Raw genomic sequence first — 57,671 nt, forward strand, 5'->3', positions numbered from 1 at the left:
TTAAAATTGTATCGGCAGTTCTCGGAGATAATTCGCCTAACAGAAAACAACCGTCAAGTAAAGTTTCTAAGTGGTTTATAATTCTTTTTACATGACTTAAAAGACTGCTTTGCTCGCTTACCGGAATTAATTCTTTTAAAGTGTCAAGGTGTTTTTTCTCTATTTCGGCAACAATTTCCCTGAAACTTTCGTCATTAGAGGCTGCTTTTGCCGCTGCAGACTGCAATAAATCGGTTACTTTGCTTAAGGCAGAAACTACTACAACCAGTTGGTTCTGTTGCGATTTTTGTTTAACAATTTCTAGAACGAGCTTTATATTTTGAGCATTGGCAACTGAAGTTCCTCCAAATTTTAATACTTTCATTTTTGATATTTTTTCTAAGGTGCCTTGGTTCTGAGTAACAAAGGTTCAAAGATTATTAACTGTGAACTGAACTGAAAACTGCGGCTTTTTTATTTCTTTTTCTTTTTATGCAAATATTTTTATGTATCCAATGCCTTTCTTCTTTTTAGAAAAAAGTATAGATAACCAGGATTATATGTAAAAATGTATACCCCTAAGGGGTAGTAGTTGTTGTAGTAGAAATAAAGGTAACAGCGATTGCAACTCCTGTTTGAGTTGTCATTGCAGATTGATATGTAGTGCTGTTACTTTTCATTTTGATTTTTCAAAAGTACAGCTTTTTAGAAAAGGTAAAAACTTAAAAAGTCTTTTTGCGAATATTTTAATAATTCAAATCTCATCAATTCAATATTGAGCATTTGGTAAAATTAGATATGTTAAGTTATCGTTTTAATAGATTTTGAACAGCCTTTAATACATGTTTCTGCACTTTTAAACTTAATTTTGGTGCTCAAATCAGCTTCAAAAGCAATAATTTAGATTTAGAAATAAATAAAACTATATATTATTCACAATTGAATTTTTAATTATTGTGATAAATTGTTGCTTTTTAATGTTGATTTGTTGAATTTTGGCGTTTTAAATTTAAAATCATCATGAGAGAGATTCATTATATAAGTACCGAAACTATAACTTTAGAGACGTTGCACGAAATTTTGAGTTATAACAAAACACTCGAACTATCTGAAGAAGCAAAGGTAAATGTTCAGAAATGCCGTGATTATCTCGATAAAAAAATGGCTTCACATTCTGAACCAATTTATGGCATTAATACTGGTTTTGGATCACTTTACAGTGTAAAAATCTCGAATGAAAACTTATCCAAACTTCAGGAAAATTTAGTCAAATCGCACGCTTGTGGAACAGGAGATGAAGTTCCGTCAGAAATTGTAAAGATGATGCTTTTGCTTAAAATCCAGTCTTTAAGTTACGGACATTCCGGAATTCAGCTCAAAACGCTGGAACGTTTGGTGGATTTTTATAATCATGATATTTTACCTGTTATTTATACGCAGGGATCACTTGGAGCTTCGGGAGATTTAGCCCCTTTGGCCCATATGTCACTACCGCTTATTGGTGAAGGTGAAGTGTTGTTTGAAGGTAAAAAGACAACTTCAAAAGAGGTTTTAAAACATTTTAATTGGGAACCAATCGTTCTAATGTCTAAGGAAGGTCTGGCATTATTGAACGGAACACAATTTATGAGTGCTTACGGAGCCCATATTTTAATAAAAGCATATAAATATTCGTATTTAGCAGATTTAATCGGAACAATTTCTTTGGAAGGATTTGATGGAAGAATCGAGCCGTTTAACGAATTGATACATTATATACGTCCGCACAAAGGACAAATTGTTACTGCGCAAAGGATAAACGAGTTTTTAGACGGAAGTGAGATAATTGTTCAGGAAAAGAAACATGTCCAGGATCCTTATTCTTTCCGCTGCATGCCACAGGTTCATGGCGCTTCTAAGGATGCTATTGATTATGTTCGGAAAGTATTCAAAACAGAAATCAATTCTGTTACCGATAATCCGAATATTTTTATAGAAGCCGATCAGATTATTTCGGGAGGAAATTTCCACGGACAGCCATTGGCTTTAGCTTTAGACTTTATGGCAATTGCTTTGGCAGAATTAGGAAGTATTTCAGAGAGACGGACTTATCAGTTAATTTCAGGATTGCGTAATCTTCCCGCTTTTTTGGTAGATAATCCGGGACTGAATTCAGGATTTATGATTCCGCAATACACTGCTGCCAGTATTGCAAGTCAGAACAAACAATTAGCAACTCCTTCCAGCATTGATAGTATTGTGTCGAGCAACGGGCAGGAAGATCATGTGAGCATGGGCGCAAACGGAGCTACAAAAGCTTTAAAAGTAATGGAAAATCTGGAGCGTATACTGGCGATAGAATTATTGAACGCTTCTCAGGCAATTGCGTACAGGGCGCCTTTAAAATCGAGTGATTTTATAGAGATGTTTTTAGCCAGTTACAGACAGGAAGTACCATTGATTAAGGAAGATAGGATCTTACATTATGATATTGAAAAGACGGTTTCGTTTCTGTCTAGTTTTCAAATAGAAAACGATTTGTTAACAATGGCTTAACATTGCTGAATATTATTGAAGTAATTTTGCACTATCAAAAATAAACAAATGTCAATAAACAGTATTTTCCAATTTTTAGTGCCGAAGGACAAAAAATTCTTTCCACTTTTTGAAGAAGCTTCAAGCAATTTAATTGAATTAGCTTCTAACTTACACGAAGCTGTAAATTTACCATTAAAAGAAAGAGAAGTCCTTTTTCAGAAAATTGACGAATTAGAACAAAAAGGAGAAGACATTACCCGCCAGACTAATTTAGAGTTGAGCAGAAATTTTATTACTCCATTTGATAGAGAAGATATTCATACATTGATTACTTCAATTGACAACGTTGCCGATTATCTACATGGTGCAGCAAGTCGTATGAGATTGTATCAGGTTGACAAGATTACAAAATCTATCCGAAAAATGACAGAAATCAACCTTGAGGCTTGTCAGAACATTGATAGTGCTGTAAAAGAGTTAAGCAACCTGAAAAACATGAATGTTATTAAAGATGCTTGTGCCAGAATTAATAAATTGGAAAACAAATCTGATAACGTTTACAACAAAGCCGTTTTCGAAATCTTTGAAAACGAAACCGACGCTAAAAACATTATTAAGTATAAAGAAGTATTGTCTGTTCTGGAATCTGCTACAGACAAATGTAAGAGTGTGGCTAATATCTTAGAATCTATTTCTGTAAAACACTCTTAATTAATTTATTTCATTCTGAAGTTATAATTTATGACTATACTTATAATTATTATAGTATTAGCTTTAATTTTTGATTACATCAATGGTTTTCATGATGCAGCAAATGCTATCGCTACAGTTGTCGCTACAAAAGTTTTAACGCCATTTCAGGCCGTTTTATGGGCTGCGTTTTTTAACTTTTTGGCCTATTGGGTTTTCGGTTTTGGTGTTGCAGATACTGTAGCTAAAACTGCAGACACAATGCAAATAGACCTTGTTGTAATTTTAGCCGGGGTTATTGCCGCAATTTGCTGGAATCTTTTAACATGGTGGCTTGGAATCCCTTCCAGTTCTTCTCATACCTTAATTGGTGGTTTTGCGGGTGCGGCAATTGCGCACGCTATAGCAGTTCACGGATTTTCTGGATATGTTGGGACAGACGGAACAACACATTACTGGTATGATATAGTAAGCTGGTACAAAGCCGGCAAAGACGGAGGAATGCCTTCCGGAGTTCTTATTATTATCGCATTTATTGTGTTAGCACCGTTATTAGGAGCTTTGGCATCGTATTTAATTTCGATCTGGCTTTTAAATGCTTCACGTAAAAATATCGGTCCAAAAATATTTACCGTGCTTTTAATGATCGCAACTATTTGGTTTGTGTATACCCAAATGATTCCTTATGAAGAAATTATAAAAGACGGACATAAACCTCGTTTTGCCTCTTCAGAATTTTGGAGCGTTGCCTTAGAACCACATAATATTAAATGGCTTTTGGTTGCCTTTATTGTATTGACAGTAAGTGCATTCTGCTTAATATTTAGCAGTTTGAACATCCATCAGGCAGATGGTGCTTTAAAGAAAATGCAATTGCTTTCTTCAGCAGCTTTTAGTTTAGGTCATGGAGGAAACGATTCTCAAAAAGTAATGGGAATTATTGCTGCAGCAGTTGTGGTATACATTAATACAAATCCGGGAGTACATATGGCTTCCTGGTTAGACGTAGCCCTGCCATCTGAAGATGGCGCTTTTAAAATGCCAACCTGGATTCCGTTAGCGTGTTATTCTGCAATTGCAGCAGGAACATTAAGCGGTGGATGGAAAATTGTAAAAACAATGGGTTCTAAAATTACAAAAGTAAGTTCGTTTGAAGGGGTAGCAGCAGAAACTGCAGGAGCTTTGACACTTTACTTTACCGAACACTTAAAAATACCGGTAAGTACAACGCATACTATTACAGGTTCTATCATCGGGGTTGGATTAACAAAACGTGTATCTGCTGTAAGATGGGGAGTAACAGTAAGCTTAATCTGGGCCTGGATATTAACCATTCCTATTTCAGCTTTATTAGCTGGATTGGTTTACTTTATCCTGAGTGTTTTTATTTAAATAAATTTATATTTATAATATATAAAAAGCCGTTTTCAATTTGAAAACGGCTTTTTTTTGTTTTAAGGTAAACATTGTTATGAAATGTCGTAAAATATTAGTTTAAAAACTTTTGCAAGTAATTAATTAAATTTTACAGGTGGATTTTTGTAAAATTATTTAATAATAAAAAGTATTATAATTTAATTGAATAGGAAATTTATGAATGTGGCTTGGTGGAAAATGTAGTTTTGTTTTATGATAGATTGATAATTGGGAATATTGAAAAGACAAGGTAGATTTTATTATTGATGTAAAATTTGTTCAAAAAATGAATTTTTCCCAAGATTAGATTCTTCTATTAGTTTTACTATGATAACAGATAACGCTGATCCATAAATAAAAATCGATTTTCAGAATGTAGTGGTAGCCTAAAAGGCTGAAAAATATACCGAAAATCAATTTAAGCAAATTGGATTTAAAAGTGAAAAAACTCAATTAACATCTTTAGAAGCTGCGATTTCACCTGCAAAAAAAGCACTTGGGATTGGTATTTTTGCAGGATTATTAACTAGTTATGTTTATAGTTTGCAAAGGGATGATATGCAGCAAAGAAGAGTTAAAGGCTACGTGCTTTTATTTCGAAAATTAGCTGAGCCAATAGGTTACTTGCCTTTTCTAATCGTGACAATCGTATTGGTTTTTGTTTGTTTGTTCTTTGTTCTCAAAAGAATGTTAAATCCTCCTTTTAAAATTAGTGTGGTAAAAATGTAGAGTATAATTCTATGTTTCTTGATAAAATTGATAAAGAACAGCTTTGGTTGTTCTTTTTGTGTTTCTAATAAAAAGTTTTACTTATGAAAAAAAAATGGTTTTTATATTTTTTCCTCGCATTCGTAGCTACGAATTATGCGCAAAGTAATAATTCACAAGAAAAATTTATTAGGGTGGTTAAAAATAAACAGTATGGTCTGTTTAACACACAAGGAAAGGAAATTTTACCACTAATGTATGATGATATTTTTACTGGTAACAAAAATGGTAATGAAATTAGGTTGAGATTAGATAGGGAAGAATTCATATTGAATAACAATACTCACAAGATTCAAAAAAATCAAATTACAACAATGCCATATGAGCAGGTAAGTAAATTTAGTGAAGACTTAGCTGTAATAAAAATAAATGATAAATATGGTTATGTAGATAGATTAGGTAATGTAGTAATAGAAGCTATATACACAATAGCTAATAGTTTTTCAGAAGGACTGGCAATGGTTGCATTGGATAATAGAAAGTATGGATTTATTGATAAGACAGGTAAAATTGTTATTCCCCTTGAATACGATAATAATTATGGATTTTTAAATCAATTTACACTTCAAAGTAAAAACAATAAGTTAGGACTTATGAATGCTCCTGGCAAAGAAATTACGGAATTTAAATATAATAATATCTCAACTTCATCAAATGGAATTTTGACTGTTAAAATAGGAGAAAAATTTGGATTAATTGACAAAACGGGTCAGGAGATTACTCCGGTTAAATATGATGATATTAGATTTTTCGTTGATAGCTTAGCGGTAGTAAGAGAAGGTGATAAATTTAGTTTAATTAATAAAGGTGGTCGCGAGATTACGCCAGTTAAATATGATTACATTAAATTCGGCAGGGATAGTTTAGGAGTTGTAAAAAAAGGTATCAAATACGGTTATATTAACCAAGCTGGTCAATTGGTTATTCCTTTAAAATATGATTATGCAAATGATTTTTCTGACGGAATCGCAAAAGTAGGGTCAGGGGAGAAATTTGGACTTATTGACGAAACTGGGAAAGAAATAATTAATATAAAGTATAATGAAATTAATTCATTTGAGTGGGATTTGTTACCAGTTAAGTTAAATGACAAATGGGGTATTATTAATAAAAAAGAACAAGAAATTACAGATTTTAAATTTGACAAAATTATTACCTCTTCCAGTCCGTTTTTTATTGTTGGAATAAAAGATTATAACAAAATCGGGAAATCACAATTTTTGTGGGGTATTATTAATAAAGATGGAAAAGAGATTACAGCTACCCGCTATTTGGGTGTAGGAGAGTTAAGAGATGATATGATAAGAGTTGAATATGGGAAAGGGGGTTTTGAAGCTCATATTGATATTGATATCGTATCTATCGTGCAAATACCTGGTAGATGGGGCTTCATCAATGCAGAAGGCAACGAAGTCATAAAACCCCTGTATAACAATGCTAAAGATTTTTCTGAGGGACTTGCTGCTGTGCAGATTATAAAAAATAATAGAATACGGTGGGGCTTTATCGATAAAAAAAACGAAGTAATAATTCCCTTGATTTATGATCGGGTTCAAAACTTTAGAAACGGATTTTCAATGGTTGAATTGAATGGAAAATGGGGGCTTATTAATCAAAACGGAAAAATAATTATTCCGATTGAATATGATGAGATAGATGATTTTGAATTCAGGCCACCTTATCATGATGATTTTGAAATGGATATGCGTACAGATTGGTATGATTGCCAGGAAGATTAAGAAAATAAAAATGACCAGGTGTTTCTAATATAATTCTTTTTCGGGAGTTGTGAATTTGGATTATAATATTGCAATCAGCTTAATTAAATTTTAGACTAAAAAAAATTAAAAAGACATTTATGAAAAAAACTATTTTAGTAATTGTTCTGCTCATTATTTTTATAACAATTAGCAGTTTTAATAAAAACAAAATTGAAAATAAAAATAATTTAGTTTTAAAAAATGATACTATTTATAAGTATGGTTTTATAGATACAAACGGAAATCAAATTACATCCTTAAAATATGATCATGCATGTGCCTTTCCTGATGGTATAGCTAAAGTATGCGAAAATGGCAAATGGGGACTCGTTAATAATCAAGGACGAGAGATCACACTTTTAAAATATGATACTATATATGACTTCATCGATGGAGTTTCAAGAATTAAGCTCAATAATAAATATGGCTTAATTGATAAAGCAGGAAAAGAAATCACTACAATTAAATATGATAATATTGGTCGCTTTGATCATGAAGTTGCTTGTGTAAAAGTTGACGGAAAATGGGGAATTATCAACAAAAAAGGCATCGAAATTACTGGATTACGATATGATTTTATTCAGGATACCACTACGTCTGTTGTTTTATGTTTATATGGAAAAGATAAAATTACATTAACAGATAGAAATTGGAAACCTATTGAATCAAATCCGTTAGGATATTTCAGTGATAGTAAACCTTATTTTAATGGGTCAGGAATTGCCAAAGTTTACTTAGACGGAAAATGGGGATTTATAGATAAAAATGGCAAAGAAATATCTAAGATAAAATACGATTATGTCTTCTTCTTTAGTGAAGGAATGGCAAGGGTTCTGTTAAATGGAAAATGGGGTTTTATTGATGAAACCGGCACAGAGGTTATTCCTTTAATTTATGATTTTAAAGATGAATTTTTTGAATCAAGATCAAGATTCGTTTGTGGAAGCAGTTTTGATGATCGTAAAAATGTTAAGCCTGTTTATGTAGATAGAAGTGGGGAACCAATAGAGTATTATAATTCTGAATTTCTTAACGAACAGCATACCTATTTTAATAACGGCCTGGTGCGTATATATACAAGCAATATATACCCAAACAATATACAAAAAACAGAAAAATCGGAATATTTGTTTTTAACTAAAAAAGGGGATGTAGTTGAAACTACAAAATATGATTCTTTAGCTGTTTTATATTACAATTCTGGACGAACTAAAAAGAGATTCTATTTTGATGATCTGAGAATTGTAGAAAACAGTAAAAATAGAAAATATGGATTTGCAGACACACTTGGTAATATAACCATCCCTACACGATATGATCTTGTTAATAATTTTGAAGATGGAATAGCTGAAGTGGGTTTAAATAGCCAGTATGGTCTAATTAATAAAAAAGGACAAGAAATAACACCGCTTAAGTATAGTACTATCTGGGAATTTAATGATGGAATAGCAATAGTCAATATAGAAAAAGGTTATAATAGAAGGTGGGGAATTATCAATAAAAAAGGAAAAGAATTAACGCCAATAAAGTATGATTTTATAGAAGATTTTAATGAAGGATTGGCAATGGTTCGATTGAATAGTAAAATTGGTTATATAAATAGGAATGGTAAAGAAAAAATACTTCTAAAATATAGTAATGGTGCCTCTTTTAGCGAAGGAATTGCAGAAGTAGCTTATGGCAGAACAGTGGGCTTTATAAATAAAAGAGGTAAAGAACTAACTCCATTTAAATATGATGAAACACAATCTTTTAAAAACGGTTTTGCCAGAGTTAGCGTTAATAAAAAATGGAGTTATATAAATACAATGGGAAAAGAAATTACAGCTTTCAAGTATGATGGAGTGGAAAATTTTATAGCAGGTCTTGCAGTTGTGAAAATTTTGTCAAAGAAAAAAAAGCTGAATTGAAGAAATTCAGCTTTTTTATTTTTTAATAAACCATTATATCTGAGTATACAAAATTCTATACCTGTGACAAAAAAATTCTGATGATTGTAATCTGGTTATAATAATTAAGTGGGAAAATGATCTTTACCTGCGAAATATAGTATTGAAATTTGGAGTTGGCGTAAAATATGAATTCTATAATTAAATTAAAGTATAAGCAGCTTATTCTAATGAGATAAGCAGTATCTATAATGGCAATGAGAAATAATCTGAAACTGATGAAGATTCTTATGAGTATGCTGCTTTTTGTAATTGGTATTAAAATGTCTTAAAGTGACAATTAACAAACTTCTACGGGTTATCGGATTTGTTTAATTATAAGAATTTTGCATCATTGTAATATGATTACTGAGATTATTATAACAATAATATTGTTATAGTAATGGAGATAATCTGTACAATTGATAAAAGATTTAAATGGTTAAAAAAGAATGATATGAAAAGAACTATAATCGCTCTGTGTTTTCTAAGCCTGTTTGTCAGCGTAAATGCACAGCAAAAGAAAAAAGCAACCAAACCTTCTGCTGCTAAAGCCAACACCGAAAGAACAACTGCCGTAAAGGGAATTAATGAACAAAACTATGGTGTTGTAATTGAGTATACAAATAACATTGTTAGTTGTCTTAATAAACAGCAAAAAGAAATTGCAGACCGTCAGGAATATTACACTACATGGTACAATTATTTTGTAAAAAATCAAAGCGGATCTAAGAATAAAGTTATCTATAGTATTTATATTTCTTATGACCTTACGAAAAATAATGCCCGCTGTATAAAAGGAAATGCTCCTGACATTATGGAAGCAGGAGATATCGTTTTTTATGATGAAAATTATAAAACGCTTGCCGAAACATTTCAAAAAATAGCATTGATATGGAATGATATGGGATCTTTTAGTAAACCCAATATTCCTACACTGGAAATTGGTAAAAAGTACTGTCTGGAACTGGAATCCTTATTTGATACATACAATAAGACCCGTGAAAAACTAAGTGCACGTAACAAACAATTACAGAAACAGCTTTTCCCTTATTCTGTGGCAAAATCTCCTTATAAAGTTGCTTACACTTATCTTTACAACGATATGGATGCTATAAAGGAGTTTATAAGTTTATGTTCTGCTTCTGATAATTTGAACAGCACAGCAATAAAAAATTCTTTGGCAGAATTAGAAGGTCCCATTACGGAACATTTATTATATGCAAATGATAATCAGACTCCTTCTAATTATAGAGAGTTTTATGAAATGGCTAGTAAGTATGTAGTGGCAAGCAGCAAAGCTAAAGTGAATGGAAAAGGACTGCAGGCAAAAGATATAGAACAGCTGTGGAGCAATTATAATACCTATTTAATACCAATCTACAATGGTTCTATGAATTAATCTGATTGAAAGATCTTATGTTGGTAAAAATAAAAAAAGCTGAATTGAATAAATTCAGTTTTTTTTATTTTTTAATAAACCAGGATATCTGAGTATACAAAATTCTATACCTGTGACAAAAATTTCTGATGATTGTAATTTGATTGTAATCTGCTTTAATAATTAAGTGGAAAGTGAAATCATTCCTATGAATTAGAATCAGATTGGTAATTTCTGAATTAGAGATAAATAATAAATTGAAAAAAATGAAAAAGACAGCATACACTTTATTGGCAATTATAATTATAAGCGGTTTTGTATATATAGGATTATATATTAAAATAGATACAGCACAATTTGAGAAGGAGTGGGAGTATTCCATCATTATCGACGAAAGTCATGAGAGTCAAACCAATGAAGAAAAAGACATTTTAAAATATGGATTAATTGATAAAAAAGGTAAAGAAGTACTTTTACCAATATATGATGGAGTAGTAGTACATTCAGATTTAATAGTGATAAAATTAAATGGAAAATATGGTTTTTTAGACAAGCTGGGTAAAAAAGTTATAGATTTAAAATATGATGAAGTTGTCGATTATCAGAATTTTTTCAAAGTACGGATTGGTAAAAAATGGGGGGCTCTCAATATTAAAGGACTTGAAATAATTCCTTTGAAATATGATGATGTTGACTACAATTTTAAGTTTTCAATGGTAAAGCTTAATAATAAATGGGGTGTTATCAATCAATTTGGTAAAGTAATAATAGCGTTTAAATATGATGAAATTTATATGTATAATAAAAATTTTTTTATTGTTTATCTTGATGATAAATATGGTTTTATAAATAAGAAAGGTGTTGTTTTAAAGCCTCTAAATTATGAAAGGCTTCTACTTTCATATGAAGATTCATTTAAGGAAGGGTCTGGTATATGGGCTGTCGTAGTAATGTTAAACGGAGAAAAATTTTTAATAGATAACAATTGTAAAGAAATTAAATTGTTAAAGCCGTATGATAAAATTCATACGTTTGTGGATGGAATAGCATTTGTAGTTTATGAAGGTAAATGCGGTTATATAAATAAAAAAGGAAAAGAAGTGATTCCTTTAAATTATGATTATGAAGAGGGGGTTCGGTATGATCCACAGTTCTTTAGTGAAGGATTGGCAGCAGTTTGTAAAAATAAAAAGTGGGGGTTTATTAACGCTAGCGGAAAAATAATTATCCCACTTAAATATGATTATGTTCATCATTTCTCTGAAGGTCTTGCAGGTGTTGTTATAGATGACAAATGGGGATATATAGATAAAACCGGTAAAGAGGTAATTCCACTTCATTATGATTTTGTAGGACATTTTAATGAAGGAATTGGTTGTGTCCAAATTGATAATGAAATTGGTTTTATAAATAAAAAAGGAAAGGCAATAACACCGATAAAATATGATAACACTTTTGGATGGGCATCCGATTGTTTTTTGGATTTTGCATATGGTGTGGCAAGAGTAGAATTAAATGGAAAGTGGGGGTGTATAGATAGAAAAGGAAAAGTTATAATTCCTTTAAAATATGATGTGCTTGATAGATTTTATGATGGTGAAGCACATTTTAAACTGGAAAACAAGTGGGGCTACATAGATAAAACTGGAAAAGTAACCTGTCAAAACAAATATGATGAAGTTTTTTATATTTATAATAGTTTTTATATCACAACAACAAAGACTAATAAGTATGGATTTCCGTTTTATGTCCCTTATAAGGTTGAGGGAATTCCAGCTTTAGTTGATAATGTTAATTTTTAAATGCTTAATCTAAAACTTCTGAAGATTCTTATGAGTATGTTTTCTTTTGTAATGTGTTTGTTTTAAGTTTTTATGATCTTCAGAAATAATGCTGATTGTGCCATCAATTTCCAGCATTGCCAGTTTTACGTTTTTAAAAAATTCAATTCCGTGTTCGCGCATCGCTTCTTTTAGTTCTTCATCAGAAATATCAAGACGGCTCAATGTTTTAAAATCCAGTTTTCCGTCGTGTATTAAGATTTGAGGCTTGTCTAATAATAACTCTCCAATAACTTGGTATTTGCGAATCAGCTTTTTAATAATGAAATTGATTACAAATAGTACTAAAGCTGCAATTAATCCTCCAATTAGACTCGTATCAGGACCAACCATTGCATTCTGAACCGAATTACTGATTAATAAAATCAGGATAATATCGGCGGTATTTAATTGAGAAAGCTCTTTTTTGCCGAAAATCCTCAATGCAATCGTCATGAAAAAATAAACTGCTGCACTTCGTAAAATAATATCCAGGTAAGGAAATAACATCTTTTTTTTATTAAAGTTAAATAAAAAAGCTTTGTCAAAGTTTTAAAACTTTGACAAAGCTGCTAAAATACTTTTCAACTATTAAGTTTAGATGAACTTATTATATGAGCTTAAAATTCTTTTCAATCGCTCTGATCATTTCGCCGGCAATATCTTTATTAGTTGCACCTTCAATTCCCTCAAGTCCAGGGGAAGAGTTTACTTCAAGTAATAATGGCCCTTTAGAGGAACGAATAATATCTACACCTGCCACTTTCAGATCCATAGCTTTTGCAGCCTTAATAGCGATCTTTTTCTCTTCTGCCGTTACTTTAATAACAGAAGCTGTTCCGCCAAGGTGAATATTAGCCCTAAATTCGCCCGGCATCGCCTCACGCTGGATTGCAGCCACAACTTTTCCGTCAATTACAAAACAGCGAATGTCTTTTCCATTTGCTTCTTTGATGAATTCCTGTACAAGAATGTTGGCGTTTAAGCTTTTAAATGCATTGATTACACTTTCTGCTGCCTTTTTAGTTTCTGCTAAAACGACTCCTTTTCCTTGTGTTCCTTCCAATAATTTTACAATTAGGGGAGAACCACCTACCATTTTAATTAAATTATCCGTATCAAGCGGAGAATTAGCAAATCCAGTGGTCGGGATATCAATACCGCTATTCAATAATAATTGTAATGAATATAGCTTATCACGCGATTGTGTGATGGCTGTAGCCGAATTTAAGACAAAAACCTTCAACGCTTCAAACTGACGTGTAAGCGCACAACCATAAAAAGTAATGCTGGGTCTGATTCTTGGAATAATGGCATCAAACTGATTTAAGATTTTTCCGCCTCTGTAATGAATCTCCGGAGTCTTGGCATCCAGTTTCATATAACATTCCTTTATGTTCAGGAAATGCATTTCATGACCCCGCATTTCACCCGCTTCCATGATTCTTTTATTGCTGTATAACTCCGGATTGCTGGCTAAAAGGCCAATTCGTAAACCAGAGCTTGCTTTTTCAGAGTTTTGGTAAAGTTCTTTTAAAGATTCTGTTGTTGGCTGTCCTAAAAGATATTTTTCTTCCGGATCAACCAAAACACGGCCGCTCATTGCCTCACGTCCTAAAAGCATTCTGAAACCCATTGAGTCACGATTGGTCAGTGTCATTTCTATCGGCCATTTTACATCGCCGATTTTCAGGCTTGTCTGGATAACGTAACGGTGTTCTCTAAAACCACTCGAACTTTTTACAATTCTTTTGTCAACAAGCGGTGCTTCACAATGAATTATCGTTTTAATATTATTCTGAATTGGGTTGATATCAAATTTTACCCAATTGGCATCATTTTTAATAAAAGGAGCGATGTTTATGGCGTGCATTGCCGATGTTTTGGCGCCTGAGTCTACGCGAGCCTTAATTGTCGGAATTCCTAATTCGGGAAATGAGCACCATTCTTCGCTGCCTAAAATGACCTTGTTCTGAAGCATACTTTGTTTGTTATTATATAATTTATATTCAAAAATAGCTATTTGCTTTTACTAAAGATAGTAAATTATGCAAAAAAAATACCCGTTATGTTATGAAAACGTAACGGGTAAATTATTTTTGTTATAAATGTAAACTAATTTATTGATTAGTCGGCTCTTCGGCTTTATGTATTTCTACCGAAAGTTCTTGTGAATCGTCTTTCAGATCCATCATGATTTGGTCACCAGAATGGATTTTAGAAGTAATGATTTCTTCTGCCAGTAAATCTTCAACATATTTCTGGATCGCTCTTTTTAATGGTCGCGCACCAAACTGTTTGTCAAAACCTTTGTCTGCGATAAATGCTTTTGCTTTGTCAGTCAGACTTAATTTATATCCTAATTCCGCAATACGGGAATATAATTTTTTTAATTCGATTTCGATAATTAGATCAATATCAGATTTTTCTAAACTGTTGAATACAATTACGTCATCAATTCTGTTTAAGAATTCAGGAGCAAAAGTTTTCTTTAAAGCATTTTCGATAATGCTTTTTGAGTTTTCGTCACTTTGAGCCACTCTCGCAGCAGTTCCGAATCCAACACCTTGTCCAAAATCCTTTAATTGACGTGCACCAACATTCGATGTCATTATGATAATCGTGTTTTTAAAATCAATTTTACGCCCTAAACTGTCCGTTAAATATCCGTCATCCAGAACCTGAAGCATCATATTAAACACATCAGGATGCGCTTTTTCGATTTCATCTAAAAGAACAACACAATATGGTTTTCTGCGAACTTTTTCGGTCAATTGACCTCCTTCTTCATAACCAACATATCCCGGAGGTGCTCCAACTAAACGTGAAATCGCAAATTTCTCCATGTATTCACTCATATCAATACGAACCAAAGCATCTTCAGAATCAAATAATTCTTTTGCTAATACTTTTGCCAACTGAGTTTTACCAACTCCAGTCTGACCTAAGAATATAAAGGAACCAATTGGTTTATTCGGATCTTTAAGTCCTGCTCTGTTACGTTGAATAGAACGTGCAATCTTAAGAACCGCCTCGTTTTGACCAATTACTTTGTTCTGAATTAATTCAGGTAACTGAGCCAGTTTATTACTTTCTGTTTGCGCGATTCTGTTAACCGGAATTCCGGTCATCATAGAAACAACATCAGCTACATTATCTTCTGTAACTTCAATTCTGTTGTTTTTAGAATCTTCTTCCCATTGTTCCTGTGCAATTGCAAGATCTTTTTCAATGCGTTTTTCATCATCACGAAGTTTGGCTGCTTCTTCATATTTTTGTTTTTTAACAACCATATTTTTGTTTTCACGCACTTCTTCTAACTGACGTTCTAAATCCAAAATTTGTTTCGGAACATCAATATTGGTAATGTGTACACGAGATCCTGCTTCGTCCATGGCATCGATAGCTTTGTCCGGTAAAAAACGCTCAGACATGTATCTGTTTGTCAATTTTACACAAGCTTCAATAGCTTCAGGAGTGTAGGTTACATTGTGGTGATCTTCGTATTTGTCTTTTACGTTGTTTAAAATTGCAATTGTTTCTTCAACAGAAGTTGGTTCTACAATCACCTTTTGAAAACGTCTTTCTAAGGCACCATCTTTTTCGATATATTGTCTGTACTCATCAAGAGTTGTAGCACCAATACATTGGATTTCGCCTCTCGCCAAAGCAGGTTTGAACATATTTGAAGCATCAAGCGAACCTGTTGCTCCACCGGCTCCCACAATTGTATGAATTTCATCAATAAAAAGAATTATATCGTCATTCTTTTCCAGTTCATTCATTACTGCTTTCATTCTTTCTTCAAATTGTCCGCGGTATTTTGTTCCTGCAACTAAACTGGCAAGATCAAGAGTAACAACCCGTTTATTGAAAAGAATACGCGATACTTTCTTCTGGATAATGCGAAGAGCAAGTCCTTCTGCAATAGCAGATTTACCAACTCCCGGTTCTCCAATAAGAAGCGGATTGTTCTTTTTTCTTCGGCTTAGAATTTGTGAAACACGCTCAATTTCTTTTTCGCGTCCCACAACCGGATCTAGTTTTCCTTCCTCCGCCATTTCTGTTAAATCTCTCCCAAAATTATCTAACACCGGAGTTTTAGATTTTTTGTTTGACTTATTGGCGGGATTATTAAAACTACTCTCTTTTAGACTGTCATCTTGTCCTGAATCATCATTGTATGATTCGTTTCTTGGCAAGTTTTCTAAGAATTCTTCTTCGTTTGGAGTCATATTTAAATACTGTTCTTTAGCTACGTCATAATCTATCTTTAGTTTATTCAGTAACTTGGTTGTTGGATCGTTTTCGTTTCGCAAAATACATAGAAGTAAGTGCGCGGTGCTAATTGATGAGCTTTGAAATACTTTAGCTTCAAGAAAAGTGGTCTTCAGGGCTCTTTCGGCCTGTCGGGTAAGATGAAGATTCTTCTTCTCGGCATTTACTTCAATACCCAGATTGGCAGGGCTAAGTACTTCTACTTTTCTGCGTAAATGGTCTAAATCGACTGCAAGGTTATTAAGTATATGAATAGCTTTTCCGTTACCATCTCTTAAAATGCCCAGCATTAGATGTTCAGTACCAATAAAGTCGTGGCCTAAACGTAAGGCTTCCTCTTTACTGTATGTAATAACATCTTTTACTCTTGGTGAAAAATTATCATCCATAATATATAATTGGTATTGTAAATTTAATGAATTACAGTTTGAAAAACAAAAACCGTACCCTTCACGAACTCCTGTCAGCTAATAGACAAAAAAAAAGACAATAAAAGAGTTAAAAAACGCTTAATTTATTAACTAAAACCGGAAATAAAGTTGTTAATAAATCATTGAAATAAGTGTAAGGAAATAGCTGAAAAAATTTCAAAAAAACGTATCTTGGCACGCTTTGAAACTAATATAATTATTTAATATAACAACTTATGTCTGAAGGAGAAAAGTTAATTCCTATTAACATAGAGGATGAAATGAAGTCAGCTTATATCGATTATTCGATGTCAGTAATTGTATCGAGAGCACTTCCTGATGTTAGAGATGGCTTGAAACCAGTGCATCGAAGAGTTCTTTATGGAATGTATGATTTAGGAGTAACATCAAGATCTGCCCACAAAAAGTCTGCTAGAATTGTAGGGGAGGTTCTGGGTAAGTACCACCCGCATGGAGATACTTCTGTTTATGACGCCATGGTGCGTATGGCGCAGGAATGGAGTATGCGTTATTTATTAGTTGATGGTCAGGGTAACTTTGGTTCTGTCGATGGTGATAGTCCGGCAGCGATGCGTTATACTGAGGCAAGAATGCGTAAGATATCGGAAGATATTATGGCAGATATCGAAAAAGAAACAGTTGATTTTCAGTTGAACTTTGACGATACATTATACGAACCAAAAGTAATGCCGACAAGGGTTCCTACTTTATTAGTAAACGGAGCTACAGGTATTGCAGTTGGTATGGCGACCAATATGCCGCCGCACAATTTAACTGAGGTTATCAATGGTACTTTAGCTTACCTTGATAATAACGATATTGAAGTGGATGAATTAATGACGCATATTAAAGCTCCCGATTTTCCAACGGGTGGTGTAATATATGGTTATGAAGGCGTTCGCGAAGCTTTTAAAACCGGTAGAGGACGTATTGTAATGCGTGCCAAAGTTGGTTTTGAAGAAGTAGACGGAAGAGAATGCATTATTGTGACTGAAATTCCGTACCAGGTTAACAAAGCCGAGATGATTAAGCGTACAGCCGATTTGGTTAACGAGAAAAAAATCGAAGGTATAGCCAATATTCGTGACGAGTCGGATAGAACAGGTATGCGTATTGTTTACATCTTAAAACGTGACGCTACACCAAACGTAGTTTTAAATACCTTATATAAATATACTCAATTACAATCTTCTTTTAGTGTAAACAATATTGCACTGGTAAAAGGCCGTCCGCAAATGTTGAATCTGAAAGATATGATTCACTATTTTATCGAGCACCGTCATGAAGTTGTAGTTCGCAGAACGCAGTTTGAATTGCGCAAAGCAGAAGAAAGAGCTCATATCTTAGAAGGTTTAATTATTGCTTCTGATAATATTGACGAAGTTATTGCGTTAATTAGAGGATCTAAAAACACAGATGAAGCAAGAGAAAAATTAATTGAAAGATTTAAATTATCTGATATTCAGGCTCGTGCAATTGTTGAGATGCGTTTGCGTCAATTAACAGGTCTGGAGCAGGATAAGTTAAGAGCTGAGTTTGAGGAATTAATGAAGTTAATTGAGCATTTGAAAGCTTTATTGGCAGACGTTAATTTAAGGACAGATTTAATTAAAGAAGAACTTATTGAGATTCGCGATAAGTATGGTGATGCAAGACGTTCTCAGATTGAATATTCTGGTGGAGATGTTAGTATTGAAGATTTAATTGCAGATGAAAATGTGGTAATTACCATTTCTCACGCCGGTTACATCAAACGTACAAACCTGACAGAATACAAAACTCAAAACAGAGGAGGAGTTGGACAAAAAAGTGCGGGAACAAGAGATCAGGATTTCTTAGAACACATGTTCGTTGCGACCAACCACCAATATATGATGTTTTTCACTCAAAAAGGAAAATGTTTCTGGATGCGAGTTTACGAAATTCCGGAAGGAAGTAAAACAGCAAAAGGAAGAGCCATTCAGAACCTGGTAAATATCGAAAGCGATGATAAAGTAAAAGCTTTCATCTGTACTCAGGATTTAAAAGACAAAGATTATATCAATACACATAATCTTGTAATGGTAACAAAACAAGGTCAGGTGAAGAAAACTTCTTTAGAGAAATATTCTAAACCTCGAGTTAATGGTGTTGCTGCTATTACAATTAAAGAAGGTGATGAGTTAATAGGAGCGCAATTAACAAACGGAGAAAGTCAAATTATTCTGGCTGTTAAATCTGGTAAATTAGTTCGTTTTGAGGAAACTAAAACCCGTCCGATGGGAAGAACAGCTTCCGGAGTTCGCGGAATTACCTTAAAAGATGAGACTGATGAAGTAATCGGAATGGTTACTGTAGATAAAAATGACATAACAGAATCACAAATTCTTGTTGTAACTGAAAATGGTTACGGAAAACGTACTAAATTAGTAGATGAAGACGGAGAAGATGTCTACAGAATTACCAACCGTGGAGGAAAAGGTGTTAAGACCCTTAATATTACGGAGAAAACAGGTAAACTGATCTCTATTAATGCCGTTACAGATGCAGATGATTTAATGATTATTAATAAATCAGGACTGACAATCAGAATGGCAATTGAAGATTTACGTGTCATGGGACGTGCTACTCAGGGTGTGAGACTGATTAACCTTAAAGGAAAAGATTCTATCGCTGCTGTTACAAAAGTAATGAAAGACGATGTAGAAGAAGTTATTGTAGATGAAGACGGTAATGTAATCGAGTCTGCAATAGAAAGAGTAAAACCGGATCTGGAAGTTCTTGAAGATGACGGAACGGCAGAAGAAGAGGATGATTCTGAGGATGATACAGTAGAAGACGATGACGCTGATGAAGCAGACGAAGAAGAGTCTGAGGAATAAAATAATTAAGAAAATTAAATACAAACAAATATCACTATGAAAAGTAAATATGTAATACTAGCGTCAGCATTACTGATCTCTGTAGCTACGTTTGCTCAAAAAGATCAAATTAAAAGCGCTGAAAAGGCATTAAAAAGCGGTGATGCTCAGGGAGCTGTTACAATACTAAAAGATGCTGAAAATTTAGTTGCTAATGCTAAAGATACTGAACAAGCTCAATTTTATTTCGTTCAGGGAAATGCATACCTTGACCTTGCTAAGAAAAAAGTAGAAGAAAGTAAAAACTTGTCTTTGGCGGCAGGTAGTTATAAAAAATTAATTGAGGTTGAAAAAACTTCAGGAAAGCAAAAATATTCTACAGAAGCAGCTGCATCAATTGCCAGTATTAAAGGCTTATTGATTAATTCTGCAATTGCCGATACACAATCGAGCAAGAATGCAGAAGGGGCAAAGAAATTATATGATGCCTATTCTTTAGACACAAAAGATACAATCAACTTGTATTATGCTGCTTCAACCGCTGTAAATGCGCAGGATTTTGATCTTGCTTTGCCAATGTATGAGGAGTTGAAAAAACTTAATTACTCTGGAAAAGGAACAATGTACACAGCTCTTAACAAAGCATCTGGAAACGAAGATAATTTTGCAAATGCAAAAGAAAGAGACTTAGCTGTAAAATTAGGTACTCACGAAAAACCTAAAACAGAAGCTATTCCTTCTAAAAGAGGCGAAATTTATAAAAACTTAGCTTTAATCCTTGTACAGAAAGGACGTACAGAGGATGCTAAAAAAGCAATCTCTGATGCAAGAAAAGCAAACCCTGAAGATACTTCGTTAATTCTTACTGAAGCTAACTTGTATCTTGAAAGTAAAGATTTCGAGATGTACAAAAAATTAGTTGGAGAAGCTTTAGAAAAAGATCCAAACAATGCGGATTTAGTATTTAATCTTGGTGTAATTAGCGCAGGAGCAAAAAATAACGCTGATGCCGAGAAATATTATTTAAAAGCAATTGAAATTAATCCTAATTATACAAATGCTTACTTAAACCTTGCGGCTTTAAAATTAGAGGCAGAAAAACCAATCATTGATGAGATGAACAAACTGGGTACTTCTGCAAAAGACATGAAACGTTACGATGTTTTAAAAGCACAAAGAGAAAGCGTTTTTAAAGGAGTAATTCCTTATCTTAAAAAAGCAAATGAATTAGATCCTAAAAATGAAGATGTTTCTAAAACCTTAATCGGAGTATACAGTGCTCTGGAAATGACTGCAGAAGCAAAAGCATTGAAAGCTAAGATGTAATTAATCATTTATAAAGCATAAAAAAACCAAGGTTTTGCGCCTTGGTTTTTTTTATGCTTAAGATTTTTCATAAACCTTTTGTTTTCCATAATAAAGTATTTCTTTTTTGAATTACTTAACTTAAAAAAAAGAGTAAAACTTTTATTCTACAAGACTTGCCGACAAAGTAATTGTAGTATTTAATAATTTTGAAATTGGACAGATTTCTTTGGCTTTGGCAGCTGTTGCAGCAAACTCTTCTGCAGAAATAGAAGGTACTTTTCCTTTTAAATCCAGGTGAATTAGAGTGATTGTACCATCTTCAAAAGTTACAGTGGCTTCAGTAGTTAAATCATCTGCAGTAAATCCTGCTTCGTTAAGCAAAAAGCTTAATTGCATGGTAAAACAGCCCGAATGCGCTGCAGCAACTAATTCTTCAGGATTTGTTCCAACACCATCTGCAAATCTTGTTTTAAAAGACAGTTGCGCATTATCTAAAGTGGTACTTTGCGTACTAATAGTTCCGGTTCCTTCCATACCGGTACCTTTCCAGTTGGCATGTGCTTTTCTTGTAAATTTCATTTCTTTGTGGTATTAAATTAATTAAAGAGTTTTATTTATTTGGTTATCAATAGATACTTTCTATCAAATATAACTAATATTTTACAATTTGTTTTTATCGATTTGTTAAGTCAGGCTTAAATATAAAAGGTGCGATAAAATTAATTATCGCACCTTTTAATTTTTATAACTAAAGATCTGTTTATTCCTGACCTAGATTTCTTAATTGTTTCAGCTTATCTTTCCATACCTGAAGACTTTCTTTGTGAATTGCAATATTTTTTCGCACTTCAAGTACAATTGAATTTTCTTTTTTCGCATTCTTTGTATTAGTAAAAAACTGAATGTTATTTTCTAACTGGAAAATTTCATTTTGAACTTCTTCAATTTTACGCATCAGGAAAATCTTTTCGTTGTCTAATTTACGCGTATCATTGCTGTCTGACAAAGAATCAATTCTATTGGAAAAACGCATCATTTCAGTTTCTTTTTTACTCAAACTTAGTTTTTCAAAAAGAGCATCTAATATTTTATTGAATTTTCCTTCTATATGTCTTCTCGAGAAAGGAACTTTTCCAAAACCTTTCCAGGTTTCTATGTGTGCTTTTATAGCGTCCAGATCAGTTTTGTGATCTCCGGTCAGCTCAAAAGCTCTTAAAGTTTCCAGATACGCTTTTTTATTGTCAAATGCTGCTACTTCTTCACCGTTTTCTTCTGATTTGTGTTCTTTTAATTTATCAAAATAATGGTTGCACGCATCTTTAAAATCTTTCCAGATCTTGTCTGAATATTTTTTAGGAACATGGCCAATTTGTTTCCATTCTTCCTGAATTTGTTTCATTACAGGAGTCGTAGCTGTAAAATCTGTACTTTCCTGCAATTCTTTTGCCTTGGCAACAAGAGCCAGTTTTTTGTTGAGATTGTCATTTTGGTCTTTTTTAATGTCTTTATAAAATGAATTTTTAAAAGCATTAAAATTTCTAACTGCCGTTTTAAAAGCTGCCCATGTTTCTTCGTTTACTTCTGAAGGAACTTTTCCCGCTGCAAAAAAAGCATTTCTTAAATCTTCTACTTTCTGGATCTGAATCAACCACTGTGAATGTGAATTTACCTTTTCAGTCCCTAAAATTTCGATTTTAGCAATAATCTCTTTTTTAGCTTTAAGATTTATGTGCTCGTTTGCTCTTTGGTTTTCAAACAAAACTTCTCTCTTATCATGAATTTTTTTAGTCAGTTCACTAAACTGATTCCATATTGCATCACGATGTTCTTTAGAAACAGGGCCAATATCTTCTTTCCAGATCCTGTGTAAATCCTGCAATTCGCGGAAAGCTTTATTCACATCTGCATCGTTTGCCAATTCCTCAACACGCGTAATTATTTTTTGCTTTAATTCTAAATTGTGTTTAAAATCTAAATCTCTTGCCTCACGGTCTAAGTGCAGATAATCATAGAAGTTCTCAACGTGAAAATGGTAGTTATTCCAGACGTGATTGTATTTGTCTTTTGGAATTGCTCCGGCATTTTTCCATCTTTCTCTTAACTCATTAAAATGTTTAAGAGTATCTTTTATGTTTTCCTGAGGATTGATAAGATTTTTCAGTTCTTCAACAATTGCCAGACGATTTTCTAAATTGGTCTGCAGATTAGTCTGCAAATGTTTAAAATGAACATTTTTTTTATCTCTGAAGACATTGTAATATTCGTCAAATTTTGATTTTAAAGGCAGGTGATATTCAAATTCCTCATTTGGATCAGGATTTGATGCAATAAACTCTTCCTTTTTTTCTTCAATTAGATGGTGATATTGTAATAAGAAAGCCTTTTTGATTTCCTCAATATGATCTTTAACAGACATAACTTTATCTGTTTGAACCAGTTTCTTAAGCTCATCAACAAGAGCTTCGAGAGAAAATGTGTTGTAATCCTGCATCGGAATGTCATGACGGTCTTTTAAAGTTTCATCTTCACTTTCCGCAGCATTCGAATTCGTTATAACGTCTAATGCTTCCTGATTTTCATTATCCTGTTCCTTTACAGCAATACTATCAGTTTCTGAAGCAGAAGTCTGCACAGTATTTTCAGAATCTGAAACTTCTGTTGCATCGTTAGCTACAGAATCATTAATTTCGATTTCTGATTTTCCATCTGCTTCATGCAGGTTATCATTCTTTTCTTCTAACATCTTAAAAATGTATAAGGTTCTTATTTAACAAGCGAAAGATAGTAAAGGTGTTTCTAAATACAAAATAATTCGTATGTTTTGCAGTATTTTGTGGTAATTTCTGTCCTTCGTAAAGCATTATATTATAATGTTGATTGTATTAGTAAAGATTTTTAACAATATTTGAATGTAAAGGCTGTATTTTTTTCTGCATAAAAGTGTACTTATGCATTAAAACAAAACTAATATACCAGCCTCTATACCAAAGTTATACGTTCTCTCAGGACCAAAACCAGCACTGGGGTGAATGTAAACCAGATTAGACGGAGTTATTTTGCGTCCGAATTCTACAAATGTATTATTTTGAAATCCTTTCAAAATAGCGTTATAGCGAAAAGCTACATCTCCTGAAATCCAGTTTTTTCCGAAAAAATACATTAGGAGATTTTCAAATAGAGCAACGCTTATATCATCCCGGGAACTATTTCCTGCAAAACTTTTTTGATACTCAACTGTAGTTAGGGATAAAAACCTTTTTTGCGCAAAATATTTTCCATAAATCATGGCGGGCATTACAACCCATTTTCCGGTTCCAAAATTTGGGTCTGATGCCGTATTAGAATACACGCGTGCGCGCACCGCTATTCCGTTATTGTTTCTTAAATAGGGTATAAAACTTATACCGCCTCCAACATCTCCAATAGCCGTTTTGTTGATTGCATTGGTGTTGGCAGAAATTAAAGGAAGATCAAAACGTAAGTTCCAGGCTTTATTACCAATGGGCAATAAAAACCGAACCTGCGTAGTATTAAAAGATCCCTTGTCAGTATCGAGATACTCATTAAAAAAGAGAATAGTCTTTAGGAAGTAATGGTATCGTGGCTCAGATAACGGACTTTGTATGGTGTCTGTGTTTTGAGCTGAAAGTAGATTGTAAGATAAAAAAAATAAAATGCTGAAAGTTTTTATTTTATCCATAGCCACTTGTTTATCAGTGGTTTAAATGTACAAAAATACAGCCAGCTTTTTTTTCTGCAATCTTATTTTATTTATTCCAGATTTTCCATGCTTTTTCCGCCTGAAAGATGAGCATGTCCAAACCGTTTTTGATCACAGCACCTCTTTCTTTTGCTTTTTTTAGAAAAGTAGTTTCTGCCGGATTATAAATCAAATCGTATGCAATGTGCTTTTCTGTAAAAAATTCGTAAGGCAGGTTAGGACAGGCTTCGATATTGGGGCTTGTTCCGACTGGTGTGCAATTAATTATAATTTGAAAATTGTCAAAAGTGGTGGCATTAATCAAATCATAATCAATTATATTTTCTTTTGCTTCTCTGGAAACAAACGTGTACGGAATATTAAGTTCGTCCAAAGCGAAAGCAACTCCTTTTGAGGCACCGCCCGTTCCCAAAATCAGGGCTTTTTTATGATGTGGTTCCAATAAGGGTTTGAGCGATTTTTTAAATCCGTAATAATCTGTATTGTAACCTTTTAATTTTCCGTTTTTGGTAAATTTAATGGTGTTTACAGCTCCAATTAATGCAGCTTTTTTTGATAATTTGTCTAAGAAGGGTATAACTTGTTCTTTATACGGAATCGTAACATTTAATCCCTTAAGGTCAGGATTATTTTTAACTAATTCTGTAAAATAGTTTATCTCAGATATGTCAAAGTTTTCGTAGGTATTGCCTTCAAAAACCTCATCTTTAAATTTGTCTGTAAAATAACCTTTAGAAAAAGAATAACTAATATTGCGTCCTAATAGTCCGAAACGTCTTCTCAATAAAATATCAACCATTATTATTTGCGATGTTTTTCTATATAATTTTTAACCGTTTTTTTTGCCCAAACCACAGGAAATAAATCTTCAATTAAGATATAGTTTTCAAAGTTTAAACGTAAACCATTGCTTAAATGGAATTTAGCTTTTGTGTTGTCCTGAATCATAAAATACAATCCTGCCAGACGATATTCGATTTCGTTTTCTTCGGGAAAATATTCTGTGGCCTGTAATAAGGTTTGAATGGCGCTTTCAAATTCTCCTAAAAACTGCAGGATATCGACCCAGAATAACCAGGTGTCTAAGGCATAATCTCCAAATTCGACGGCTTTTCTGTATCCGAATTCAGCTTCTTCAAAAAAGTTCATATGCTTGTTGATGGTTGCATATCTTTTCCAATACAAACGATTTTGATTGTCGATAGCCAAAGCTTTATTTACAAAGAAAAGCGCTTTTTGATAGTTCTTCTGACGAAGATGAAAATCGGTAATCGCAATCCAGCCTTTGTCTAAAAGAGGATCTTCGTGAACTGTCTGGTTGTAATATTGAATCGCTTTTGCTAAATTTCCGAGTTTCTCATAACATTTTCCAATTCGAAGAAGCGCATAAGAGGTTGCATCGTCTAATTCGATGGTTCTGTTGTAACTCTCTATTGCTTCATTGTATTTTTTCAGGCGTTCGTACGCTTTTGCTTTTTCCATAAAAGCGCCCAAAAATTCGTCATCAATCAGTGTAGCGTAATCAAACGCACGAATCGCATTCTCATATTCCTTAACACCATAATGAAGTCGCCCGAGCTGATGCCACGCAATTTCGCTGTAGGGATTGCGGTTAATATATTCGTTCAGGTAAACAATAGCTTCCTGATTTTGATCTAAAAATTCAAAGCAATATACTACGTTATAAAGCGCAGACTGATCTTCTAGATCTTCTTCGAGACATTTTATGAAATTTTCTTTTGCAAGTTCAAGATTATCCATAAAAAGATATTCCATTCCGATCAAATTATATACATCGGCATAATCATCAGTATATTGCAGCGCGATTTTTAGCAGTTCAACTGCTTTTTCGTGCTGATCTCTTTTGGAACAAATATTAGCTTTCTGAATATATATTTCCTCGTTGTTAGGTTCAATTGCATACAACTCATTCAAAAGCTTTTCGGCGATATCGAGTTTGTCATCATAAACCAGCATTTCTACTTGTACTAATTTTAAGCCTGTAGATTTTGGATGTTGGTCTAATGCAAGTTTTAAGGCCTTTTTTGCTAAATTAGCCTTGCCTATATCTAAATAATGAAGAATGATTTCCTCAAATTCTTCAGAATCAAAAAAGAGTACTTTGTTAGTTTTTAACATGGACTCAAATTTGGATAGGGATAGGTTATAATCTTCTTCTTCGTTGCTTAATTGCATACTTCGTTTTTTTGAAATTAGCCTTTTATAAATTTAGGCAACCATATAATTGTTGTAAGGATAAGGAATTAATTGTTTTGAACAATTTAATTAACAATATATAGCAATTTTTTATTCTATTTTGGGAAGAAATCTCTTTGTATTAATGAGTTAGCTTCACTTGATAATTATGTTATTATGTGCAGATTTATTCTGGTTGACTTATTGCTTTACTTTTTGGAATATCTCATCCATAACTTCCAAAATGATCGCACAACCTTCTCTGATTTCGCCTTCTGAAATGGTAAGGGGAGGCGTAATTCGAATGGCACATCCTTCAAACAAAAGCCAAAATAAAATAAGACCTCTATCCTGGCAAGTTAGAATAACTTCATTTGTAATTTCAGCCGATTCTGTCATGGCGGCCAGCATTAATCCTTTTCCTCTAACTTCCTTAATCAAAGGATGTACCAAAAGCGATCTGAAGAGTTTTTCCTTTTCAAGTGTCTCTGTCATTAAATTTGTTTCAGTTAATTCCTGCAAAGTAGCCAGACAGGCTGACGCAATGACAGGGTGACCTCCAAAAGTAGTAATATGTCCCAGTTTTGGATTTTCGGTCAGTAGGTCCATTTTTTCAGCAGAAGCGGTAAAAGCACCTACGGGCATTCCGCCGCCCATTCCTTTTCCCATTACCACAATATCAGGTACAACATCATAATTTTGAAAACCGAATAATTTCCCGGTTCGTCCAAAACCAGGCTGAATTTCATCCACAATCATCATCGCTCCAACTTCATCACAGCGTTTACGTACTTTTTGTAAAAAGTTATTTTCCGGCTGGATAAAACCTGCGCCGCCCTGAATGGTTTCTAATAAAATGGCCGCTGTTCTTGTGGTTATCTTTTGTAAATCTTCTTCGTTATTAAATGTAATAAAATCAACATCCGGTAGCAAGGGTCTAAATGCCTGTTTGCGTTCCTCAAATCCCATAACACTCATAGAACCCATTGTGTTCCCATGGTAGGCATTATGGCAGGAAATAAGCTGACTTCTTCCTGTTGTTCGTTTCGCTAATTTTAAAGCACCTTCTATAGCTTCTGTACCAGAATTTACTAAATAAGTTTTATTTAAAGATTCGGGCAGGAGTGAGGCCAGTAATTTGCAATATTGAACGGCCGGACTTTGCGAATATTCGCCATATACCATTACATGAGAATATTTATCTAACTGATCTTTTATAGCCTGATTAACCCTTGGATGCTGATGTCCTAAAGTGCAGGCTGAAACTCCGGCAACAAAATCCAGGTATTTTTTATCGTTTGTGTCGTATATGTAAGAGCCAATAGCGTGAGAAACTTCCATCCCTAAAGGATAAGGAGAAGTTTGCGCCTGGTATTTTATAAAGTCTGAATTCATTTTTTAAAGGTGCTAAGTTGCAAAGTTACTAAGCTTCAAAGTTTTTATATATCGTTTTTATACCGAACACTAAAAACTGAACAAGAATCACTATTTTTTAGATTTCGTTTCTGGCTTGGCAGCTGGTTTCTTCTTGTCGTAATTTAAAGTTTCCTTTCTTACTTCCAACGGAACATTTTTACCCTTTTCTTCTTCGTCTTTTCCTTCTTTGATCAGTTTTTCGTTGAGATCGTTTTCTTCCTTGGTAAAAATATCATCTTTCGATTTTATTCTTTCATCGCCCCGCCAAACCATTCCCCGCAGCTTTCGTGCGTTTTCAGGAAGTTCGTCTTCCGGAAAAATATCTCCGTCAACTTTATTAAAAAATGTGATATCCTGTAATTCATTATTTTCCAAAACCATAGTGATTTTACTACTCACATTTTTATTGATACCAATCAGTTCATGGGCATCATTCCGCATGTAATAAACAACTTCTGTATTCTTAACTACATCTACATCATGAAGTTTTCCATCCCGGAATTTTCCAAATAAATTAAGCCCTTTTACCTGATTAAAGCCGGTTCCAAGTGTATCTTTAGAGAGTAGAAAAGTATTATTGAGCACTTTTAAAGAATCAATTTTCCTTGTTTTATTATCTCCGATTAAATGCATAATATCACCTGTGATTTGATTTTCACCGTTCCATAAAATCGGATTCCCAATTAGTTTGGTTAAAGCAGTTTTAGAATTAGAATGTATCGAATCGCATTTTCCGCTCATGTCTGTTTTATAGAATCGAACATTTTTAAAAGCTCTTAAAATTCGCTCGCCTTCTTTTCCGGTCACCATTAATTTCTGACCGTGTATATAAACTGAATCATTTTCTACTAAGTTAACTGCGACAGCTCTCTTGGTCACAAACATAGAATCTTTAAGCTTATAAAGCTCTGCATAATGCCCTTTTACAATTCCTCTGTTAATTGAATCGGTTATTTTTACGTTTCGGGTTGCCGAGGCAAATTCGGTATTCCGATTATAAAATAAGCTGTCGCCTTCTATACGCCGATCATCATATTTTATGTAAGATTTTCGTAAAAAATGTGCCAGGTTTTTCTTGGTATCATAAAACCCCTTTTCTGTATAAATATAATTGGCTTTACTTGTAATGGTCGAAGGCCCAAGAAGGTAAGTGTGTCCGGAATTACTATAATAATCCAAATGATTGGATTTAATGACATATTTCGGATTTGTAATAGTAACCTGAGTCAGGAACTGGAATTTTTTTTGTGTTACAAAATATCTTCCGGATTTGCTGACCAAAGTATTGTCCTTGTTTACAATAGTTCCTTTAGTATTGTAAAACACCTCCTGAATGTTTCTGTTAAAGTTAATAGTATCCGTTTGTAAAGTGGCATCCGGAGAAGTAAGAACTGCATTTCCTGTTGCAAAAGCTTTTTTAGCATTGCCGCTATACTCGGCATATTTACTGTTTAAAAATAAAGTATCTCCCTGTACTAATTGTACATTTCCAAAAGCTTTTAAATAATTTTCTTTTTGAAAAAAATAGGCTTTATTACAAGTTAAGACCACACCGTCATGATTTACTTTTACATTTCCTGTAAGCAAAAGTGCATCTGGTGCGTTGACCTGATCGACATCAGAAAAGTCAGCGTTTTCAATAACGATTGTTTTTGGACTTTGAGTAGCTTTTTTTGCCTGCGCAGAAATAAGTTGCACACATAAAAAAAACGAGGAGAAAAATATGAAAAAGAGTGATTTCTTCAATTGATTAAATTTTTGTCAAATTTATAAAAAAGGAAGCAACCTGTGATTGATATTAGGATTAATTTATAATTACTCGTACATTAAAATTGAAGGAAAATACAAATTCTATTTTTTCAACAAAATAATGAACTCTCTCGTTGTAGTTGTCGTAAATTAGACCGAAAGAAGAACCCTTATAAAGAATGATGTTCTGAATTTTAAAAAATGAGCTACTTTTAGAAAATAGTTGGATGCATTTTTGTATCTAAAATTAAAACTTACTAAGATTAGACCAATACATATGATAAGTAAAAGAATAATTGCAGCCGGAATTACATTATCGGTACTGTTTTCAGCCTGTAAAACAAAAGATTTAAAAATGAGTACAGCAAAAGAGCAAACTGCGACAGAAAAGAAAGTCGTAGTTTATCAGGTTTTTACACGCCTTTTTGGAAATAAAAACACTACAAACAAACCGTGGGGAACCATCGAAGAGAATGGAGTAGGAAAATTTAATGATTTTGCAGACAAAGCGCTTCAAGAAATAAAAGATTTAGGAGTAAATTACATTTGGTATACCGGAGTTCCCCATCATGCCCTGGTTCGCGATTATACCGCTTACGGAATCTCAAACGATGATCCTGAAGTGGTAAAAGGGCGCGCGGGTTCGCCATACGCTGTAAAAGATTACTATAATGTAAATCCCGATTTGGCTGAAAATCCTGCGCAAAGACTTGAAGAATTTGAAGCCTTAATAAAACGTACCCATAATACAGGTTTGAAAGTAATTATTGATATTGTTCCCAATCACATTGCCCGAAAATATGAAGGAATAACAAATCCGGAAGGAGTAAGGGATTTTGGTGCCGAAGATGATGTTACAGTCGAATATAAAAGAGATAATAATTTCTACTACATTCCAAATTCACGTTTTGAAATTCCAGATGGAGAAATTCCGTTAAACGGAGAAAAAAATCCTCTTATTGACGGAAAATTTGATGAAAGTCCTGCAAAATGGACCGGAAATGGTTCGAGAAAAGCAAAGCCAGATCAAAATGACTGGTACGAAACGGTTAAAGTAAATTACGGAATTCGTCCTGACGGAAGCAAAGATTTTCCGGAACTTCCCGCAGGTTACGATCAAAAATCATATCAGGAACATTTTGCTTTCTGGCAGGATAAAGACGTTCCCGATTCCTGGAAAAAGTTTAGAGATATTGCATTGTACTGGACAGCAAAAGGAGTTGATGGTTTTCGATACGATATGGCAGAAATGGTGCCTTATGAATTTTGGAGTTATATGAATTCATCGATTAAAATGAAAAATCCGGATGCATTCTTATTAGCAGAAGTTTACAATCCAAATGAATACAGAAATTATATCCGTTTAGGAAAAATGGATTATTTGTATGATAAAGTAGAAACGTACGATAAGCTGAAAGATATTATTCGCGGTAAATCTTCTCCGGATGAACTTACCAATATTCAAAAAAGAATGTCGGATATTGAACATCACATGCTTCATTTTCTGGACAATCACGATGAACAGCGTTTAGCGAGTGCAGAATTTGCAGGTACTCCCGAAAGAGGAAAACCTTTAATGGTGGTTTCGGCAACAATTAGTACTTCGCCAACAATGATTTATTTCGGACAGGAAGTTGGAGAGGCCGGAAATGAAGATGCCGGATTTGGTAAAAGATCCAGAACATCTATTTTTGATTATATTGGAGTTCCCAATCATCAGCGTTGGATGAACGATGGTAAATTTGACGGAGGAAGATTAACAGAGTCTGAAAAAGGACTTCGCGATTTTTACAAACGTTTATTGAATTTTACAATCAAAAGTGACGCTTTAATGGGCAGCTTCGAAGAAATTCAAACGGTTAATCGCCAAAATCCGGGTTACGATCCCTTATTATATTCGTATACACGTTGGTCATCCAATCAAAAATTAATTGTAATCGCCAATTTTTCTTCGGAAAAAGAAAGTCAGTTTGAACTAAAAATTCCTGCTAAAATTATTTCAAAGTGGAATTTAAAAGATGGTTCATACGTCTTATCCGATCAATTATATTTACAAAATAAAACTTACCTCTATGTGAAAAATGGGGAAGGAGCAGCACAGGTTCATATTAAGCCTTCTGAATCTTTGATTTATGAAGTAAATTAATTTAATCTTAATTATTGAAAAAGATATAAACTGGTTTAGAAGCATTTGTTTCTAAACCAGTTTTTTTTTAAATCTCCTTTAGGAGTAAAAGTATTTCTTTTACTGAAAATGTTGCACCACAGACAAATTCATCAGACGCGCCGTAGTAAACAGTCAAAGTGTCGCCGTCCGGTTCTAAAATATGACCGTTTGTAAAAACGACATTTCCAAAAAAGCCGCTTAATTCATAATCGGTTTTGGGAAACATAATACTTTCTTCTGTTCGCGAAATGACTTTTGTAGGATCTTCGAGGTCCATTAAGAAAGCACCCAGACAATATTGGTGAAACTCGTTTGCACCGTGATATATCTCAAGCCAGCCAAATTCTGTTTTAATCGGAGCAGCTCCGGCACCGACTCTTTTACTGTCCCAATGACCTTTTCTGGTTTTGATGATACATTTGTGATTTCCCCAATGAATTCCATCCGGCGAGGAAGCAATCCAAATATAATTACCGCCAATATCGACACTACTCGGACGATGTAAGGCGTAAAACAGACCGTTTATTTTTTCTTCAAAAATAGCACAGTCTTTATTATGAGCAGGAAATATCATTCCGTGCTTCTCAAAATTTTTCCAGTCGGTGGTGGTTCTTAATCCAACGCCAACACCATTATCTGAAACAGAAGTAAAAGTCAGGTAATATTTTCCTTCAATTAAGGAAACCCTGCAATCTTCTATTCCGAAGGTTTCCAATATTCCTTCTCCAACTAAATGCGGGAAATTTTCAGGTTCGTAAAAATGCTTTCCATCTTCACTGCACAGTAATCTAATATGCGATAAAGTAGTAAGGTAATCAATTCCCTGATAGTTAATTACACGTGCATCTGTCGCAAAAAGTTCAGGATGATCTTTTAAAATTTCAATAATTTGAATGGCACCTGTATTAGTAAGTACGGGAAAAGAAATAATATTCTCAATTTGTTTTGGCCTTTCAGCCACTCTGACTGCCAGCCAGATTTTATTTTCAAACTGGAAAACACCCGGATTAAGAAGACAGGTAATTTCTAAACCTTCCAGACTTGGTGGTAAATCTTTTGGGGACAATAATGGATTCTCTGTAAAACGATTTGCAATATCTATCATATCTGTTGTTTCTAAGCTACATTTAAGGTATAAAAAAAAGCTGATACTTTTTTTGTACCAGCTTTCTTTCTATACTTTGTTAACCTTTTTTAACGCTTCGATATAGTATTCGTTTACTTTTTCCCAATTTATATGTTCATAAAAAGCGTCAACATAACTTCCTTTTCGGTTTTGATAATCCAGATAATAAGCATGTTCCCAAAGATCAATTCCCATAATTGGGGTTCCCGGTATTAAGGCATTTTTCATTAAAGGGTTATCCTGATCCTGAGTCGTAGTAATTTGCAATTTGCCATATCGGTCTACGACAAGCCAAACCCATCCTGAACCAAACTGTTTTTCAGATTGCGCCTTAAATTGATTGGTGAGGTTATTAAAAGAGCCAAATTCTTTATCTATAGAACCCGAAAGTGTATCTTTTGGAGTTTGCTGTTTTGGTGTTAAGATATTAAAATAGAGAGTATGATTGTAATATCCTCCGGCATTCTGACGAAGTTTGGCATTATTTAAATCCATCTTTTTTAAAATATCCTCAATCGGCATATTTTCAAATTCAGTCGAAACAATCTCTTTATTAAAGTTGTTTGTATAGGATAAATAATGCTTTGAATAATGCGTTTCTAAAGTCAGGGAACGAATTGCCGGCGCAAGACCATCATAAGGAAATGACAATTTAGTCATCTCAAAAGAACCCGGATCTGCTTTAACATCGTCTGGCGCACCAATAGTAATTTTTTCTTCTTTTGTAGGAAGAGGCACCTCAACAACTTCGATAAGCTTATCTTCTTTACAGGAAAACAATAGTAAAAATGAAGCTAAAGTGCTAAAAAGAACAACGTTTTTCTTCATAATGTTATTTATTTTGATGTTAATGAATTGATAATCTCAATATAATTTTCTTTGGCTTCTTCTACTGAAATATGACTAATCTGCATCCAGGCATTGGTTTTGAAAGCATCTCTCAGATCAAAATTTTCAGATTGATTGTAGACAGCTGTTCCAAAAGTTGCCTGTTTGTAGAAAGCATAAAGTCTTAGCTGCACGTCTTGCGGCAGCGAAGCCTGAGTCATTTCCATTGCAGCTTCGACAGCTTTTTCAAAGCGAATATCTAAATCTTTTTCAGCCATTTATGCTTTTGTAGCAATAATTGTTTTTCCACCAATTGCTTTCTGATTTAACTCAACGTTAATTGGTGTACCTAAAGGTAAAAATAAATCTACTCTTGATCCAAATTTAATAAAGCCTGCATCTGTACCTTGTACAACCTGCATTCCTTCTTTCGCATAATTTACAATACGGCGAGCAAGTGCTCCCGCGATTTGTCTGTATAGAATAGCACCGAAGCTGTCATTTTCGATAACAACTGTAGTTCTTTCGTTTTCCTCACTTGCTTTCGGGTGCCACGCAACCAAAAACTTTCCGGGATGGTATTTACTAAATTTTATAATTCCGTCCATTGCATAACGCGTAACATGAACATTGATTGGTGACATAAAGATTGAAACCTGTAATCGTTTATCCTTAAAATATTCACCTTCGTAAACTTCTTCAATTACAACGACCTTTCCGTCAACAGGTGAAAGAATATGATCTGTATGTCTTACTGCAATTCTTTTAGGATTTCTAAAGAATTGTAAAATAATAATCAAAATTACCACTGCCGCTATCTGAACCAGTATTCTGAGCCAATAGGTATCAATAAATCGATCAGCAATTAAAAGTAATGCTACAGTAAAACTTGTACCCAATAAAATGGACGGACCTCCTTCTTTATGAAACATAATATAAAATTTGATAAAATAAAAATATAATTGGTGCTACAAATATAACACTATCTAATCGATCTAGAATACCTCCATGTCCCGGCATAATAGAACCACTGTCCTTTATACCATCAATACGTTTAAATTTGGATTCAATTAAGTCGCCAATTGTACCAAAAACACTCGCAATTAAAGCAATTGATGTCCAGATTATAATAGACATATTACTAAATTCAGGTTTTGGCTGAATATAGAATTTAGAAATCAAAAAACCGGCCAATGCCGCAAAAACAGCACCGCCAATAAAACCTTCAATTGTTTTTTTAGGAGAAACACGTTCAAATAATTTATGTTTTCCAATTGATTTTCCAACCAGATAAGCAAATGTATCATTAGTCCAGATTAATACAAATAAACCAATTATAATTTTCGGATTATAGTCATTTGTACCAAAAGAGATTTTAACGATAAAAATAAAAGGAAGTGTAATATATCCAAGCAGATATAAATATTTTGAAGAAATACTTATTTTCTGGACAGAATCATAAAAAAGGAATATGATGCATTTAATAGAAACTACAATTGTAATCGCCAGAAGAATTAAATCCAGCTGGTTGATGTTTGTTTCTAAACTTATATCAGAATTAAATGAGTCGCTTAAAAATTTAACAGTCTGCTTATTGTAATGGCTTACCAGAATAATAGAGGAATAAATTATAACGCCAAAGGCAATAGAAAATACCTTGTTTAAAGCAACTATATTAGAGAATTCGTATATAGTGATAATTAAGAAGATACCAAAAAGAGTAATGAAGCTTTCGGTAGAAAACAATATCGAAGTTAATAACAAAGCGATATAAACAGCACCGGAAATGGTTCTCTTCAGTGTTTCGTTCATCTTAAAGATCTTCTAAAAGCAGTAAATAAAGGTTTTTTGCAACACTTCCGTATTGTGTAAAATCTTCCTCTTTTGCTTTTTCGAAATATTTTATTGTAGTAATATTTGTGGGAATGTCTCTGTCGTATTTACGTTTTATAGCCGTCAATCCGTCACTTTTCATTGGCAGGATCTGACTTGTCGTTGCTATAATAACAATATTGGCAGGTAATTCGTTTGGTTTATTTGATCTAATTTGTTTTGACGAAAATAAAATTGAACCTTCATCGGCAATAAGGTTTTCACAAGTTGCCAGTAAAAATTTTGGTTTAGTAGGAGCGATGTAAAACAATCTGTTTTCCTCTAATAAACTAAAAAGGGAAGGCTCATAACATAAAACTTCACTTTCAAACCAGTCATTTTCTTCTAATATATTTTCAAATTGTTCTGTAACCTCAGCTTTGTTTTCGCAATACAGGAATTTGCCTCCATTTTTTTTAAAATTAAAAATGAATTGCTCATCCAGGGATAAATGACTATTTGGAGCAGAATTTCCTGCATATTCGCTTTCGTGTTCTTCGTCAGAAGCGGCTTCACTTGAGCCAAATATTTTTTTGAAAAAATTCATTTTTTATATGAAATGCTTTACATGTTAATTGAAAACGTTCAAAGATAAAAAAATCTTAATTCAAAAGGGTGTTTTGAATTAAGATTTTAAAAAATTATTACGTTTTCCGTAATTATTTATGAAACTACTTCTTCTAAATTTTTATCAAAAGTACGTTTTCCGAAAATGTTTTCTAAATCATCTTTAAAGATAACTTCTTTTTCAATCAGAATATCAGCCAGTTGATTTAATTTATCTTTGTTTTCTTCTAAAATTTGAATTGCTCTTTGGTACTGACCTTCGATTAACTCTGAAATTTCAGCATCAATAATTTTTGCAGTCTCATCAGAGTATGGTTTAGAAAAATTGTACTCGCTCTGACCCGTTGAATCATAATAAGTAACATTTCCAATTTTATCGTTCAGTCCGTAAATGGTAACCATAGCACGCGCCTGACGTGTTACTTTTTCCAAATCGCTCAAAGCACCGGTTGAGATTCTGTCAAATGTTACTTTTTCAGCAGCTCTTCCGCCCATTGTAGCACACATTTCGTCTAACATCTGATCTGTTCTGACGATTTGTCTTTCTTCCGGTAAATACCATGCAGCTCCTAAACTTTGTCCACGAGGTACAATCGTAACTTTGATAAGCGGCGCGGCATGCTCCAACATCCAGCTTACGGTTGCGTGACCTGCTTCGTGAATCGCAATAGCGCGTTTTTCTTCCGGAGTAATGATTTTGTTTTTCTTTTCCAGACCACCAATAATTCTGTCCACAGCGTCAAGGAAATCTTGTCTGTCTACGGCAGGTTTGTTGTTTCTTGCAGCAATAAGAGCCGCTTCGTTACACACATTCGCAATATCGGCACCAGAGAAACCTGGAGTTTGTTTTGCTAAGAAATCCAAATCAAGACCTTCAACCTTTTTAATCGGTTTTAAGTGTACCTGGAAAATTTCTGCTCTTTCACGAATGTCCGGTAAGTCCACAAAAATTTGTCTGTCAAAACGTCCTGCACGCATTAAAGCTTTGTCTAAGACATCTGCTCTGTTGGTTGCAGCTAATACAATTACGTTAGAGTTTGTACCAAAACCGTCCATTTCGGTTAGTAATTGGTTTAATGTATTTTCTCTTTCGTCGTTTCCGCCAGACATATTGCTTTTTCCTCTTGCTCTTCCGACAGCATCAATCTCATCAATGAAAATGATAGCAGGAGATTTCTCTTTTGCCTGTTTGAACAAGTCACGTACACGTGATGCACCAACTCCAACAAACATTTCTACGAAATCTGAACCTGAAAGAGAGAAGAAAGGTACCTGAGCTTCACCGGCAACAGCTTTTGCCAATAAAGTTTTACCAGTTCCCGGAGGTCCTACAAGTAAAGCACCTTTAGGAATTTTACCTCCAAGATTAGTATATTTTTCAGGGTTCTTAAGGAATTCAACAATTTCCTGAATTTCTTCTTTTGCACCTTCTAAACCAGCAACATCTTTAAATGTGGTTTTAATATCTGTTTTTTCGTCAAAAAGTTTAGCTTTAGATTTTCCGATATTGAAAATCTGTCCGCCTCCGCCAGCGCCTCCGCCAGACATTTTACGCATGATGAAAATCCACACACCAACAATAATGATGATAGGAAGTAAGCTGATTAAAATATCGCTCCAGTTATTTTGTTTTTCAAAATTGAATTCTCCCAGTTTATGTTCTGCAACAGCTTTTTCCAGTTTAGTCTGAAAGATCTGGTCATTACCAATGTCCAAAGTATAGTGCGGACCTTTATTTGGCTGTTTGAACATATCTACAGCAACTGCCTTGTTTGCCGGGTCTTTTAACGCAGCATCATTTAAATATACTTCAGCATCTGCTTTATTGTAAACAATAACTTTTTTAATGTGCCCTTTTTCTAAAAGAGTATTAAATTTAGAAGAAGTTATCTGCGCAGGTTCGTTTAAGCTGGATCCTCCGGTAGCAAAACTTATAAATAAAAAAACTAAAAGTATTGCGGTGTATATTAACCAGGGACTTATTTTAAATTTATTCGGATTTGGGTTATTATCTTTAGCCATCTAGTGAAATTTCTTTAGTATTTGTTCTCGATTGTAGTTATTTTGGCATCGCCCCAAAGGCTTTCGATATTGTAATATTCGCGTATATGTTTTTGAAAAACATGCACCACAATGTGTACATAGTCCATTAAAACCCATTCCGCATTATCTGTACCTTCTACATGCCAGGGTTTATCTTTTAAGTCTTTTGAAACTGTCTTTTGAATTGAGTTTACAATGGCGTTAACCTGAGTATTTGAACTACCGTTGCAAATTACAAAATAGTCGCAAACTGCAGTATCTATTTCTCTTAAGTCAAGAATATCGATGTCATTTCCTTTTACTTCCTCAATCCCTTTTATTATGTTCGCCAGTAGAACATCATTATTAATAGTCTTTTTCGCCATGAATTATTTTATATGAATTTGTAAAGTTACCAAAATTTGTGATTATTTTTGAACCTTAACAAAATATTAAATTAAGTTATTTAAAATACTTTAATGAAACTAATCAAACTCGATGCCATAGATTCTACAAATGACTTCCTGAAAGCATTGTCAAGTGCAGAAGAACTGGAGAATTTTACAGTCGTAACAGCTGAATATCAGACAAAAGGAAAAGGACAAGTAGGTGGAGTGTGGACGTCTGAAGCTGGTAAGAACTTAACAATGAGTGTTTTGGTTAGAGATTTTCTGCATAACAACCAACAAGTTTTTGATTTAAGCGTTGCGGTCTCTCTGGCCGTTTCAGAAGCCTTAAAATCATTAAATATTCCCGATATATGTATAAAATGGCCGAACGACATTCTGTCATATAATAAGAAGCTCGCTGGCATATTAATCGAAAATACTATCAAAAGTGATGGCAGAATCGTGTCAGTTGTCGGAATCGGAATTAATGTCAATCAAACAGATTATAATGAATTGCCACATGCTTCGTCTCTGGCCGTTATCAAAGGAAGGTCTTTTGATAAGGAAGATCTTGCCGTTTTAATTGTCGAAAAATTAAAGCAAAAGATTCAATTGTGGGAAACTTCATGGGAGATTTTCTGGAGTACTTACTTTGATTCTCTCTTTAAAAAAGGAATTCCGTCGCCTTTTAGAAATAAAAATGATCAGGATTTTATGGGAATCATCCAAGGCGTTTCCAAAAGCGGCAAATTGCAGGTATTATTGGAAGATGATTCTGTCGCCGAATTTGAAATTAAAGAAGTTAAGATGCTTTATTGAGAGTTTCAAGGGAACAAAGGCTAATAGTTGCAAAGGTTTGCCACAAAGACGCTAAGGCGCTAAGTTACTATTAAAAACTAAAAAACTTTGAGATTCTGCGCCTTTGCGAGAAATTTTCGGCTCCAATTAAAAAAACTTCGTGGCTTAGTGTCTTTGTAGCAAAATGAAAAGATCGGGCCTTTGTGCTAAACAAAAAAATGCCCGACACAAGCCAGGCATTTATAATTTCAAATTAATAATTTATCATTATTAAAGTTTAGTCATATTATTTGCTAAAGTTTCAATAAACTTACTGATAGGACCTTTAACCATCATCGCCATCATCGCGTTGAATTCGCCTTCAAAAAACAATTGAACAGCACTTTCAGAATCCGAAATGCTATCAATATTAGAAGTCAGAGTAAAAGGAAGTTTATCACTCGCTGCACCCAGAACAATTTTGTTTGGAGCCACTTTATCTTTCATTTTTAATTTGATTTCCGGCATACCTTTCAATCCAAAAATAAAAGCGTCTTCGCCAGTCACTTCAAATTTAGCGATGTTATCCGGCATTAATTTTTCAAAATTCTTTACATCAGTCAGTTGATCAAATAAATCCTGTGCTGATTTCTGAACAGTAACTTTTGGACTTTCTAAGTTCATATTTTTTGTTTTTTATTTTACCGCAAAGTGCGCAAAGTTTTTTTAATATGCAAGCATTACAAATTTTGCAAAGCTAAAATTGAATAAAATCCCAAATTCCAAAAAGAGCGAAGCGATTTTTGAAAAATCTAAAATCTATCCCGAGGGATCGGGACTAAAATCTAATCTTCCTGTCCCCAGGTAGACGGACTTTCGTTCCATTCTAAAAGAGTAGATTGCTGATCTTCTGTGATATATTGTTTTTGAACCGCTAAATCCAATAGATTTTCATAGTTGCTCAATGTAAATAAGTCAATATTTGCTTTTTTGAAGTTTTCTTCAGCTACCCCGAAGCCGTAAGTAAAAATGGCCGCCATACCTTTTATATTGGCACCTTCATTACGCAAAGCTTCTACAGCCATTAAACTGCTGTTTCCGGTACTAATTAAATCTTCAACAACCACAACATTTTGTCCTCTTTGTAAAAAACCTTCAACTTGGTTTTGTCTACCGTGTTTCTTAGGCTCCGGACGTACATATACAAAAGGCAGGCCTAAACTTTCGGCAACCAAAATTCCAACTCCAATCGCTCCAGTGGCTACACCGGCGATAACATCAGGTTTTCCAAATTGTTTTTCAATGTTTTTGGCAAATTCATCACGAACATAGTTTCTAATGCTCGGAAATGAAAGAATTAACCTATTATCGCAATAAATAGGAGATTTCCAACCAGAAGCCCATGTAAAAGGATTTTCGGGATTCAATTTAATTGCATTTATTTGCAAAAGCAATTCGGCTGTTTTTTCGGCAGTATCTTTATTAAAAATCATAGTACAAATGTATAAAGTTTTTGTAAACGACAAACCACTTTTTTTGACAAATGAAATCTCGAAAGAAACAGATTTCCAAATGTTCTTGTTGGAGAGTATTGATATCGAGCATCTTATCATAAAAATCTTTCAAAATAAAATTCAAAAAGCCATTCTTTATCATCCCGACGAAAGTGAAATAATGAAGACATTAAAGGCCAAAATCCCTGTAAACAAAGCGGGTGGGGGCTTAGTGTATAATAAGAAAGGTGAGGTTTTATTCATCTTTAGAAACGGCAAATGGGATTTACCCAAGGGCGGAATCGAAAAAGGAGAAGAAATCGAAGACACCGCAATGCGTGAAGTAGAAGAAGAAACCGGTGTCGGAAAACTGAAAATTATAAAAAAACTGGAAAAAACCTACCACGTTTTCAAGCGCAACGGAAAATACAAACTCAAAATCACCCATTGGTTCGAAATGTCCTCCGATTTCGAAGGAATTCCACACGGACAAGCAGAAGAAGGCATCGAAAAAGTAGCCTGGCTCAATCCCGAACAAATCAAAGAAGCACTTACCAATTCGTATGAAAACATAAAGTTGTTATTTCACGAAGAAAATTACACTACAGCCGAATTAAAAGTAAAAAAGGAAAATTTAGAATCTTAGTATTTTAGCGCATCAGAATTATAGAATGGGGGCGTGCCACCATTTAAAAAAAGACCCAATCAACTTTGCGTTCATTGGGTCTTTTTTTAAATGCTGTCGGGCTATCCACGCTACTTCGGTAGCTTGCTGCTATCCCTCACGCAAACTCGTTTTCAAAAGTTCGTTTCGTGATTTTATTTCTTTTTTAGATCTTACGAGTTACCATTTAATTTTATCAAAAGATCATCGTCATTAAATAAAGCATTAATAACCTTACCATTCTTTTCAGCTTTAATTTCGTTTCCATTAGAAATCAATTCGTAGCCCTTTTGAGAAAGATAATTCTTAAAAGCATTTTTATGATTTTGAATTTCAAAAGTCGAAATCAATTCAGGAAAAACAGTCGTAATTCTTGAAAATTCTTCGCTTTCAACCTGATCTATTACATCCGATTTAATCGTAACAACCATGGTTCCCTGCCCGTAGTTTCCGAGATAATACCCACTTGAGTTAAACATTTCAACAGCCATCATTCCTATTAAATGTAAATCATTGGAGGCAGCGTCAAAATTCCCAACAGTCAGTAAATCAATATTATTTTCCTCGCCATATTGTTTTAATAACAGCGCTTGTTTCATCACAGATTCCGTATAACCTCCCGCTTTATTGTCCCAGATCCAAAGCCAGGTTTCAGAAGAATGGGAAAAAGAACCTAAAACCTGCATCGGAAAAGTAAGATCATCGCCAAAGGTTATTTCCTCTTTATCCATATCCACATTCCAAGAAAGTCCGCCCGTGATCTCAAATAAATTTCTTTGTTTTTCTAAAGCAATTGCTCCGAATTTTTCCAGAAAATCATTTTCAGATGTAAATTGTATACTGTTATTTTGCTGATTCACAACCGATTATGTTTTCTCTTCTTTCTTTTTGAAAAGATTATTAAATAGTCCCATTTCCTTATGATTTTTAGAATTAAAATTTCATTTTTTCAAATATATGACTTTTACGATTAGTCAGAAAAAAGTAATTAAAATTAAATTAGTCGTTAGTTCAAACAAAAGATAAAGTTCTGTTTTTTAGAGAAATTGAAGGATAAATAATTCTTCTATTATATTGATCAAAAGTCCCGAAAAAACATTTTTTATTTAGCTTTTTTTGAGTCGAGTTTGTCATTTGGAGGAATGAGAAATCTTCACAAGTATCTTGACAAAGATTTATATGATGATAAAATTTCTCGTTTAGATTTTAATGGCTGTGCGAAGTCTCCCGACTTTGTATCCGCAGCTGTATTCTAACTTTGTCAAAGTTTTAAACTTTGACAAGTGCTACACGTAAAGCTTTGCGTTTTTAGCGTTTTCTCAACTTAATCAAAATTAAAAACCTTGCTCCCGATAGCTATCGGGATTGCTTTAAAAAAAACAACACAATCAAAAAATCTACAAAATTCGATAAACCGGATACTGCAAATGCGCCTTTTCATAATAAACAGAATGTTTATAAATCCAATCCAATTGCGCTTCAGGATTTTTAGCAAACGCAGCATCATTTTGTTTTTTAGATTCTAATTCCGCTTTTAAAGCCGGATTTTCTTTTAAAAGTTTCGCTGCGGTATCTTCAAAAACATATTCAGAATAATGTTCTTTTTGCTGTAAAATGGGGTCGAAGAAATTCCAGTTAAAAAACGAGTCTAGTCCTTCCGGTTCAAAAGCTTCTAAAAGATATTTTACACCTTTTTGAGTGGTTGGAACATAATAGTCGCCTTTCGCGAAAGCAGTTTTAACAACTTTAGAAGTTACGTTTGTATTTCGGTGTAAATAATGCCCTTCATAAGCAGATGGAACAGTTTTAAAATCGGCAATTCTGTAGCTTTCAACTTCAATAATCGTATCATTTTTAAGTGGCGAAAACTGAATATTATTGTTTTTCAAAAGCTCAATAATATTCCAATATCCACACGGAATGATATAAGCAGACGGAATAACAACTTCTTTCTGCGATTTAAATTCTTTAATATACGGAACGTCTTTTTTGTACGGTTTGTTTCGGTCGTAGAACAAACGATCTCCTGTTGTAGCATCGCTTTTTTTGTAACCCGCTTCATAACCTAAAAAAGTAAATTTGGTTGCTTTGGTGCTGTCCATTTGCCATTGCAACGTGTATTTTTTCTTTGGCTGATATTGCTCCAGATTTTTTGCTCGTAATTCTTTGATTGTAGCATAATTGGTATCCGTAAAATCTAAAGTAGATTTCATGTATTCGTATGTCACTTTTACACGTTCGGCGTACTTTTTTAGCATGTGTGTTTCGACCACAAATCCAATCGTATTAAACAGCGAGGTATAACCCGTCGTATAACGCGGACTGTCGACAAATTGTCCAAAACCTTTGTCTGGTGTATCTTTAAACGAATCTACGTAAGGTGTAGTTTCAATTTTTTTGTTTTGTAGATCTTTTACCAAAGCTGGCATCATCACTTCATTCATATAATTACCCAAAACCGTTCCCAGTTTGTTGTGCTGTGTCATGATATACGTTAGTTTGTATTGATAATCAGAACCATTGCTAACGTGATTATCAATAAAAACGTCGGCGTTTATTTTCTGGAAAATTTCTACAAAACTTTTAGTGTTTCGGGTATCCGATTTCATTAAATCACGATTCAGATCGTAGTTTCTCGCATTTCCCCTAAAACCATAAATTTCGGGTCCGTCCTGGTTGGCACGGGTTGTAGAATTACGGTTTAAAGCGCCGCCAATATTATAAACCGGAATACAAACCAAAACCGTGTTTTTTGGTGCTTTAAGTTTACCAATTGCCAAATCTCTGAAAAACTGCATACTCGCATCGATTCCGTCCGGTTCTCCGGCATGGATTCCGTTATTGACAAAAAGAACCGCTTTGTTTTTCTGGATTTTATCAAAATCAAATTCCTTATCCGGATTAAAAGTTACCATTTGCAAAGGTTCGCCAGAATCTGTCAATCCCATTTCTTTTATTTGTACAGTCGGAAAATCAGCAGCCAAAAGTTTAAAATAACGAATAGTCTCGTAATAATCTGCCGCCTGATTTCCGTTTCCTTTCTCGAAAAAGGTATCGTATTTTTTATTGTTTTGGGCGAGAATTGAAATGGTAAAAAGTGAAAGGAGAAATGTGAAACGTTTCATGGTTTTGGTTTTATTGGGAATCAAATATAATTAAATTGAAAATCAAACTAATGATTTTAACCGCAAAGCACGAAGATTTTATCCATAAAGCTTTGCGAACTTTACGTTTACTAAGTTCATTCTAAAATAAAAAACCTTGAGTTCCTTGCGTTAAAATCACCAGCATTCAAACATGAAACTTTAAACCTGAAACAAACAAAACAATTTTCCCTACTTTTGCAAAATGAATAAAAATCACCATTCCAACAATATACTTTCGAATTTAGGGATTCAAAGTCTGAACGAAATGCAGGAAGTGGCGCATGATGCCATTTTAAACGAAAACAATGTTTTATTACTTTCTCCAACGGGGTCTGGAAAAACACTGGCTTTTTTGCTTCCGATATTAGAATTATTACAGCCGGAAATTCTTTCTGTACAATGTTTAATTTTAGTTCCGTCACGCGAATTAGGATTGCAGATCGAACAGGTTTGGAAGAAGATGGGAACGCAATACAAAGTTAATATTTGTTATGGCGGACACTCCATTGATACAGAAATTAAGAATTTAAGCAATCCGCCAGCGGTGTTAATAGGAACTCCGGGAAGAATTGCAGATCATATTGACAGGGAAACTTTCAGAACCGATAAAATTCAGACTTTAATTCTAGACGAGTTTGACAAATCGCTTCAATTGGGCTTTCACGAACAAATGTCTTTCATTATCGGGAGATTATCCAAAGTTAATAAAAGGGTTTTGGTTTCGGCAACATCCGATATCGAGATTCCGAAATATACGCGAGTGGTTAATCCGGTTACGTTAGATTTTATTCCGGAGGAAGAGGAAAAGACCAACCTTTCCATGAAAATGGTGATTTCGACTGGAAAAGATAAATTGCAAAGTTTATTCAATTTGATTTGTTCGCTGAATTCAGAATCGGCTATTATTTTCTGTAATCACAGAGATGCAGCAGAAAGAATTAGTGATACTCTGAACGAAAAAGGAATTTATTCGGTTTATTATCATGGCGGAATGGATCAGGAGGAGCGTGAAAGGGCGTTGATTCAATTCAGAAACGGAAGTGTTACCTATCTGGTTACCACAGATCTGGCAGCGCGTGGTTTGGATATTCCGGAAATGAAGCACGTTATTCATTATCATTTGCCTTTAAAAGAAGATGAGTTTACACACAGAAACGGCCGTACAGCGCGTATGCAGGCAACAGGAACTGCGTATATTATTATTCACGAAAGTGAAAAAAAGCTTGATTATATCGATTATGAAATGGACGTTTTAGATGTAGAAGGAAAAGTTTCTCTTCCTAAACCGCCTCAATTTCAGACTATTTATATCAGCGGTGGAAAGAAAACGAAACTCAATAAATTTGATATAGTGGGTTTCTTTTCTCAGAAAGGGAAACTGGAAAAAGACGATTTAGGATTAATTGAAGTTAAAGATTTTGTTTCTTTTGCAGCAGTAAAATTTAATAAGGTAAAAGAACTTTTGAATCATATTAAAGATGAAAAAATGAAAGGCAGGAAATTTAAAATTGAAGTGGCCCGAAATGTGATCAAGAAGGAGGAAGAGGATAAAAATAAGAAATTTTAAGATTTTTCAGATGGGTTAAAAGTTTAAAACTTTCATTTATGATTTTGTAAATCAGTGTTTTATAGGTAATCTGACAAGATTAACAATTTTATGTTAAAAAAATAATGGTTTGATAGGTGTTTTTTCATAAATTCTATGTTTTTTTGTGATCGTAAAATTGTAAACCCCAAATACCACATGAAAAAAATTATTACTCTTGCCGCATTGTTTTTTAGTTTTATCTCGTTTGCACAAGTTAAGGTACTTGAAACAGTTCCTGTTGAGAAATTAGGAAAAGTAAACAACAATTACATTCAGAAAATTGGTGATGAATACACTTTGTATTACACTATTATTCAAAGTGATGATGATTCTACTTTGAGAAAATTTTCATTTAAAAACATTGATAATGCTTATAATTCTTTATACAACATTATCATGGGCGGATTTACAGCTTCGCCGTTGTACGATATCAAATTGGAGTTACCTAACAACTACATTTGGTTGCACTACACAGGAAATGTAGTTCCGGACAAAGCAACTGTACAATTTATGGTTTCCGGAAAAGAAAGAGACGCAGCAACAAACAACGTTTCTGAGCCATTTGTAAAAGATCAAATCAATAAATTATTCCAAAAATAATTCTTTTTGAAGGGTTAAAGCTTCAAAGGGACAAAGGAACAAAGGAACAAAGGAACAAAGTTTTTTAAACTTATCTTATTATAATAAAAAAGCTGATCTCTCGATCAGCTTTTTTTGTTTTAGGGTCAAAGCGACAAAAGTTCAAAGTTTATTTTCAGTTTCAAACCTTTGTCGCTTTGTCCCTTTGAAACCTTTGTCCCTTTGAACCTTTGTCCCTCAAAAAAGAACTATATTTTCTTCACATACTGTGTAATAATCACAATCTGCTGACCGTCTACTTTTCCTTCTATATATTCTGCATTTTCGTGATCGAGGCGGATATTTCTAACAGCCGTTCCTTGTTTGGCAACCATACTTGATCCTTTTACTTTAAGATCTTTAATTAACACTACAGAATCGCCATGTTGTAGTACTACACCGTTACTGTCGCGGTGAACTAATTTATTTTCGTCTTCTTCGCCTTCTCCGGTTGCTTTTGCCCATTCTAGTGTATCTTCATCTAAATACATCATATCCAGCAATTCCTGCGGCCAACCTGCAGCTCGCAAACGGCTCAACATTCTCCATGCGACAACCTGTACGGCAACATTCTCATTCCACATGCTGTCGTTTAGACATCTCCAGTGATTTAAATCTACGTTATCCGGATTTTCAATTTGGTCGATACAAGTGTTACAGGCTAATATAGCTTCGTCAATACCGCCTTTTTTAGTTGGCAGGACCTGATAAACTTTTAAATTTTCTTCATTTCCGCAAAGTTCACATTTTGATCCGCTTCGTTTGCTTAATTCTCTTTCGATGCTCATTATATATGGGTTATTTTAAAAATGCGAAATTACTTATATTTTGCTTCGCTGGCAAGTTTATATTATTTATATCTTTTGTGATAAAAGAATTGGGTTTTATTTCTGTAATTCTTGTAAAAGAGAATAATGAACTGTTTATTTCTGAACCCTAACAGCATCTGGAACGAGCATTTCATATTCTCCGCCATGGCGCAATACATCACGCACAATGCTCGAACTTATAAATGAAGTACTGGCAGCAGTTAATAAAAATACTGTTTCTATTTTCGAAAGTTTTCTGTTGGTATGTGCAATTGCTTTCTCAAACTCGAAATCTGCAGGATTACGTAAACCTCTTAAAATGAAATGGGCTTTGAGTTTTTTTGCCAAATCAATAGTTAATCCTTCATAGGTTATAACCGAAACTTTTGGTTCGTCTTTGAAAGTTTCTTCGATAAAACGTTTTCTTTCTTCTAATGAAAACATGTATTTTTTTTCGGCGTTAACACCAATAGCGATTACAATTTCATCAAATAAAGGAATTCCTCTTTTGATGATATCTTCGTGACCTAAAGTAATGGGATCAAAAGATCCCGGGAATATGGCTTTACGCATCTTTTTAAGGTTCTAAGGTTCTGAGCCGCTAAGCTACTAAGATTTTTTCTTTTTAGATTAAAAGTTGTAAAGATACAATGAGTAAAAGGCTAAAGTTTGAATTTGGTCCCTGCTTTAGGATAAAATTTATAATTTAAGTAATTCTCTTCGTATTGATAGATTCTACCCATTCTTCTTTTTTGCAGACTTTACAGATTGCGGTTCCACTTTTTTGTTCCTGCGTATGACCGCAAAATGTACAAGAGTAAATTCCGTCTGTTGGGATAAACTTATTTTTCGCATAAAACAATGAGGGCAGAATAGGGAGGCCGTAACCTACTTTTTCGTCCTCATAAAAATAAACACTTATTTCACCGCTTGTTTCTATAAAAGCATGTTTTATCTGACCTAAATGTTCGATGGATTTGATTCTTAATTCTGCAAAAAATTCATCCTGCGCCAGACTTTCCTTTTTGAAACTGGAGACCGAAAATTTTCCGTCACTAATTAAGCATTCGGTTTTACCTTCAATAAATTCTTCGAATTTTTTACTTTTTCCTGTAAGCCAGGTTACCGCACGGTACAAAATAATGATTACTGTAAAAACAACAGCGGCGGGAATAATGCCTACATCTTCATAAAACATAGGGTCGCCGGCTGCAGAACCAAGTGCAATAATAATTACGGTTTCAAAAATAGATAATTGTTTTACACCTCTTTTCCCTGCCAGTTTTAAAGTCAGAAGTAAGATGATGAACATAATGGTGGAACGAAAAATTACTTCCAGAAGAAAATTTTGAGGCAGATTGTTCAGAAGGACCCTTTCCCATTCGAAGATTTGTTTCATTTTTTAAGTTGCTGAGTTTTTTAAATTACTATCCCTACGCTTCGGGACCGACAGACTAAGGTACTAAGTTTTAGTGTTAGACCTGTATATTAATTTCCATGTCCAATCTTAATTTTTTCTGTAAATTATGATAAACGTTTCGTTGCTGTATTTCTTCCAAATAAAAAAGGTGCTAAAATCTTAGCACCCTTATATTTTAATAGCTTTACGCTAAAGCCAGCTCAATAGCATTTGTAAATAAATCTTCCAGCGAAATTCCGGCTGCTTTTGCCTGTTGCGGAATCAGACTTTCTGTTGTTAACCCGGGAATCGTATTCATTTCCAGCATGTACGGTTCGTTGTCTACGATAATGAATTCGCTTCTGGAGAAACCTTTCATTTTTAAAACTTCATAAGCACGTTTTGCGGTTTCGCCTACTTTTTGAGTTAGTTCGTCGGAAATTCTCGCAGGTGTAATCTCCTGAGATTTTCCTTCGTATTTGGCTTCGTAATCAAAGAAATCATTGTCTGAAACAATTTCTGTTATGGGTAAAACTTTTATTTCGCCTTGGTAATTAATTACTCCGACAGAAACTTCTGTTCCGTCAAGGAAACTTTCGATAATAATTTCGTTATCTTCTTTGTAAGCGACTTCAATCGCGATTGGCAGTTCGGCTTCGGTTTTTACTTTTGAGATTCCGAAACTGGATCCTGCTTTGTTTGGTTTTACGAAACACGGTAACCCCACTTTTTTGACAATTTCTGCAGTATCAATCTTGTCTCCCTTATTTAAGTAATAAGAAATTGCCGTTTTGATTCCGTATGGCTTTAAAACTGATAATAAATCTCTTTTATTGAAAGTTAAAGCCGATTGGTAATAATCGCAGGAAGATTGCGGCAATCCGATTAATTCGAAATACGCCTGCATTAAACCATCTTCGCCGGGAGTTCCGTGAATGGCATTGAAAACACAGTCAAATGTAATTTTTTCGCCGTTTACGGTAACCGAAAAATCATTCCTGTCAATTGGGAACTCTGCGTCGTTTTGGTCGACATAAACCCATTTTTCTTTAAAAATATGGATTCTGAATCCGTTAAATTTTGTTTTGTCCAGATATTGATAAACGACATTTCCGCTGATTAATGATATTTTATACTCACTGGAATAACCGCCCATGATAATGGCAATATTTTTCATTTTATTTTTTTATTTTTTAATTGTTTCAAGTTTAATGTTTCAGGTTTCTGTACGAAATGTTAAAATTATTCGTTCTTATGAAACCAAATGCCCTAGACCTGATGGCCCCGAAGCTTCGGGAGTATCCTTTTACTTTTTTCTTTAGAAAGTAAAAGATACAGCGGACAGCAGGAAACAGCTCCTCATAATTATCCCTGACTTTACTCAGGAAAGCAATCGGGGACGCTTTCTAGTTTAAAACAAAATTATCATTTTTTTTGAAACGAAATACTTTATCTTTGTCGCTATTAAAAATAAATTTATGAGTTTACGTCAGTATTTAACAAGCCGCGTTTTTTTTCTGCAATTGCTTGCCGCCGCAGCTATTATTGCGGTTATTGGTTATTTATTTATGCATTGGTTGACTTTTACAACTGATCACGGACACGAAATTGCTGTCCCGAATTTATCTAAACTTACCGAAGAACAGGTGGAAGCTAAATTGGATGAACTGGATTTAGATTACGTACTTTTGGATAGTGTAGATTATAGAAGCGAATTTCCTAAATATAGTGTGGTGGAGCAGGATCCTTTGCCGGGAACTAAGGTAAAGGAGGGAAGAAAAATTTATATTAAGATTAATGCTTCCGGTTTTTCTTCTGTGAAAATTCCGGATTTAATTGAAAAAACATACCGTGAGGCTGTGCCAACTTTAAAAGCGTTAGGCCTTGAATTGGGAACAATTACTTATATCCCTAATCTTGGAAAAGATATGGTTTTGGAAATGCGTCTGAAAGGGCGAAATTTAAAAGTTGGTGACCGCGTGCTTAAAGCATCTAAAATCGATTTGGTTTTAGGAGACGGAAAAGCAAGTTATGTAGATGAAAGTCAGGCAGCAGACAGTACTTCAGCTCCTGTAGAAACCCCAAATGATGAACAATAATATTGAAAATTTAGATCTGGAAGACGAATTATTCGAGCACTTCAGATTTGAAGTCCCTAAAGGTCAGGCGCTTTTGCGTATTGACAAATATTTAATGAATTTGATTCAGAATGCTACGCGAAATAAAATTCAGAACGCGGCAACTGAAGGAAACATTTTTGTAAATGATATTCCGGTTAAGTCCAATTATAAAGTAAAACCTTTTGATGTTGTAACGGTTATGTTGTCGCATCCACCGTTTGAAAATCATATTCTGCCAGAGGATATTCCGCTTAATATTGTTTATGAAGATGAAGCTCTCTTATTAATTAATAAAGAGCCGGGAATGGTTGTGCATCCGGGTCACGGTAATTATACCGGAACTTTGGTCAATGCACTGGCTCATCATTTTGACAATCTGCCTATGAACAGCAGCGAGCGCCCGGGGTTGGTGCACAGAATTGATAAAGATACTTCGGGACTTTTGGTTGTAGCCAAAACGGAGGCCGCTATGACCCACCTGGCAAAACAATTTGAAGCGAAAACAACAGAACGCGAATACATTGCTCTTGTATGGGGAAATGTTGCTGAAGAAAGCGGAACAATCGAAGGAAATCTGGCCAGACATTTAAAAGACCGCATGCAAATGGCAGTTTTTGCTGATCCTGAAATTGGAAAGCCAGCCATTACACATTATAAAGTTTTGGAACGTTTTGGTTATGTGACTTTGATTTCCTGTAAATTGGAAACCGGAAGAACACACCAAATCCGAGCGCACATGAAACATATCGGGCATCCTTTGTTTAATGATGAACGTTACGGCGGACATTTGATTTTGAAAGGCACAACGTTTACAAAATACAAACAATTTATCGAAAATTGCTTTAAAGCGTTACCACGTCAGGCACTACATGCGAAAACACTTGGGTTTGTGCATCCCAATACAGGAGAGTTAATGCGTTTTGATACCGAATTGCCTCAGGATTTTCAGGATTGTATTGAGAAATGGCGCGGCTATGTAAAAACACATAACGTTGATGAAGAAGAGAATAATTAATTAGATAATTTCTTTTACATATAAAAAATTAAAGCTCCTTTGGAGCTTTTTTTATAGGGTTTTGATAACCAGATTTTTAATTTCTGTGTTTCCGTTTGTGATAAAACCCAGTTTTCCTTTTTGACTGAGATTGTATTTTTCTAAAGAACATTCTAAAGTTATATTGTCATTCACTGTAAATTGAAGCTGGTTGTTCTGAACTTTGATTTTTACGCGATGCCAGATGTTTGATGGAAAATCAAATGGTTTTTTCAAAAGAGTAGGACCACCGCGTTTTCCATATTCATCACTTTTATCATTATAAGTTCCTCTTCCGATTATAATGTTTTTGTCAATATTGTAGGCGTAAGCGCGGATATAATCTGCTTTGTCGAAATTAAGCATTACTTCTGTAAGGTTTCCTGCTACAAGCATCATCTCAAAATTAATCTCATAATTTTCGGGAAGATTCTTTTTAGAAATAAGGGCTGCCCAATGTTCCGGAGATCCGTTTCCTTCTAAAATATTATTTTCAAGAGACCATTCTTTGCCTTTAAATTTCCATTCTTTTTCAAATTTTGTTTTTTCGCTAATTTGATATTCTTTTTCTTTAGTAGAGATGGTTGGTGAACAAGAAATTAAAGTAAAAAAGAGAAAAATTGCCGTACTATATTTTTGCATTTTTATTGAATTCGGGTTGCTGTTTTATATTTCCTGTTGATCCGGTTTCAGACGGTATAAGTTCAAAAACCGAAGTAGGAGCGAGGCCTTGTTCGATTCGGTGTGATACAAAAATAATACTCACGTTTGTTTCCTGTTTGATTGTGTTAATTAACTGAATGACCAGATCAACATTTTCGTCATCTAACCCTTCAACAGGCTCATCTAAAATTAATAATGGAGGATGTTTTAAAACCGCACGAACAATTAAAGCCACTCTTTGTTGACCAATAGAAAGATCGATAAAACGTTTTTTGCGTAAATGTGTCATTTCAATAACTTCGAGCCACTGCGTTACAATTTGTTTTTGATGTGTCGTAGGCTTCGTGTATAGCCCGATCGAGTCAAAGAAACCTGATAAAATCATTTGTTCCAAAGTGTGACCTTTCTGAAATAAATCGGTCATGGAAGTGGTAAAAATTCCGATTTGTTTTTTGATATCCCAGACGCTTTCCCCGGTTCCTTTTTTTCTTCCGAACAAAAATAAATTCTGTCCGAAACCTTTTGGATTGTCTCCCGTGATTAAGGAAAGTATCGTACTTTTTCCGGAACCGTTAGGCCCGATTAACTGCCAGAATTCGCCTTGTCTGATCGTCCATGATATATTGTTCAGGATTTTTCTGTCTTCATAGCTCACAGAAACATCTTCTAATTGTATTAATACACTTTCGTGAAAAGAGTGTGTTTCTCCACCCTTTGGAATTGCAGCAGTATTTAAAGTTTTAAAATGACTTTCGGTTTTTGAAATCGGATGAAGTTCGTAGGAGTTGTCTTTGATTTGTGCCTTATTTGGAACAAAGCTCAGTACATCAGTAAAACGATTTACCAATTGAATAATGGAAATATCTTCCACTAAATCTTTTAATGATGCTGCGAGAATCACGCGGGAAGCCTGATCCAGATGATCAAACGGATTATCAAAAATAATGAAATCCGGATTTTGACTGATGCAGTATTTTAAAAATTCTTTTTTACGTTCTCCGGATGAAAAAGTCCGCAATTGTCTTTGAGTATCGGTAGAGGCCTCAACACTGTCGTACTGAAATTCTTTTTCGATAAATTTCTCAATTGCAATATCTGAAAACAATATTCCTTTTTGATTATTAAAAACGGCGAGATCACCTTTTGCTTCTCCGTTTAATATGTTGTCTATAAATGCCTTTTTATTTACCTGATTTGATAAAAGGATATCCCAATGCTGCATTTTGGTATTTTTAAAATTTGTTATTCTGAATGGTTTTAAGCCAACATTTAAGGATTAAAAAGATGTCATTCTAATCTGTAAATCTCATGGCTATGTGAAATGGCTATAAAATTATTCCGGATTTTTTGTCGCCATTTCGCGGTTGTTTCTGGACCATTCGCTCCATGAACCTACGTATAATTTAGGAATCGGAATTCCTGCATAATCCATTGCCAGTAAAGTATGGCATGCCGTGACGCCCGAACCGCAATGTATAATGATATTTTCTGCAGATTTATCGCCGGTTAAGGCATGATATTTTTCGTATAAAACTTCGGGAGATTTAAAAAAACCGTTTTCATTTAGATTCGCGGTCAGCGGTGCATTGACAGCACCCGGAATATGTCCGGCAATTAAATCTAATGGTTCTGTAAGTCCCTCAAATCTATTTTGATCTCTAACATCTATTATAATTTTTTCGTCACTTTTACGGGCATTTTCGACTTCATCGATATCGGCGAGCAACAATTGCCAGTTCGAAACCGGATACGCTGTTTTTTCAAAATTTTCATCTCCGGCACTTGTTGGAATTCCGTATTGAATTGCTGCCTGATAGCCGCCGTTTAAAACCTGAATTTTTTCATGTCCTGCAGCCCTCATCATCCACCAGAACCTTGCGGCAAAGTTAGAACCGTTTTTATCATCGTAAACTACAACATGATCCAGAGGCGAAATACCGAGGGAAGAAAGTGTTTTTGAAAAGTTTTCTGCAGTTGGTAAAGGATGTCTTCCGCCATTTGCCGGATTTTCGGGAATGGCTGCCAAATCCCGATTTAAATCAACATATCTTGCACCTTGTAAATGTTCTTTTTGATAATTTTCCAGAGCATTCGTACCCGCTCTGGCATCAATTAAAACAATAGCATTTAAATTGCTCAATTCTTCAGCAGAAATTAAAGGAGAAATTGTATCTGACATTTTTTTTTGAATTATTTTTTTGAATTACCCAGCCAAAGCAATGCATTCAAAATTAACTGGTTTTGTGTTTTGTTTTCAAAAGTATTAGAAAGCGTTTTATTAGTCCCGTGTTCATAATCGATATCATTATGTCCCATATTAACATAGACCATTTTATACTTTTTGTTTGTCCACACTACCGGATAATAGCCGCTGTGCCATATTTCGTGCGCTTTCGGACCTGTACCTAATGGAAAGCTGGATTCGTCGATTGCGACCAATATTTCAATATCGGGATTTTTTGTCAAATCATTCGACCATCTGTACCATTCGTTTGGCGCCGAGGTAAAAGTCTTTGGCAGATTTTTGGTTACCGGATGTTGATTTTCTACGCGCAAAATGGCCGAAGTAGGTTTCCAGGTATTACTTCCATATTCTCCAGACCCCAGAAATGTTTGGTGATACCAGTTCCAATCTTGAGGATAACTGGAATTATCTAAAGCAAAAGCCGAAAAGTGAAATCCGATAAAGCCGCCGCCGTTTTCCATATATTTTTGAAAAGCTTCCCGCTGTTCTTTTTTCTCAGGACGCGTGTCCAGAAACAAAACAACCTGATATTGGGCTAAGTATTTTGCATTCAGATTATCCCAATTGCTCGTCGAGTCGTATTCAAAATGATTTTCGGCAGCTATTTTCGGAAACCATTTATTGGCTTCATGAACATAACTGATGTGTGCCTGATCGTTCTGTGCCGTATAAAAAGCAATGACTTTAAATTTTGGTTTTTGCCTGCTTTGAGAGAAACCCAAAAATGAAGTCAATAGCAGCAATGCAAACAATAGGATACTTAAAATAGAGTTTGTTTTTTGATTTGAAAACAGCATCAAATGAAAATTAATTTGGAATTTTTTCAATTAAAATTTCATTTTCCAGTTTATCAAAATAAGTGCAGGTCATTTCCATAATATCAACTCGCCATTTTGCAATTCCGCATTGTGCAGAATGATTGCAGAAAGTTAGATAATCGGTTTCGCCTTGTTGGTGTTTTACCAGAAATTCGATAAACAATTCTTTGTTTGGAGAATCTGCAACTTTGATTTCGGTGTATTTTTCGTCGGCAGTTACGCTGTAATTATTCACGCCATAATATTCTACGTGTCCGTCTTTCACGAAAGTGTCATATCCCTTTACGCCCAGAATAATTAAATCCTGAATATAATTTGGAAAATCTGCTCCGGTTTTTACTTTTGAATGTGCTTCTTTTATTTGCTCTATTGTAAACATGTAATTTGGATTTTAGATTTTAAATTTTTTGACACGAATTACACGAATTTTTAGAAATTTTATCTAGAATATCTTCAATATTTCGTGCTAGTTTGTGTAATTGCTTCGCTGTTTGCTGTCACCCAAGCTGGCGCAACAATATTATTATTTCAAAAATACGATTAATGGTTTTATAAACTGATCAAAAGATTCTATATGTGGTAAATGTCCTGTATTTGGAACTTCGACCAATTTGGCATTCGGAATTGCTTTTTGTGTTTTTTTGCCCAATTCGACATAATTTCCCATTGTTTTCTGGACTTCTGCAGCCACCAGATTCTTTCCTAAAGCAGTTTTATCTCTGGTTCCGATAATTAAAAGTGTCGGACTTTTGATGTTTTTAAATTCGTATAAAACAGGCTGTGTAAAAATCATCTCATATAAAAGTGCCGAATTCCACGCGACTTTACTATAATCCGGGGCAGATGTCCATCCGGCACCAAGTTCGGCCCATTTTTGGTAATCTGCATTCCATTTTCCATCATAGTAATTCGCCATTTGATATTTTTTAATGGCTTCGTAATTTTGTTTAAGTTCTGATTCATACCACCAGTCGACCGTTTTATAAGGAACCACCAGTTTCCAGTCTTCTAAACCAATCGGATTTTCCAAAACCAGTTTTTCTGTCGTTTCAGGATACATTAATGCAAAACGTGTCGCCAGCATTCCGCCCATGGAATGACCTAAAATGGTGGTTTTTGGAATTCCCAA

Annotated in this window: 49 protein-coding genes (2 of these 49 running past the window's edge); 16 read left to right on the forward strand and 33 right to left on the reverse strand. The window is 34.2% G+C overall.

Annotated features, from left to right (window positions below; all coding sequences use genetic code 11):
• Positions 1 to 364, reverse strand: the 5' portion of a protein-coding gene (gene thrA / locus ABEB31_RS11430) for a bifunctional aspartate kinase/homoserine dehydrogenase I (RefSeq protein WP_347051794.1). 2,084 nt of this gene lie to the left of the window's left edge; 364 of the gene's 2,448 nt are visible here — the first part of the coding sequence; it begins with the start codon at positions 362 to 364; the stop codon falls past the left edge of the window.
• 635 nt (positions 365 to 999) lie between these two features.
• On the opposite strand from thrA, the gene hutH reads away from it, so the two are divergent.
• The 7 genes from hutH (at position 1,000) to ABEB31_RS11465 (ending at position 12,241) form a co-directional block, all read left to right on the forward strand.
• On the forward strand, positions 1,000 to 2,514 hold the full coding sequence (gene hutH, locus ABEB31_RS11435) for a histidine ammonia-lyase (protein ID WP_347051795.1): 1,515 nt from the start codon (positions 1,000 to 1,002) through the stop codon (positions 2,512 to 2,514).
• Positions 2,515 to 2,562: 48 nt separating this feature from the next.
• Entirely contained in the window at positions 2,563 to 3,207 is a 645-nt protein-coding gene (locus ABEB31_RS11440; protein WP_029269365.1) for a DUF47 domain-containing protein, read from the forward strand.
• A gap of 30 nt (positions 3,208 to 3,237) precedes the next feature.
• Positions 3,238 to 4,578 carry an inorganic phosphate transporter gene (locus ABEB31_RS11445; RefSeq protein ID WP_347051796.1) on the forward strand — a complete coding sequence of 447 codons (1,341 nt, stop codon included), beginning with the start codon at positions 3,238 to 3,240 and terminating at the stop codon, positions 4,576 to 4,578.
• Positions 4,579 to 5,414: 836 nt separating this feature from the next.
• Entirely contained in the window at positions 5,415 to 7,109 is a 1,695-nt protein-coding gene (locus ABEB31_RS11450; RefSeq protein WP_347051797.1) for a WG repeat-containing protein, read from the forward strand.
• A 119-nt stretch (positions 7,110 to 7,228) separates the two neighbouring features.
• Positions 7,229 to 9,040 (forward strand): WG repeat-containing protein, encoded by a 1,812-nt coding sequence (locus tag ABEB31_RS11455; protein WP_347051798.1) that lies wholly within the window; start codon positions 7,229 to 7,231, stop codon positions 9,038 to 9,040.
• 475 nt (positions 9,041 to 9,515) lie between these two features.
• Positions 9,516 to 10,460: a hypothetical protein gene (locus ABEB31_RS11460; RefSeq protein ID WP_347051799.1), complete on the forward strand. Its 945-nt coding sequence runs from the start codon at positions 9,516 to 9,518 to the stop codon at positions 10,458 to 10,460.
• 245 nt (positions 10,461 to 10,705) lie between these two features.
• Positions 10,706 to 12,241, forward strand: a complete 1,536-nt coding sequence (locus ABEB31_RS11465; protein WP_347051800.1) for a WG repeat-containing protein — start codon at positions 10,706 to 10,708, stop codon at positions 12,239 to 12,241.
• A gap of 9 nt (positions 12,242 to 12,250) precedes the next feature.
• Here the strand turns inward: ABEB31_RS11465 and ABEB31_RS11470 are convergent, their stop codons facing one another.
• From ABEB31_RS11470 to ABEB31_RS11480, 3 genes are all read right to left on the reverse strand, one after another.
• Positions 12,251 to 12,769 carry a DUF421 domain-containing protein gene (locus ABEB31_RS11470; RefSeq protein ID WP_347051801.1) on the reverse strand — a complete coding sequence of 173 codons (519 nt, stop codon included), beginning with the start codon at positions 12,767 to 12,769 and terminating at the stop codon, positions 12,251 to 12,253.
• A gap of 100 nt (positions 12,770 to 12,869) precedes the next feature.
• Positions 12,870 to 14,240: a 30S ribosomal protein S6--L-glutamate ligase gene (gene rimK / locus ABEB31_RS11475; RefSeq protein ID WP_347051802.1), complete on the reverse strand. Its 1,371-nt coding sequence runs from the start codon at positions 14,238 to 14,240 to the stop codon at positions 12,870 to 12,872.
• Positions 14,241 to 14,379: 139 nt separating this feature from the next.
• Positions 14,380 to 16,926 (reverse strand): ATP-dependent Clp protease ATP-binding subunit, encoded by a 2,547-nt coding sequence (locus ABEB31_RS11480; RefSeq protein WP_347051803.1) that lies wholly within the window; start codon positions 16,924 to 16,926, stop codon positions 14,380 to 14,382.
• 257 nt (positions 16,927 to 17,183) lie between these two features.
• Between ABEB31_RS11480 and gyrA the strand changes: the two genes are divergently transcribed.
• Positions 17,184 to 19,829: a DNA gyrase subunit A gene (gene gyrA, locus ABEB31_RS11485; RefSeq protein ID WP_347051804.1), complete on the forward strand. Its 2,646-nt coding sequence runs from the start codon at positions 17,184 to 17,186 to the stop codon at positions 19,827 to 19,829.
• A 36-nt stretch (positions 19,830 to 19,865) separates the two neighbouring features.
• On the forward strand, positions 19,866 to 21,134 hold the full coding sequence (locus ABEB31_RS11490; RefSeq protein WP_347051805.1) for a tetratricopeptide repeat protein: 1,269 nt from the start codon (positions 19,866 to 19,868) through the stop codon (positions 21,132 to 21,134).
• A gap of 141 nt (positions 21,135 to 21,275) precedes the next feature.
• On the opposite strand, the gene ABEB31_RS11495 is transcribed toward ABEB31_RS11490, so the two are convergent.
• The 7 genes from ABEB31_RS11495 to ABEB31_RS11525 form a co-directional block, all read right to left on the reverse strand.
• Positions 21,276 to 21,695, reverse strand: coding sequence for an OsmC family protein (locus ABEB31_RS11495; protein WP_347051806.1), 420 nt, complete (start codon positions 21,693 to 21,695; stop codon positions 21,276 to 21,278).
• A 181-nt stretch (positions 21,696 to 21,876) separates the two neighbouring features.
• A complete protein-coding gene (locus ABEB31_RS11500; RefSeq protein ID WP_347051807.1) occupies positions 21,877 to 23,859 on the reverse strand; it encodes a DUF349 domain-containing protein in 1,983 nt (660 codons plus the stop codon).
• A 210-nt stretch (positions 23,860 to 24,069) separates the two neighbouring features.
• The gene (locus ABEB31_RS11505; protein WP_347051808.1) at positions 24,070 to 24,816 is read right to left on the reverse strand and encodes a lipid A phosphoethanolamine transferase; all 747 of its coding nucleotides are present in this window, start codon (positions 24,814 to 24,816) and stop codon (positions 24,070 to 24,072) included.
• 67 nt (positions 24,817 to 24,883) lie between these two features.
• A complete protein-coding gene (locus tag ABEB31_RS11510; protein WP_347051809.1) occupies positions 24,884 to 25,636 on the reverse strand; it encodes a shikimate dehydrogenase family protein in 753 nt (250 codons plus the stop codon).
• A gap of 2 nt (positions 25,637 to 25,638) precedes the next feature.
• Positions 25,639 to 27,033 (reverse strand): tetratricopeptide repeat protein, encoded by a 1,395-nt coding sequence (locus ABEB31_RS11515; protein ID WP_347051810.1) that lies wholly within the window; start codon positions 27,031 to 27,033, stop codon positions 25,639 to 25,641.
• A 201-nt stretch (positions 27,034 to 27,234) separates the two neighbouring features.
• Positions 27,235 to 28,428 (reverse strand): aspartate aminotransferase family protein, encoded by a 1,194-nt coding sequence (locus ABEB31_RS11520; RefSeq protein WP_347051811.1) that lies wholly within the window; start codon positions 28,426 to 28,428, stop codon positions 27,235 to 27,237.
• Positions 28,429 to 28,518: 90 nt separating this feature from the next.
• Positions 28,519 to 30,195, reverse strand: a complete 1,677-nt coding sequence (locus ABEB31_RS11525; RefSeq protein WP_347051812.1) for an OstA-like protein — start codon at positions 30,193 to 30,195, stop codon at positions 28,519 to 28,521.
• Positions 30,196 to 30,475: 280 nt separating this feature from the next.
• Here ABEB31_RS11525 and ABEB31_RS11530 point away from each other — a divergent pair, with 280 nt between their 5' ends.
• Positions 30,476 to 32,344, forward strand: coding sequence for an alpha-amylase family protein (locus tag ABEB31_RS11530; RefSeq protein WP_347051813.1), 1,869 nt, complete (start codon positions 30,476 to 30,478; stop codon positions 32,342 to 32,344).
• Between the two features lie 67 nt (positions 32,345 to 32,411).
• Here ABEB31_RS11530 and ABEB31_RS11535 read toward each other — a convergent pair whose 3' ends face one another.
• The 8 genes from ABEB31_RS11535 to rsfS form a co-directional block, all read right to left on the reverse strand.
• Complete coding sequence (locus ABEB31_RS11535; protein WP_347051814.1) at positions 32,412 to 33,470, reverse strand: glycoside hydrolase family 130 protein; 1,059 nt, start codon at positions 33,468 to 33,470, stop codon at positions 32,412 to 32,414.
• A gap of 69 nt (positions 33,471 to 33,539) precedes the next feature.
• Positions 33,540 to 34,319 (reverse strand): superoxide dismutase, encoded by a 780-nt coding sequence (locus ABEB31_RS11540; protein WP_347051815.1) that lies wholly within the window; start codon positions 34,317 to 34,319, stop codon positions 33,540 to 33,542.
• 8 nt (positions 34,320 to 34,327) lie between these two features.
• Positions 34,328 to 34,597 carry an acyl-CoA-binding protein gene (locus ABEB31_RS11545; RefSeq protein WP_347051816.1) on the reverse strand — a complete coding sequence of 90 codons (270 nt, stop codon included), beginning with the start codon at positions 34,595 to 34,597 and terminating at the stop codon, positions 34,328 to 34,330.
• The gene (locus tag ABEB31_RS11550) at positions 34,598 to 35,251 is read right to left on the reverse strand and encodes a phosphatidylserine decarboxylase family protein (protein ID WP_347051817.1); all 654 of its coding nucleotides are present in this window, start codon (positions 35,249 to 35,251) and stop codon (positions 34,598 to 34,600) included.
• A complete protein-coding gene (locus tag ABEB31_RS11555) occupies positions 35,241 to 36,131 on the reverse strand; it encodes a phosphatidate cytidylyltransferase (RefSeq protein WP_347051818.1) in 891 nt (296 codons plus the stop codon). Before ABEB31_RS11555 ends, ABEB31_RS11550 begins: the two co-directional genes overlap by 11 nt.
• Before the next feature lies 1 nt (position 36,132).
• A complete protein-coding gene (locus tag ABEB31_RS11560) occupies positions 36,133 to 36,738 on the reverse strand; it encodes a lactate utilization protein B/C (RefSeq protein ID WP_347051819.1) in 606 nt (201 codons plus the stop codon).
• A gap of 116 nt (positions 36,739 to 36,854) precedes the next feature.
• Positions 36,855 to 38,780 (reverse strand): ATP-dependent zinc metalloprotease FtsH, encoded by a 1,926-nt coding sequence (gene ftsH / locus ABEB31_RS11565; RefSeq protein ID WP_347051820.1) that lies wholly within the window; start codon positions 38,778 to 38,780, stop codon positions 36,855 to 36,857.
• A 14-nt stretch (positions 38,781 to 38,794) separates the two neighbouring features.
• Positions 38,795 to 39,166, reverse strand: a complete 372-nt coding sequence (rsfS, locus tag ABEB31_RS11570; protein ID WP_007809313.1) for a ribosome silencing factor — start codon at positions 39,164 to 39,166, stop codon at positions 38,795 to 38,797.
• A gap of 93 nt (positions 39,167 to 39,259) precedes the next feature.
• On the opposite strand from rsfS, the gene ABEB31_RS11575 reads away from it, so the two are divergent.
• Complete coding sequence (locus ABEB31_RS11575; RefSeq protein WP_347051821.1) at positions 39,260 to 39,988, forward strand: biotin--[acetyl-CoA-carboxylase] ligase; 729 nt, start codon at positions 39,260 to 39,262, stop codon at positions 39,986 to 39,988.
• A gap of 249 nt (positions 39,989 to 40,237) precedes the next feature.
• On the opposite strand, the gene ABEB31_RS11580 is transcribed toward ABEB31_RS11575, so the two are convergent.
• Both ABEB31_RS11580 and pyrE read right to left on the reverse strand, forming a co-directional pair.
• Entirely contained in the window at positions 40,238 to 40,630 is a 393-nt protein-coding gene (locus ABEB31_RS11580; RefSeq protein ID WP_347051822.1) for an SRPBCC family protein, read from the reverse strand.
• 161 nt (positions 40,631 to 40,791) lie between these two features.
• Positions 40,792 to 41,439, reverse strand: coding sequence for an orotate phosphoribosyltransferase (gene pyrE / locus ABEB31_RS11585; RefSeq protein WP_347051823.1), 648 nt, complete (start codon positions 41,437 to 41,439; stop codon positions 40,792 to 40,794).
• Positions 41,440 to 41,446: 7 nt separating this feature from the next.
• Here pyrE and ABEB31_RS11590 point away from each other — a divergent pair, with 7 nt between their 5' ends.
• The gene (locus ABEB31_RS11590; RefSeq protein WP_347051824.1) at positions 41,447 to 42,085 is read left to right on the forward strand and encodes an NUDIX hydrolase; all 639 of its coding nucleotides are present in this window, start codon (positions 41,447 to 41,449) and stop codon (positions 42,083 to 42,085) included.
• A 191-nt stretch (positions 42,086 to 42,276) separates the two neighbouring features.
• Here the strand turns inward: ABEB31_RS11590 and ABEB31_RS11595 are convergent, their stop codons facing one another.
• Positions 42,277 to 42,963: a DUF6882 domain-containing protein gene (locus ABEB31_RS11595; protein ID WP_347051825.1), complete on the reverse strand. Its 687-nt coding sequence runs from the start codon at positions 42,961 to 42,963 to the stop codon at positions 42,277 to 42,279.
• Between the two features lie 537 nt (positions 42,964 to 43,500).
• Entirely contained in the window at positions 43,501 to 45,228 is a 1,728-nt protein-coding gene (locus tag ABEB31_RS11600) for a M14 family metallopeptidase (RefSeq protein ID WP_347051826.1), read from the reverse strand.
• A 223-nt stretch (positions 45,229 to 45,451) separates the two neighbouring features.
• Here ABEB31_RS11600 and ABEB31_RS11605 point away from each other — a divergent pair, with 223 nt between their 5' ends.
• Positions 45,452 to 46,816, forward strand: coding sequence for a DEAD/DEAH box helicase (locus tag ABEB31_RS11605; protein WP_347051827.1), 1,365 nt, complete (start codon positions 45,452 to 45,454; stop codon positions 46,814 to 46,816).
• A gap of 177 nt (positions 46,817 to 46,993) precedes the next feature.
• The gene (locus tag ABEB31_RS11610; RefSeq protein WP_347051828.1) at positions 46,994 to 47,437 is read left to right on the forward strand and encodes a hypothetical protein; all 444 of its coding nucleotides are present in this window, start codon (positions 46,994 to 46,996) and stop codon (positions 47,435 to 47,437) included.
• A gap of 227 nt (positions 47,438 to 47,664) precedes the next feature.
• Here the strand turns inward: ABEB31_RS11610 and ABEB31_RS11615 are convergent, their stop codons facing one another.
• The 4 genes from ABEB31_RS11615 to ABEB31_RS11630 form a co-directional block, all read right to left on the reverse strand.
• A complete protein-coding gene (locus ABEB31_RS11615; RefSeq protein WP_347051829.1) occupies positions 47,665 to 48,243 on the reverse strand; it encodes a PhnA domain-containing protein in 579 nt (192 codons plus the stop codon).
• 135 nt (positions 48,244 to 48,378) lie between these two features.
• Complete coding sequence (gene coaD, locus ABEB31_RS11620; RefSeq protein WP_347051830.1) at positions 48,379 to 48,837, reverse strand: pantetheine-phosphate adenylyltransferase; 459 nt, start codon at positions 48,835 to 48,837, stop codon at positions 48,379 to 48,381.
• Positions 48,838 to 48,970: 133 nt separating this feature from the next.
• Positions 48,971 to 49,663 (reverse strand): DUF421 domain-containing protein, encoded by a 693-nt coding sequence (locus tag ABEB31_RS11625; RefSeq protein WP_347051831.1) that lies wholly within the window; start codon positions 49,661 to 49,663, stop codon positions 48,971 to 48,973.
• A 205-nt stretch (positions 49,664 to 49,868) separates the two neighbouring features.
• Positions 49,869 to 50,840 carry a D-alanine--D-alanine ligase gene (locus tag ABEB31_RS11630; RefSeq protein ID WP_347051832.1) on the reverse strand — a complete coding sequence of 324 codons (972 nt, stop codon included), beginning with the start codon at positions 50,838 to 50,840 and terminating at the stop codon, positions 49,869 to 49,871.
• 301 nt (positions 50,841 to 51,141) lie between these two features.
• Here ABEB31_RS11630 and ABEB31_RS11635 point away from each other — a divergent pair, with 301 nt between their 5' ends.
• Together ABEB31_RS11635 and ABEB31_RS11640 are read left to right on the forward strand one after the other, a co-directional pair.
• Positions 51,142 to 51,762 carry a PASTA domain-containing protein gene (locus ABEB31_RS11635; RefSeq protein WP_347051833.1) on the forward strand — a complete coding sequence of 207 codons (621 nt, stop codon included), beginning with the start codon at positions 51,142 to 51,144 and terminating at the stop codon, positions 51,760 to 51,762.
• Positions 51,752 to 52,798: an RluA family pseudouridine synthase gene (locus ABEB31_RS11640; RefSeq protein WP_347051834.1), complete on the forward strand. Its 1,047-nt coding sequence runs from the start codon at positions 51,752 to 51,754 to the stop codon at positions 52,796 to 52,798. Before ABEB31_RS11635 ends, ABEB31_RS11640 begins: the two co-directional genes overlap by 11 nt.
• Positions 52,799 to 52,849: 51 nt before the next feature.
• On the opposite strand, the gene ABEB31_RS11645 is transcribed toward ABEB31_RS11640, so the two are convergent.
• The 6 genes from ABEB31_RS11645 to ABEB31_RS11670 form a co-directional block, all read right to left on the reverse strand.
• The gene (locus ABEB31_RS11645) at positions 52,850 to 53,458 is read right to left on the reverse strand and encodes a 3-keto-alpha-glucoside-1,2-lyase-like domain-containing protein (RefSeq protein WP_347051835.1); all 609 of its coding nucleotides are present in this window, start codon (positions 53,456 to 53,458) and stop codon (positions 52,850 to 52,852) included.
• Complete coding sequence (locus ABEB31_RS11650; protein ID WP_347051836.1) at positions 53,445 to 54,701, reverse strand: ATP-binding cassette domain-containing protein; 1,257 nt, start codon at positions 54,699 to 54,701, stop codon at positions 53,445 to 53,447. The genes ABEB31_RS11645 and ABEB31_RS11650 overlap by 14 nt, the downstream gene beginning before the upstream one ends.
• Before the next feature lie 111 nt (positions 54,702 to 54,812).
• Entirely contained in the window at positions 54,813 to 55,658 is an 846-nt protein-coding gene (locus ABEB31_RS11655; protein ID WP_347051837.1) for a sulfurtransferase, read from the reverse strand.
• A gap of 11 nt (positions 55,659 to 55,669) precedes the next feature.
• On the reverse strand, positions 55,670 to 56,521 hold the full coding sequence (locus tag ABEB31_RS11660; protein WP_347051838.1) for a ThuA domain-containing protein: 852 nt from the start codon (positions 56,519 to 56,521) through the stop codon (positions 55,670 to 55,672).
• Between the two features lie 10 nt (positions 56,522 to 56,531).
• Positions 56,532 to 56,921 (reverse strand): DUF1398 domain-containing protein, encoded by a 390-nt coding sequence (locus ABEB31_RS11665; protein WP_347051839.1) that lies wholly within the window; start codon positions 56,919 to 56,921, stop codon positions 56,532 to 56,534.
• Positions 56,922 to 57,065: 144 nt separating this feature from the next.
• Positions 57,066 to 57,671, reverse strand: partial view of an alpha/beta fold hydrolase gene (locus tag ABEB31_RS11670; RefSeq protein ID WP_347051840.1) — the 3' portion only. Its footprint extends 384 nt past the window's final position; the window shows 606 of its 990 coding nt (coding positions 385–990); its start codon lies beyond the right edge, outside the window — the gene reads right to left on this strand; the stop codon is at positions 57,066 to 57,068.

Origin of the sequence: Flavobacterium olei (genome assembly GCF_039749035.1) — a bacterium.
Classification (GTDB): domain Bacteria; phylum Bacteroidota; class Bacteroidia; order Flavobacteriales; family Flavobacteriaceae; genus Flavobacterium; species Flavobacterium olei.

What these genes read in the sequence shown, in the direction of transcription:
- ABEB31_RS11655 (WP_347051837.1), bottom strand. Translation starts at nt 55,658, where the DNA reads ATGTCAGATACAATTTCTCCTTTAATTTCTGCTGAAGAATTGAGCAAT.
- ABEB31_RS11550 (WP_347051817.1), bottom strand. Translation starts at nt 35,251, where the DNA reads ATGTTTCATAAAGAAGGAGGTCCGTCCATTTTATTGGGTACAAGTTTT.
- ABEB31_RS11630 (WP_347051832.1), bottom strand. Translation starts at nt 50,840, where the DNA reads ATGAAAAATATTGCCATTATCATGGGCGGTTATTCCAGTGAGTATAAA.
- ABEB31_RS11610 (WP_347051828.1), top strand. Translation starts at nt 46,994, where the DNA reads ATGAAAAAAATTATTACTCTTGCCGCATTGTTTTTTAGTTTTATCTCG.
- ABEB31_RS11500 (WP_347051807.1), bottom strand. Translation starts at nt 23,859, where the DNA reads ATGTTAGAAGAAAAGAATGATAACCTGCATGAAGCAGATGGAAAATCA.
- rimK (WP_347051802.1), bottom strand. Translation starts at nt 14,240, where the DNA reads ATGCTTCAGAACAAGGTCATTTTAGGCAGCGAAGAATGGTGCTCATTT.
- ABEB31_RS11445 (WP_347051796.1), top strand. Translation starts at nt 3,238, where the DNA reads ATGACTATACTTATAATTATTATAGTATTAGCTTTAATTTTTGATTAC.
- ABEB31_RS11600 (WP_347051826.1), bottom strand. Translation starts at nt 45,228, where the DNA reads ATGAAACGTTTCACATTTCTCCTTTCACTTTTTACCATTTCAATTCTC.
- rsfS (WP_007809313.1), bottom strand. Translation starts at nt 39,166, where the DNA reads ATGGCGAAAAAGACTATTAATAATGATGTTCTACTGGCGAACATAATA.
- gyrA (WP_347051804.1), top strand. Translation starts at nt 17,184, where the DNA reads ATGTCTGAAGGAGAAAAGTTAATTCCTATTAACATAGAGGATGAAATG.
- ABEB31_RS11605 (WP_347051827.1), top strand. Translation starts at nt 45,452, where the DNA reads ATGAATAAAAATCACCATTCCAACAATATACTTTCGAATTTAGGGATT.
- ABEB31_RS11515 (WP_347051810.1), bottom strand. Translation starts at nt 27,033, where the DNA reads ATGCAATTAAGCAACGAAGAAGAAGATTATAACCTATCCCTATCCAAA.
- ABEB31_RS11450 (WP_347051797.1), top strand. Translation starts at nt 5,415, where the DNA reads ATGAAAAAAAAATGGTTTTTATATTTTTTCCTCGCATTCGTAGCTACG.
- ABEB31_RS11495 (WP_347051806.1), bottom strand. Translation starts at nt 21,695, where the DNA reads ATGAAATTTACAAGAAAAGCACATGCCAACTGGAAAGGTACCGGTATG.
- ABEB31_RS11575 (WP_347051821.1), top strand. Translation starts at nt 39,260, where the DNA reads ATGAAACTAATCAAACTCGATGCCATAGATTCTACAAATGACTTCCTG.
- ABEB31_RS11645 (WP_347051835.1), bottom strand. Translation starts at nt 53,458, where the DNA reads ATGCAAAAATATAGTACGGCAATTTTTCTCTTTTTTACTTTAATTTCT.
- ABEB31_RS11615 (WP_347051829.1), bottom strand. Translation starts at nt 48,243, where the DNA reads ATGAGCATCGAAAGAGAATTAAGCAAACGAAGCGGATCAAAATGTGAA.
- ftsH (WP_347051820.1), bottom strand. Translation starts at nt 38,780, where the DNA reads ATGGCTAAAGATAATAACCCAAATCCGAATAAATTTAAAATAAGTCCC.
- ABEB31_RS11545 (WP_347051816.1), bottom strand. Translation starts at nt 34,597, where the DNA reads ATGGCTGAAAAAGATTTAGATATTCGCTTTGAAAAAGCTGTCGAAGCT.
- ABEB31_RS11465 (WP_347051800.1), top strand. Translation starts at nt 10,706, where the DNA reads ATGAAAAAGACAGCATACACTTTATTGGCAATTATAATTATAAGCGGT.
- ABEB31_RS11510 (WP_347051809.1), bottom strand. Translation starts at nt 25,636, where the DNA reads ATGGTTGATATTTTATTGAGAAGACGTTTCGGACTATTAGGACGCAAT.
- ABEB31_RS11555 (WP_347051818.1), bottom strand. Translation starts at nt 36,131, where the DNA reads ATGAACGAAACACTGAAGAGAACCATTTCCGGTGCTGTTTATATCGCT.
- ABEB31_RS11540 (WP_347051815.1), bottom strand. Translation starts at nt 34,319, where the DNA reads ATGAAGAAAAACGTTGTTCTTTTTAGCACTTTAGCTTCATTTTTACTA.
- ABEB31_RS11490 (WP_347051805.1), top strand. Translation starts at nt 19,866, where the DNA reads ATGAAAAGTAAATATGTAATACTAGCGTCAGCATTACTGATCTCTGTA.
- coaD (WP_347051830.1), bottom strand. Translation starts at nt 48,837, where the DNA reads ATGCGTAAAGCCATATTCCCGGGATCTTTTGATCCCATTACTTTAGGT.
- hutH (WP_347051795.1), top strand. Translation starts at nt 1,000, where the DNA reads ATGAGAGAGATTCATTATATAAGTACCGAAACTATAACTTTAGAGACG.
- ABEB31_RS11625 (WP_347051831.1), bottom strand. Translation starts at nt 49,663, where the DNA reads ATGAAACAAATCTTCGAATGGGAAAGGGTCCTTCTGAACAATCTGCCT.
- ABEB31_RS11640 (WP_347051834.1), top strand. Translation starts at nt 51,752, where the DNA reads ATGAACAATAATATTGAAAATTTAGATCTGGAAGACGAATTATTCGAG.
- ABEB31_RS11455 (WP_347051798.1), top strand. Translation starts at nt 7,229, where the DNA reads ATGAAAAAAACTATTTTAGTAATTGTTCTGCTCATTATTTTTATAACA.
- ABEB31_RS11535 (WP_347051814.1), bottom strand. Translation starts at nt 33,470, where the DNA reads ATGATAGATATTGCAAATCGTTTTACAGAGAATCCATTATTGTCCCCA.
- pyrE (WP_347051823.1), bottom strand. Translation starts at nt 41,439, where the DNA reads ATGATTTTTAATAAAGATACTGCCGAAAAAACAGCCGAATTGCTTTTG.
- ABEB31_RS11560 (WP_347051819.1), bottom strand. Translation starts at nt 36,738, where the DNA reads ATGAATTTTTTCAAAAAAATATTTGGCTCAAGTGAAGCCGCTTCTGAC.
- ABEB31_RS11530 (WP_347051813.1), top strand. Translation starts at nt 30,476, where the DNA reads ATGATAAGTAAAAGAATAATTGCAGCCGGAATTACATTATCGGTACTG.
- ABEB31_RS11460 (WP_347051799.1), top strand. Translation starts at nt 9,516, where the DNA reads ATGAAAAGAACTATAATCGCTCTGTGTTTTCTAAGCCTGTTTGTCAGC.
- ABEB31_RS11590 (WP_347051824.1), top strand. Translation starts at nt 41,447, where the DNA reads ATGTATAAAGTTTTTGTAAACGACAAACCACTTTTTTTGACAAATGAA.
- ABEB31_RS11505 (WP_347051808.1), bottom strand. Translation starts at nt 24,816, where the DNA reads ATGGATAAAATAAAAACTTTCAGCATTTTATTTTTTTTATCTTACAAT.
- ABEB31_RS11470 (WP_347051801.1), bottom strand. Translation starts at nt 12,769, where the DNA reads ATGTTATTTCCTTACCTGGATATTATTTTACGAAGTGCAGCAGTTTAT.
- ABEB31_RS11520 (WP_347051811.1), bottom strand. Translation starts at nt 28,428, where the DNA reads ATGAATTCAGACTTTATAAAATACCAGGCGCAAACTTCTCCTTATCCT.
- ABEB31_RS11635 (WP_347051833.1), top strand. Translation starts at nt 51,142, where the DNA reads ATGAGTTTACGTCAGTATTTAACAAGCCGCGTTTTTTTTCTGCAATTG.
- ABEB31_RS11665 (WP_347051839.1), bottom strand. Translation starts at nt 56,921, where the DNA reads ATGTTTACAATAGAGCAAATAAAAGAAGCACATTCAAAAGTAAAAACC.
- ABEB31_RS11660 (WP_347051838.1), bottom strand. Translation starts at nt 56,521, where the DNA reads ATGCTGTTTTCAAATCAAAAAACAAACTCTATTTTAAGTATCCTATTG.
- ABEB31_RS11480 (WP_347051803.1), bottom strand. Translation starts at nt 16,926, where the DNA reads ATGGATGATAATTTTTCACCAAGAGTAAAAGATGTTATTACATACAGT.
- ABEB31_RS11580 (WP_347051822.1), bottom strand. Translation starts at nt 40,630, where the DNA reads ATGAACTTAGAAAGTCCAAAAGTTACTGTTCAGAAATCAGCACAGGAT.
- ABEB31_RS11440 (WP_029269365.1), top strand. Translation starts at nt 2,563, where the DNA reads ATGTCAATAAACAGTATTTTCCAATTTTTAGTGCCGAAGGACAAAAAA.
- ABEB31_RS11650 (WP_347051836.1), bottom strand. Translation starts at nt 54,701, where the DNA reads ATGCAGCATTGGGATATCCTTTTATCAAATCAGGTAAATAAAAAGGCA.